This is a genomic window from uncultured Clostridium sp. (assembly GCF_963515715.1).
Taxonomy (GTDB): Bacteria; Bacillota; Clostridia; order Clostridiales; family Clostridiaceae; genus Clostridium_AW.
The window spans coordinates 1-57,671 of record NZ_CAUPZS010000005.1 but is presented as its reverse complement, the minus strand read 5'-3'; the positions used below and the strand labels follow the sequence as shown (position 1 = coordinate 57,671).

Genomic DNA, 57,671 nt, shown 5'->3' with positions numbered 1-57,671 from the left:
ATGAAGCGTATAAAATAATAATAGGAGATGGTAAAGGGCAAAATTGGTGGTGTGTTATGTTTCCGCCATTGTGTTTTATAGATATTACAAAAGGTGAAGTAGACGTTAAAGAAACAGATGAGATTATGAAAGAAATATTGGATGAAAATGCGTCAAATAAAATTGAGTTAAAGTTTAAAGGATTAGAAATTATTAAAAAAATTATTAAATAATATAATAAGCCACTCTTTATTAAAGAGTGGCTTATTATATTATGGATAATTCCTCTGATTCATTTTGTTGAATAAGTTTTTTTAAAAGCAAGCAAAGGTTTTCGCCAGCTTTTGGTTTAGAGAAGTTTTTGATGTTCACCTTCATCTGTTTAAGCCTGTTTTGTTGATGCAACAATCCTTCAATAATGTAAGCTGCATTGTCTTCTTTTAAATATACGGCTAAGTCATGCTTTAATAAAAATTCAGCATTCTTTTCTTCTTGACCAGGTATTGGAGAAAATAATGCCATAGGTAAATCACATATTAAAGCTTCGGTTATTGTTAGACCGCCGGGTTTGGTCAATAATAAGTCTGATGCTTGCATATATTTATTAACTTCATCTGTAAATCCTATTATATGAGCTTTTTTATTTCCTATTGTAATATCATTATATTTTACTAAATCATTATAAAGTTTTTTATTATTGCCTGTTATTACTATTATTTGAAGATGCTCATCAACTTGAAGAATGTCCTCAAATACCTCTTCTATTTTACCAAGACCTAGGCTACCACCCATAACAAGCAAAGTTTTTACATTTGGAGATAAACCTATTTCTTCTAAGGTTTCTTTTCTATCATATTTTCTAAGAAATTCAGGACTAACTGGTATACCTGAATCATAGATTATATCTCTTGGAATACCTTTTGATGAAATTTCATCTACCATATCAGAATTGGATACAATATATGCATCTATGCAAGGATGTATCCAAAAACTATGGGGAGCATAGTCTGTGAGTATGGAAATAATAGGTACATCTGTTTTGTGCTTAACTTTTAATATTGATAGCATTTCTGTTGGAAAAGGATGAGTGGCTATCATAATATCAGGATTAAAATTATTAATCAGTGGCATAAGTTTAAAAGTCATTATTTCATTAAATTTCGCACTGATTAAAGCTAAACCATAGTCAGACTCAGTATAATCATATAATTTCCCAAAAATAGATGGACTTATTTTTAGTGATTTTAAATAACTTCCTATTACTACTTTGTCGATTATGGGATTAATATATCTTAATGTATCTATTATTATCACTTCTGAATCAGGATCATTAAGCTCAATATGTCTTTTTACTGCTTCTGCAGCTTTAGCATGGCCTGCACCAGCAGACACTGAAAAAATTATAGCTTTCATAAAATACTGTTTCCCCTTTCATAAAATAAAATTACTTGAACTTACTAGGAAAACTCATTTATAAATATTTTACACCATTTTTATTAATAATATAAGTTGAATAAGCTTAAGAATTCATTAAATATTATTCCCATATTATTATTTTTAATCATAAAACTAAAATAATTTATGAATAAATAGTCAAAATATAACAGATAATAAAGAGAGAAAAATATTGGAGGGATTGCTATGAAGATGAGCAAAAAAAGAATTATATATACTGTTGCGGTCACATTGATAGTAGTATTTTCATCAACCTTTGCTATCCTTATGACGCTAGAGAGAACAGATTATAGAAATTACTTACAGGCAGAGTATAGTAAAAATATGTATGAATTGATTAGCTCGGTTCAAAACATAAGGGTAAATTTAAGCAAAGCACCTATAGTTGGTTCCAGAGAACAAAGTATAATAGTTTTTGAAGAAATATTTAGACATTCTGCTATGGCTAACGATAAACTTGACTCTTTGCCCATATCGCAAGACGCAGTAGAAAATACTAATAAGTTTTTATCTCAAGTAGGGGACTTTTGTTATAGTCTAGCTACAGCAGCATCAGAAGGGAAAGCTTTAGAAGAAAAAGATTATAAAAATATTGAGGATTTGAAGAATAGATCCTTTGAATTAGAGGCAAGACTAAGTGCAGTATCAGATGATATAAATCAAGGAAAAGTTAAGTGGGGAGAACTAAGAAAAAAAGTAGGTGGTGTATTTGCTAAAGAACGACCAGAAGTATTAGTAGAAAAATTTAAAGGTATTCAAAAGCAAGTTGCACAATATCCCGCATTGATATACGATGGACCTTTTTCAGATAACATAGTAGAAATAGAGCCAAGAATTAATAAAGAAAAAGAAATCTCATCAAAACAAGGTGAGGAAATAGCAAGAAAAATTATTGGAAACAATAGAGTAGAATCAATAAAGCTGATTAATAGGGAAAGCAATACAAGAATACCATCATACTCTTACGAGGTAGCGATAAAAGGAAGAGGAGATAAAAGTAAAGTTATTTGTGAGATAAGCAAACATGGTGGAAAAGTTGTGTATCTTTTAGATAGTAAAGGTGTATCGGAGGCAAAAATATCCAGAGATAAGGCTATTCAATTAGGAGCTGATTACCTAAAAAAAGTTGGATATGACGGTATGATACCGATGTATTCATTAAATTATGCAAATACGGCTGTAATTAGCTATGTATATAAACAAGATGATGTAGTAATTTATCCTGATCAAGTAAAAATAAAAATAGCCTTAGATGATGGAAATGTAATAGGTATTGAATCAGAACAATTCTTAGTTTCTCACAATAAAAATAGAGATATAAAGAAGCCGAAAATAAGTGAAGAGGAAGCTAGAAAAAGGGTTGGTAAAAAACTTAACGTTACTTCTACAAGATTAGCTATAGTACCTACTGAAATGCATAAAGAAGTATTATGCTATGAGTTCGCAGGAAATTATAATAACCAGGATTTCATAGTTTACATAAATGCTGATACTGGATTTGAACAAAGAATTATAGAGATAATAGATACTCCTAATGGACAATTAACTATGTAATAAATTAATTTATTAATTCTGTTTTTATGATAAAATAATATAGTGACTATTTAATTGTTGTGTTAATATATATTAACACAACAATTAAATTTATTATTAGTATGAGGAGCGGTTAGAATGAAGAAAAAAATAGCTATTCTTTTTGGTGGACAATCTACTGAGCATGAAGTATCAATAGTATCAGCAACTTCGGTGTTAAATAATATTGACAATAGTAAATATGAGGTCTATCCAATAGGAATAACAAAGGATGGAAAGTGGTTTTCTTATAAAGGCGATATTAATAATATAAAAACAGGAGATTGGGAGAAGGACGAAAAAAATAAATTAGCTAATGGACAAAATATATTATTTAATAGAGAAGTAGATGTTGTTTTCCCGGTATTACACGGAATGTATGGGGAAGATGGAACAGTACAGGGACTGTGTAAATTATTGAAGTTACCATTTGTTGGACCAGGAGTTTTATCATCCGCTTTATGCATGGATAAAATATATACTAAATATGTTCTAGAAAAGTTTGAAATAAAACAAGCTGCATATGTTGTTGTAAATAAATACAATTATCATGATAATAAGATGGATATAATTGAGGAAATAGAAAAAAAGTTAGGATATGATGTTTTCGTAAAGCCAGCAAATAGTGGCTCTTCAGTTGGAATAACTAAAGCTCATAACAGAGAAGAGTTAGAGAGTGGATTAGAAGAAGCTTTTAAACATGATAAGAGAATTTTAGTAGAAGAAGCAATTAATGCGCGAGAAGTTGAAGTGGCTGTACTTGGAAATGAAGATGCAAAAGCTGCGGTTCCAGGAGAGATTATCCCTGCAAAAGAATTTTATGATTATGAAGCTAAATACAATAATGAAAATTCTAAGTTATTAATACCTGCGAATTTAAATGAAAAAGAAGAGAAAGAAATTAAGGATTTAGCAATAAGAATTTATAACCTTCTAGATTGTGAAGGATTATCTAGAGTAGACTTTTTAATGGATAAGGAAACAGGAGAGTTTTACTTTAATGAAATAAATACTATACCTGGATTTACTCAAATAAGTATGTATCCAAAGCTATGGGATGCGTCAGGGAAAAGTTATTCAGAGCTTATAGATGAATTAATATATTTAGCAATAACTAGAGATGTATAATAAAAACTAGAAAGGTGATTATGTATGACAAAAGCTTTAGCTATGATATCAGGGGGGCTAGATAGTATTCTAGCAGCCAAACTAATGAAAGAACAGGGTATAGAGGTAATTGGAATATGTTTCAAATCTCATTTTTTTAATGAAGATAGTGCTTTGAAAATGACTAGACAGATAGGTATCCCATTGAAAGTTGTAGATTTTGCTAAGGAGCACTTTAAAATTGTAAAGCACCCTAAGTTTGGTTATGGGAAGAATATGAATCCTTGTATTGATTGCCATAGCTTGATGATGAATTATACAGGTAAGTTATTAGATGAATTAGAGGCTGATTTTATAATAACTGGAGAAGTGCTGAATCAAAGGCCTATGTCTCAAAATAGATCTGCCTTAGATATAGTAAAGAAGCATTCAGGATTTAGTGATAAAATATTAAGGCCCCTTTGCGCTAAGAATTTACAACCTACTGAAATGGAGTTAAGTGGATTGGTAGATAGGGAAAAGTTGCTTGATATATCTGGAAGAGGAAGAAAAGTTCAAATGGAATTAGCAGAGAAATGGGGGATTAAGGAGTATCCTTCCCCAGCGGGTGGATGTAAATTGACTGAACCGAATTATTCTAGAAGACTTAAAGAATTATTAGAACATATTAAAGAACCTAGCGATAAAGATTTAGAGCTTTTGAGATATGGAAGGCATTTTAGAATATCTCCTAATGCAAAGATTATTTCTACTAGAACAAAGGTAGAAGGAGATGAAGTAAAAAAATACTTAGGTGAAGAGGATTGGATCCTTTTTGCTACAGATTATAACGGATCTATGGTCTTAATTGTTGGAGAGCCTAGTGAAGAAGATTTTGAACTTGCTGCAAAGATCACTGGCAGATATTCTAAAGGTAAAGATGAAGATAGTGTAAAAGTTAAATATGGAAAATTTAAAAGTTCACTAAATAATTCTATATGGGTAGAACCTGCAACGGAAGAAGAGATAAATAAATATATTATACAATAGAATTTAAGTTAGGAGGTGATGTCTTCCTATGAAAAAAAATGTCCTTGTTTCTGTATCAAGTATGCAATCAAAAAAGAAGGAAGATATTGTTGAAGTAGTTACTCCGGGTAATTTTTATAAAAAGGAAAATTGTTACTACGTAGTTTATGATGAAACAGAACTGGCAGGTATGGAGGGAACTACAACAACTTTTAAAATCAATTGTAGTGACAATAAATTTTCTCTAATAAGGATGGGAACAACAAGTACTAGAATGAACTTTGAGAATGATAAAGATGATATAGTACTTTATAATACTCCTTATGGACCACTAGAACTAAAGATTGATACTAAAAAGTTAAATATTAGTGTGGATGATGATGGAGGAGATATACTTATTGATTACAATTTAAGTATTTCAGGTCAAAAGCCTCAAAATACATTATTGAAGATAAACATAAAAGCACAATAGTTTAAAGCTATTGTGCTTTTATGTTTAAAATTAGATATATTGGATATTATTGCTAATAAAGAGGTGGAGATGATAACATGAAATATTTTAATAGTGAAATTCATTATGATAAAATCATTGAACTATTGTGTGGATATAAAGGCATAAAAAAAGAGGAATTGGTTGAAATATTGGTAGATGAGGAATGCAAATATTTATTATTTCTATTACTAAAAAAATATAATTGCGTAGATATAGAAAGATTAAAAAAAGATTTTCAAATTAAAAGTGGAAATAAAGTGAAAAATGATTTAGAAAAAGCTGAAGAAAAATTAATGTTTAATAAAAGAATAAGAGATATGTATTTTGAGGCGGAAAATATATTAGAAAAGTAAAGACAAAAAATAGTAGAAAAAAATCTACATATATGTTATCATAAACTTTATGTAATTATAAATACAATAATCCCATTTTAATGATGAGGTAATTTTTATTATAATATGATTATTAGTATTTGTCAACATAAATTTTAAAGTTGGGGGTGAAGTTTGCTCTATTAACTTATAGGGCATGATTTTATGAGTGATTCTAAATATATATTTGTTACTGGTGGAGTAGTATCTTCTTTAGGAAAAGGAATAACTGCAGCTTCTTTAGGGAGGTTATTAAAAAACAGAGGATTAAAAGTTTCTATTCAAAAATTTGATCCATATATAAACATAGATCCGGGAACAATGAGTCCATATCAACATGGGGAAGTATTTGTTACTGATGATGGAGCGGAAACAGATTTAGACTTAGGTCACTATGAAAGATTTATTGATGAGAGCTTAAGTAGAAATAGCAATATAACTGCGGGTAAGATATATTGGTCAGTTATAAATAAGGAGAGAAAAGGGGAATACTTAGGGGGAACGGTGCAAGTAATTCCGCATATAACTAATGAAATAAAAGAAAGAGTATATAGAGTGGGAAAAGAAAGAGATGTTGATGTAGTTATAACAGAAATCGGCGGTACCGTTGGAGATATAGAATCTCTACCTTTTTTAGAAGCTATAAGACAAATAAAATATGATGTTGGAAGAGAAAACGTTTGTTTTATTCATGTGACTTTAATTCCTTATTTAGGTAAATCCGGCGAGTTAAAAACTAAACCAACCCAACATTCGGTAAAGGAATTAAGAGGGATAGGTATTCAACCGGACATTATAGTTTGCCGTTCAGAAAAATTTATATCTGAGGATTTAAAAAGTAAAATCGCGTTATTTTGCAATGTGGATCAAGGATCAGTAATACAAAATTTAGATGCAGAAAATTTATATGAAGTTCCATTGATGCTTCATGGTGAAGGACTAGATAGACTGGTTTGTGAAAAATTGAATTTAAATTGTAAACAAGAAATAGATAATTTCCAGTGGAGGGAAATGGTAAATAAAGCGAAGTCTTTGTCGAAGAAGGTTACCATAGGCTTAGTGGGTAAGTATGTTGAATTACATGACGCATATATTTCAGTGGTGGAAGCATTAAGTCATGGTGGATATGCAAATGATGCCAATGTGGAAATAAAGTGGATAGACTCTTCACGTGTCACTAAAGAAAACGTAGGAGAAATTCTTAGAGGTGTAGATGGTGTATTAATACCAGGAGGTTTTGGAGATAGAGGTGCAGAAGAAAAGATAGAAAGTATAAAATGGGCCAGGGAGAATAAAACACCTTTACTTGGAATATGTTTAGGCATGCAATGTACAGTAATAGAATTTGCAAGAAATATTCTAGAATATAAAGATGCAAATAGTTCAGAAATTAATGCGAATACAGATCATCCAGTTATAGATTTAATGCCTGAGCAAAAAGATATTGATGAGAAGGGTGGAACAATGAGGCTTGGGTTATATCCTTGTAAATTAATTAAGGAAAGCAAAGCGTATGAAGCTTATGGAGAAGAAATTGTATATGAAAGACATAGGCATAGATATGAATTTAATAATGAATATAGAAATGAATTTATAGAGAAAGGATTAATCATATCAGGAACAAGCCCAGATGGAAGGCTTATAGAGATAGTAGAGGTTAAGGATCATCCTTGGCTAGTTGCAGCTCAGTTTCATCCGGAGCTAAAATCAAGACCTAATAGACCTCATCCTTTGTTTAGAGAATTCATAAAAGCAACTTTAAAATAAAAAGAGGGTGTACCAGAGAATGAATTTTAAGATTATTCTGGTACATCTTCTTTTATTTTAAAATAGTTAATTTTATAATTTGAAGGATTTTAATAATAAATATAGAAATTAATATATTAAGAAAAAGACCTTTAAAGAGGTGGTATTATGATATTAAAACCTAGTGTAAGTATTGCGATTAAAGGCGATAACGGCAAGTATGTTCTGGTAAATACTTCTTTATTTCGGTTTAGTAAGTGTATTCATGTATTTGATGTTATTGAAGAGGCGGAAATAGAGAATGGTGTTTTAAGCATTGGTATAATTTGTCCAATTTGTGGAGATAATCATAGATATAGTTTTTCATATAGGAAGTTAATTAATAAGGGAGTATTTATAGGGGGATGTGAAAAATTTGGTACTCCTGTATTATATATAGGTAATGAAGATAAAATACAAGTTAAAATATCAAAACATAATAATTCCCATAAGGATATATATGGGTTTTTATCCAGTGATTCTTAATTCCAGTCTAAATAAATGTAGATTAATATTTAAAAATAAGGTATAATAGCTAAGGTAGTATATCCTTTCCAACGTATTTCTTGATATTTTCCCAATGTGTTTATATATATTTTACAATTTAATATTTAAATAATGGAGGTGCAATTTTTTGTCAAACAACGATTTGGAAAACATGACATTAAATGAATTAAAAGATATAGCTAAGGAATTAGGTATAAAAAATTTATCAAAATATAAAAAAATAGAATTGATAGAGGAAATAAAAAGACTCTCTCCTATGCACATAGAGAAGGACGGAGTAATATTAAGGGAAAAAATAACTCCTAAAAATAATAAAGTTATAGAAGTGAATAATAACATAGATGATAATAAAGACAAGAAGTGTATAGAAAGCTCAAAGGAAGAAGTATTTTCAGAAAATTGCAAGAAGTCTGAGCCATTAGCAGATAATGATAAAGGTGAGGAAAAAAAGGAAAGGCTTATTGAAATGATTAATGAATCGGATACCGCTAAAGGGGTATTGGAGATAATTGAAACCAATAATTATGGATTTTTAAGAGGTAAGAATTATTTAACAGGACCTGATGATATATATGTATCTCCTTCTCAAATAAGAAGATTTAATTTAAAAACAGGAGATGAGGTAGAAGGCAAAGTTAGAACTCCTAAAGAAGGGGAGAAATTTAAAGCTTTGCTTTATGTAGAAAGGGTTAATGGGGAAGAACCTGAAAGAGCGGTAAGAAGAAGACCATTTGAGACATTGATTCCTATATATCCAAATAAGAGAATAAAATTAGAAATGAATAGCTCTGATTTATCAACTAGATTAATGGATATAATATGCCCTATAGGAAAAGGGCAAAGAGGAGTGATTGTTGCTCCGCCTAAAGCTGGAAAAACAACTCTGCTTAAGAAAATAGCTCAAAGCATTTCTATAAATCATCCAGAAGCAAAATTAATAGTATTATTAATTGATGAAAGACCTGAAGAAGTTACTGATATGCAAAGATCAATAAAAGGAGAAGTTATATACTCCACTTTTGATGAAGAACCTGAACATCATACAAAGGTTGCTTACATGGTTCTTGAAAGAGCGAAGAGAATGGTGGAGCAAGGACAGCACGTTATAATATTGCTTGATAGTATTACAAGGCTTTCAAGGGCGTATAATTTAACCATAACTCCTACTGGAAGAACTTTATCAGGAGGGTTAGACCCTGGAGCATTAATAATGCCAAAAAAATTCTTCGGTGCTGCGAGAAACATTGAAGAAGGTGGAAGCTTAACAATACTTGCTACAGCTTTAGTAGAAACAGGTAGTAGAATGGATGATATGATATTTGAAGAATTTAAGGGTACTGGAAATATGGAAGTTCATTTAGATAGAAAGCTTCAAGAAAGAAGAATATTCCCAGCAATAGACATATATAAATCTGGTACAAGAAAAGAAGATCTACTCCTTTCAACTAAAGAATACGAAGCGGCCTTTAACATAAGAAAAGTGTTATATAATGACAATAATACGCAAAATGTTACAGAGCAACTAATAAATATGTTGTTTAAAACTAAAGATAATGATGAATTTGTATCAATAATAAGTAAAATAGACTTTAAGGATAAAAATAATAAGTAAGATAAAGAGTGAGTTATAAACTTGCTCTTTTTTAATTGTACAAATATGGAATTAATTCCACGGTAGATGGTTTTGTAAAAAGTGACTATGGTAAATATGATATAATAAGAGGTATAGAAAAATAAAACAAATATAAGCCCGAATATCTGTAAATATTCGGGCTTATTTTGGTATTTTAAAGTCGAAATAACTAAATTATTCTTCATTAGCTATGTTGAATTTTTTCATGAACCTTTCAACTCTTCCGCCGGCGTCAACTATCTTCTGTTTGCCAGTAAAGAATGGATGGCATTTAGAGCATATTTCAACTTTAAGTTCTTTTTTAGTAGAACCTGTAGTAAAAGTATTTCCACATGCGCACTTAACTACCGCTTCTTGGTAATCTGGATGTATGCCTTCTCTCATTTTCTTTCACCTCTTTCGAATTCTAGATACTATATCTGAATTTTTAACTACTAAATTATAACATAGCTCTAATTCATTAGTCAATAAATTTTCATTACACTCTTTAATATGTTCTCCATGTCTGATAAAATATACTTGTTTTATAAAATACGAGGAGGAACAAATTATGTACGGACCAAATAATCATGGATGGATAGAGGTAATAGCAGGCCCTATGTATAGTGGTAAGTCTGAAGAATTAATAAGAAGAATAAGAAGAGCTAAAATTGCAAAACAAAAGATACAAGTGTTTAAACCAGAAATTGATAATAGATATAGTAAGGAAGATGTGGTATCCCACTGCGGAGATAAAGAGGGAGCTATCCCTGTGAGAAACTCTACTCAGATATTGGAGCTTATTGATGAAGATGTTGAAGTAGTGGCTATAGATGAAGCTCAATTTTTTGATGAGTTTATTGTGAAGGTAGTATGCGACATAGCAGATAAACATAAAAGAGTAATATGTGCAGGATTAGATATGGATTTTAAAGGTGAACCCTTTGGAAATATGCCTGAACTTATGGCGGTAGCAGAATTTGTGGACAAGATTCAAGCTGTATGTATGAAATGTGGAAGGCCAGCAACTAGAACTCAAAGATTGATTAATGGACAACCAGCTAGATATGACGATCCAATAGTTTTAGTAGGAGCTAAGGAATCTTATGAAGCTAGATGTAGAAAGTGTCATGAAATAATTAAAGATGGGGTGAGATGATGAAAAAAAACTGTTCTGTAGGAGGGCAGGCTCTCATTGAAGGGGTCATGATGAGAGGAACGCTAGGTATAGCCACTGCCATAAGAAAAAGCGATGGTGAAATTGTAGTAACAAAGGAAGAGTTTGTACCTTATTCAAAGAGGAGTAAAATATTAGGGATTCCCATCGTAAGAGGATTTGTTTCATTGATAGAATCTCTGATAATAGGAATGAAAAATTTAAACTACTCTGCTTCTTTTTTTGAAGAAGATATAGAAGAGTCTAAATTTGATAAGTGGCTTGAGAAGACCTTTAAAGATAAAAGTGAGAAGATTATAATGGGATTTTCCTTTTTTATTTCTATTATAATATCAATCACCTTATTTGTAGCCTTGCCTAATATAATAGCCAATTTATTCAAGAAAACTGGAATAGAAAATACGGTAATGTTAAATATAATAGAAGGAGTAATAAGGGTGACTCTTTTTATAATATATATATTATTTATAAGTAAAATGGAAGAAATAAGAAGGGTCTTTGAGTATCATGGTGCAGAGCATAAAACCATATTCTGTTATGAAAATGGAGATGAATTAACTCCAGAAAATGCAAAACAATACTCTAGACTTCATCCTAGATGTGGAACAAATTTTATGTTTTTGGTTATGATTGTAAGTATAATGCTATTTTCTCTTGTAGGATGGCAAAGTCTACCACAGAGGATAATATATAGGTTATTATTACTTCCACTTGTTTCAGGAATAACATATGAAATAATAAAATGGATGGGGAGAGGGAATAGTTCTTTATCCAAAATTATGGCGATGCCAGGGTTGGCGTTGCAAAAGATCACTACTAAAGAACCAGATTTATCTCAACTAGAAGTAGCTATAAAATCATTAAAGGCAGCGGAAGGAATAGAAGATAATGAATGATAGTGAATTTACCGTTGGAGAATTGTTAATTAAAGGATTTAATATTCTTAAAGAAGAAAACATACCTAGTTATAAATTAGACTGTCAGCTGCTATTAGGAAAGGCTATAAACAAAGATAAGTTATTTATTATGATAAATAGAGATTATAAAGTAAGTAAGAGTGAGACGGATGAGTATTTCAGGTTGGTGAATATTAGAAAGAACAAAATGCCTGTAAAGTATATATTGGGTGAATGCGAATTTATGAGCTTGAATTTTAATATAAAAAAAGGCGTGTTGATACCTAGACCGGATACAGAAATTTTAGTTGAAGAAGCAATTAATGATATAATAGGAAATGAATATAAGAATATTTGTGATCTTTGTTGTGGCAGTGGCATTATCGGTATATCTATAGCAAAGTATACAGATAATACGCATATAGATTGTTATGATATTGAAGAGATTCCACTAGAAGTGACAAGGGACAATATTTATTTAAATAACATGCAGGATAGAGTTAGTGTATATAAAAGCGATTTACTAATGTATGCTATAAAAGAAGATAAAAAATATGATATGATAGTATCAAACCCACCATATATAAAGGATATAGTAATAGAGGATCTTATGGATGATGTAAAAAAATTTGAACCCTATGAAGCGTTAAGTGGTGGAGAAGATGGGCTGGACTTCTATAGAAGAATTATAGAAGAAAGTAAAGTGGTCTTAAAAAAGAATGGAATAATAGCCTTTGAAATAGGATATGATCAAGGGGAGGATGTAATGAAGTTACTCAAAGAAAATAACTTTTCTAATATTGAATGTAAAAAAGATTTAGCTGGATTAGATAGAGTGATAAAAGGCAGAAAACTTTAGGATAAATTCATTGCATTAAATAAAAAAACTATGATATAATTTATAGTTGTTAAAATATTATTACGGAGTGAGAAAATATGTTAGATAGACTTGATTTTATAGAAAATAAATACGAAGAATTATCCATAAAGATAAGCGACCCATCGGTTATGGCAGATCAAAAAGAGTGGCAAAAACTTTGTAAGGAACATTCAGATTTAGAGAATGTTGTGATGAAGTACAGAGAGTATAAAAAAGTGCAAGAAAGTTTAGAAGCAGATAAAGAAATGCTAAGAGAAGACCTAGATAGAGAACTTAAACAAATGGTTCAAGAAGAAATTAAAGAATTAGGGGAACAACAAGAGACATTAGAAAATGAGCTAAAGATTCTAATGCTTCCTAAAGACCCTAATGACGATAAAAACGTCTTTGTTGAAATAAGAGGAGGAGCAGGTGGAGATGAAGCAGCTCTATTTGCAGCTAATCTTTTCAGAATGTATACTAGATATACAGAAAGAATGGGATGGAAAGTTGAGCCTATAAGTTCTAACGAAACTGATATTGGTGGATTTAAAGAAGTAATATTCATGATTAAGGGAAAGGGAGCCTATAGCAGGTTGAAATATGAAAGTGGAGCTCATAGGGTTCAAAGAGTACCTGATACAGAAGCCAGTGGTAGAATCCACACTTCTACTGCAACAGTAGCAGTTTTGCCAGAAGTTGAAGATGTAGATGTTGAGGTTAATGCAAATGACATAAGGGTTGATGTGTTCAGATCTTCTGGACACGGTGGTCAGTCTGTTAATACTACAGATTCGGCTGTTAGACTTACTCATTTACCTACAGGAATAGTAGTTTCATGTCAAGATGAAAAATCTCAGCTTAAAAATAAAGAAAAAGCAATGAAAGTATTAAAATCAAGATTATACGATATTGCGCAAGCCGAAAGAAGCGCAAGTATAGCTGAAGATAGAAAAAGTCAGGTTGGTACTGGGGATAGGAGTGAAAGAATAAGAACTTATAACTATCCACAAGGAAGGGTTACAGATCACAGAATAGGATTAACTCTTTATAGATTAGATTCTTTCCTTGATGGAGATATAGATGAAATAGTAGATGCTCTTATAACTACAGATCAGGCAGAAAAAATGAAGTCCTTAGGAAATAACGAATAATATAAAGGAAGAGATAATTATGAGTGTAAATAAAGCCATTATAAAGCAAAGAAAATCTTATAAAAGATTTATGCTAACAATGGGCTTTATTTTTTTTGCGTTGCCTTTAGCTTTAATATTAATTGATAAAATTAATATTTTTTATATAATTTATTTATTGTTAATAGAGATATTAATAATAATTGCAATATTAAGTAAAATAAATAATGAAAATTTTAAAATATATAATGACAATTATAAAATTAAGATTATTTCAGGATTGAAAAGAGACGGACTAAACATAATGTGTAACAAAGTAGTATTTGTTCATATAGAAAACTATATAAGAAGAAGTGATAAGAGTAAGGATTTTTCAATAATAATTATAGCTTCATCTAAGTTTAGAAGTAGTAAGATGGTTCCTATAAACGAAAAATTTCTAAAAAATCACCCTTATGTGGCATATCATTATACTAAAATAAAAATTTTAAGCCCTGAAAAGGATTATTTTTTTACAATAATAAAAAAAGGAAGATATTTAAAATATGAATTATTAGATATAATATATAGAAATTGTGTATATGCTCAATTTACAGGTGAAACAATAGATAAAATAAAAGAGTATAGAAATGAGGTCTATTAAGAATATTTGAATGCTGCCTTAAATATTATCTTATAGAGAGCAAATTTATAAAGGTGGTAAAGTGAGTAGATTAATTCTAATGATTTTATTGGGAAGTATAATATCTCTTTTGGGAACTACTTTAGGAGCATTAATAGGAATCTCCATAAGGAAACCATCGAAAAAACTATTAGGAGCTCTAATTGGTTTTTCAGGTGGATTGATGTTCTCTGTGGTAGTTTTCGATTTGATTCCGGAAGCTTTACAAAACTGGAGTTTTATTAATACAATTCTTACTTGTATATGTAGTATTATATTAGTAAGTCTTATTGATAGTAGACTACAGCATGATAAAATGGATAAGCATATAAAAATGGCTTTTATAACGGCCATAGGGCTTATGATTCACAATCTTCCAGAAGGGGTTATAATGGGCTGTGGATTTGCAGCTGGAAGTAGTTTGGGTATAAAGATGAGTTTGATTATAGCTATACACGATATACCAGAAGGTATTGCTGTAGCGGCACCTTTAATGGCATCAAAGATTAAACCATGGAAAATATTGTTTTACACTATTATTACAGCTACACCAACTATATTGGGGACATTAATAGGTGCATACATAGGTAAGCTCTCTACTAATGCTTTAGGATTAAGCTTATCCTTTGCATCAGGGATAATGCTTTACGTAGTTTGTGGAGAAATGATACCTGAGTCTTCAAGATTATGGGAAGGTGTATCTAGTACTTTAGGAGTGTTAGCAGGGGTGATTTTGGGATTGATAATAATTACCATTATATAAATTATTTTACAATATTCAAAGGGAGATGTAAGTTTGGAAACAAAAGTTGTTTTTTTAGATGAACATAATATAGATGAAGCTTTGCTAATGGAATGTGGAAAGGTTATAAGAGAAGGCGGGTTGGTAGCATTTCCAACAGAGACGGTATATGGATTAGGAGCTAACGCTTTAGATGGTAATGCTGTAAAAAAAATATTTATAGCAAAGGGAAGACCGCAGGACAATCCATTAATCGTGCATGTAGCAGATACAGAAAGTATAAAACCTTTAGTGAAGAAAGTTCCAAGGATTGCGGAAAAATTAATGGAAAGCTTTTGGCCGGGACCATTAACAATTATACTCGAAAAGACTGATTTAATCCCTAAAGAAACTAGCGCAGGATTAGATAGTATAGGAATTAGAATGCCATCGAATGAGATAGCTCGTAAACTTATAAAAATGGCAGAAGTACCTATTGCGGCTCCGTCGGCTAATATATCTGGAAGACCAAGTCCTACGGACATAGAAAGATGTATTGAAGATCTTTTAGGAAAAATTGAATATATAATAGGAGGAGAAAGGTGTAATGTTGGAGTAGAGTCTACCGTGGTGGATTGCACAGAATATCCCCCATGTGTACTTAGACCAGGTGGAATTACCTTAGAAATGTTAAGGGAAGTAGATAAAAATATTTATATAGATCCTGCTATATTAAATAAAACAGAAGGAGACTTTAAACCGAAGGCTCCAGGAATGAAATATAGACATTATGCACCAAAGGCTCCTTTAATAATAGTACAAGGCGACACAAGCAAAGTTATAAATAGAATAAATGAAATTGGAGAAGAATATAAAAGAAAAGGGGAAAAAGTTGGGGTAATTGCTACAGAAGAAACTAAAAATTTATATAAAAATATGTCTGTTGTATCTTTGGGAAGTAGAGTAGATTTAGATACCATAGCTCAAAATCTATTTGAAACTTTAAGAGTTTTTGACGATGAAAAGGTTGATGTGATATTTTCAGAATCCTTTGAAGAAAAAGGTATAGGCATTGCAATTATGAATAGACTTAAAAAATCAGCAGGTTATAATATTATTCATGTATAATTATTATATAAAATATAGTTGACATATGTTATCTACTAAGCTAAAATGTTTAACGATAGTTATTAAAGTTTTGTGGAGGAAGCTATGAAGATATTATTTGTTTGCACTGGGAATACTTGTAGAAGTTGTATGGCTGAAGCTATTTTTAATTCTTTAAAACAAGATAATTCACTTCTAGCATTTTCAGCAGGCATAGCAGCTATTCCACATAGTAAGACTTCTTTAAATTCCGCATCTATTATCAAAGAAAAATTTGCATTGGATATTAGTAATAGATGTGCAGTTAAATTAACTGAAGAACTAATTAGTGAATATGATTTAATATTAACTATGACTTCTTATATGAGGGACTTATTGGTACATAATATTCCACAGCATAGGGAGAAAATAGATTCACTAAATAGCTATGTCGGCATAAAAGGGGATATTGTAGACCCTTATGGCGGCAACATTTCCGTTTATGCGGATACATTTTTAGATTTAGAGAATAGTATTTTATTACTATTAAATAAATTAGAGGAAGATAAAAGTATTTCTTAAATATTTCTATCTTCCTTTTTTGCGTAGCTTTAAGGTATTGTAATATACCCAAGATTATGGAGGTGTATAATAGTGAAAATTGCTTTAGGAAGTGACCATGCAGGTTTACCTTTAAAAAAGGAAATTATTAAACATTTAGAGAGTAAAGGTATAGTGATTAAGGATTTTGGAACTCTTACAGAGGATTCCTGTGATTATCCAGATTATGCCTTAGCGGTAGCAGAAGAAGTGGCTGCTAAGAACTTTGATTTTGGTATATTAGTTTGTGGAACAGGTATAGGAATCAGTATTGCGGCAAACAAAGTTCCAGGAGTAAGAGCTGCTCTTTGCGGAGATACTTTTAGTGCTCATGCTTGTAGGGAACATAATGATGCAAATATACTAGCCCTAGGACAAAGAATTGTAGGTACAGGATTGGCTCTTGATATAGTTGACTCCTTTTTAGGGGCAAAATATGAAGGTGGAAGACATGGAAAAAGAGTTGATAAAATATCACAAATAGAAAAGAAATATAATAGGTAATTTTAGGAGGTAGTAAAAATGAGTAAAGTAACACAAATAGGACACCCTTTAATATTGCATAAATTAGCTTTAATAAGAGATAAAAATACAGGTTCAAAGGAATTTAGAGAATTAGTTGAAGAAGTAGCTATGCTTATGGCTTATGAAGTAACAAGAGATTTAGAATTAGAAGAAGTAGAAATAGAAACTCCAATTTGTAGAGCTAAGTGCAGAATGCTACAAGGAAAGAAAGTAGCAATAGTTCCTATACTAAGAGCTGGACTTGGAATGGTAGATGGTATGTTAAGCATGATACCAGCAGCAAAGGTAGGTCATATAGGACTATATAGAGACGAAGAGACATTAAAACCTGTAGAATATTTCTGTAAACTTCCTCAGGATATTGGAGAAAGAGATGTTATAGTTACTGATCCAATGCTTGCAACAGGTGGATCAGCTGTAGATGCTATAACACTTTTAAAAGATAAAGGTGCTAAATATATAAGACTTATGTGCCTAATTGCGGCGCCAGAAGGAGTAAAAGCAGTTGAATTGGCACATCCAGATGTAGATATTTATGTAGCTTCAATAGATGAGAAATTAGATGAAAAAGGATATATAGTTCCAGGACTTGGAGATGCTGGAGATAGATTGTTTGGAACTAAATAAAAATTGCGAAGTAGTTTTTGGTTAAGAGTTAAGAGTGAAAAGTGAAGAGTGATGGATGAAATTCCTTTAGGAATTTCTAAATTATAAGATTTAAGAATTCCCTACAAGGGAATTCTATCTTTTACTCTTCACTCCAAAAATTTGCTTCGCAATTTTTTTATTTTAAGGGGTTATACTTTTAATTATTCTATTTTTAGTATAGAATAGTACATAGTTATACATATTTTAAGTTGTTTTTGGAGGAATAATGGAAAGAATAGATAAAAATAATTACTATCTTGACATATGTTCAACTATATTAGAAAGAGGAACTTGTCTTAGAAGAAATTTTGCGGCTATAATTGTAAAAAATGATGAAATAATTGCAACAGGATATTCAGGAGCTCCAAGAGGAAGAAAAAATTGTTGTGATGTTGGATACTGTAGAAGAGAAGAGTTAAATGTTCCAAGAGGTACTAGGTATGAATTATGTAGATCAGTACATGCGGAGCAAAATGCAATTATATCAGCAAGACGACAGGATATGATAGGTGCCACAATGTATTTAGTTGGAAAAGAGCAGTCTACAGGAGAGCTTGTAAAGAATGCTTCGCCTTGTGCTCTTTGCAAAAGATTTATTATTAATGCAGGAATACAAAGAATAGTAATAAGAGACACCAGATATGAATATAGAGCCATGGAGGTTCAAGAATGGATAGACAATGATGATTCATTGACAGGGGATGGAGCTTATTAGATGGAGAGGTAAAATATGAATAATTTAACTATAGTAGCTTTTTTTTCAACTATATTATCATTTTTATTAACACCATTAATAAAAAAACTTGCATATAAATTAGAAGTTATAGATATACCTAAAGATAAGAGAAGGATTCATAAAAAACCCATACCTTTATTAGGTGGCTTGGCAATATATTTATCTTTTGTTATTTCGATATTTTTAAAGATTGGTCCTCTCACTAGAACACAAAAGGGAATAATCATTGGAGCGACAATTATAGTTATAGGTGGATTTTTAGATGATAAATATGAAATAAGACCATTAATAAAGCTTTTATTCCAGTTATCTGCTGCAATAATATTAGTTTTATACGGAGTGAGAATATCCTTAATCACTAATCCGGTTCCAGGTTTTGGAGAATATATTGATTTAGGCTTCTTTTTCGGAGTGCCACTTACTATATTATGGGTGGTTGGAGTTACGAATTCAATAAACTTAATTGATGGGCTAGATGGCTTAGCAGCGGGAGTAGCCTTTATATCTTGTTTTACTCTGTTTATAATAACGTTATTTACCATTGAAACCAGATTTGAAACGGCTTATTTAACAATAGCTTTATGTGGATCTATATTAGGATTTCTACCATATAATTTTAACCCAGCTTCCATATTTATGGGAGACACGGGCGCTCAATTATTGGGATTTTTATTAGCGGCAATATCAATAGAAGGAGCTATTAAATCTGCGGCGGCTTTTGCTATATCAGTACCGATTTTAGCTTTAGGATTGCCTATATATGATACTATATTTGCTATGATAAGGAGAAAAATAAATGGCAAACCTATAATGGGAGCAGATCGAGGACATCTTCATCATAGACTACTAGACATGGGATTAACGCAAAGGCAGGCAGTTATAATAATGTATCTAATAAGTGCAATTCTTGGAAGTTTTGCAATTTTAGCTATGCAAGTAAGCAGTCGAAGTTCGTATTTCTTATTAGCTATAGTAATGTTAATGCTTGTTATAATGGCATGGAAGTATGGTTTATTCAAGCATAAGGAATAGCTAATACTAATTTCTGGAGGTAAGATAATGAATAAAATTAAGGTTATTACTATATTTGGTACTAGGCCAGAAGCGATAAAAATGGCTCCTTTAGTTAAGGAACTAGAAAGAAGAGAGGAAATAGAAAATAAAGTTTGTGTTACAGCTCAACATAGAGAAATGCTGGATCAAGTTTTAAATCTGTTTAAAATAACACCTGACTTTGATTTAAATGTAATGAAAGAAAAACAAAGCCTTACAGGGATTACCACTAGAGTTCTAGAAGGTTTAAAGGAAATATTTGAAAAGGAGAAGCCAAATCTGATATTAGTGCATGGAGACACCACTACTACTTTTGCAGGAGCTTTGGCGGCTTTCTATAATAAAATAGAAATAGGGCATGTGGAGGCTGGATTAAGAACCTTTAATAAATATTTTCCTTTTCCAGAGGAGATGAATAGAAAATTAACAGGGGCTCTGACAGATTTGCATTTTTCACCAACCATAAGTTCTAAAGATAATTTATTAAGAGAAGGTGTAGAAGAAAAATCTATTTTTGTTACAGGTAATACTGTAATCGATGCTATGAAATTTACAGTAGAAAAAGATTATATATTTGAAAATCATATTTTAAATGAAATAGATTACAAAAATAAAAAGGTCATAATGGTAACTGCCCATAGAAGAGAAAACTGGGGAGATGGAATAAAAAATATATGCATGGCATTAAAAAATATTGTAGAAGAAAATAAGGATGTTGAAGTAATATATTTAGCTCATTTAAATCCTCTTGTTAGAAATGTGGTTTTAGAACATTTAGATGGATTAGATAGAGTACATATACTTCCTCCATTAGATACAAAGGAAGCTCACAATTTAATGAATAAATGTTATATGGTTATGACGGATTCAGGAGGATTGCAAGAAGAGGCTCCACATTTAGGCAAACCAGTAATACTTTTAAGAGATGTTACAGAGAGACAAGAAGCTGTAAAGGCTGGAACAGTAAAAATTGTCGGCACAAAGATTGATGATATATTAACAGAGGCTGAGAAGCTAATAAACTCTCCTTTAGAGTATGAAAAAATGAGTAAAGCTATAAACCCTTTTGGCGATGGCAATGCTTCTGCAAGAATAGTAGATAGTATTTTATATCACTATAATTTAAAAGAGAATAGACCTAAAGAATACAATACACTATAAAGATTGTGTTTTTTTTAACAAAAATATATTGATAAAATTGATAAATAGGTTTATAATAAAATTGTTGATAAAAGATTTCATTATTTAAGATTCGAAAAATTGCAACTATTATAGTTTAGGAGGGTTTATTAATGAGAGAAGTAGTAATTGCAAGTGCAGTTAGAACAGCAGTAGGTTCCTTTGGTGGCGCATTAAAAGATGTGGCAGCGGTTGACTTAGGAGCGACAGTTATAAAAGAAGCTATAAAAAGAGCGGGAATAAAAGGTGAACAGGTTCAAGAAGTTATAATGGGTAATGTACTTCAAGCAGGTCTTGGACAAAACCCTGCAAGACAAGCTGTTATAAAGTCAGGTTTACCGGTTGAGGTGCCAGCATTTACTTTAAATAAAGTATGCGGTTCTGGATTAAGAGCGGTTAGTTTGGCGTGCCAGATGATAAAAGCTGGAGATGCTGATGTAATAATAGCAGGTGGTATGGAAAGTATGTCAAAAGCACCATACATATTAAATACTGCTAGATGGGGACAAAGAATGGGTAATGGCCAAATGGTTGATGGCATGATAAATGATGGTCTATGGGATGCTTTCAACAACTATCATATGGGAATAACTGCTGAAAATATAGCAGAACAGTGGGGATTAACAAGAGAAGAACAAGATGCATTTGCAGCAGCTTCTCAACAAAAAGCTGAAAAAGCTATAAAAGAAGGAAAATTCAAAGAAGAAATAGTTCCAGTAGTAATTCCTCAAAGAAAAGGTGACCCAATAGTATTCGATACTGATGAATATGTTAAATTTGGAGCTACAGCAGAAAAGTTAGCTAAATTAAAACCAGCTTTCAAGAAAGATGGAACAGTTACAGCAGGTAATGCATCAGGTATAAATGACGGTGCAGCAGCATTCGTTATAATGAGTGCAGATAAAGCTAAAGAATTAGGAGTAACACCATTAGCTAAGATTACTTCTTACGGTTCAGCAGGATTAGAACCATCTATAATGGGATATGGTCCTTTCCATGCAACTAAAGTAGCTTTAGAAAAAGTTAACTTAACTGTTGAAGATCTTGATTTAATAGAAGCTAACGAAGCTTTTGCAGCACAAAGTTTAGCTGTTGGTAAAGATTTAAAATTTGATATGGAAAAAGTAAATGTAAACGGTGGAGCTATAGCTATTGGACACCCAATTGGAGCGTCAGGAGCTAGAATATTAGTTACACTTCTTCACGAAATGAAGAAAAGAGATGCTAAGAAAGGACTAGCTACTCTTTGTATAGGTGGAGGAATGGGAACAGCTCTAGTAGTTGAAAGATAATTGAATGAAAATAAGTAATTCTTGGTAATTGAATAAAAGATAGGTAATTATTTATAATAGGTAATCTCTAATATTAGAGATTACCTATTTTTATTCAAAAAAATATTAAATATATATATTTATGACTATTCGTTTTTTTATAAATTCATATTTATCTATTTTTTTAGAATATATATTATATCTCATATGTATTAAATTAGTAAATTTAAAATTAACAGAAATAAGAATAGTCATTTCAAATTAATTCATGATATTAGTAAGAAATACCTACACTAATGTATAAAGATTATAATAGGTATAATTTAATATAAATGAAGAAAAATAATAATATTAAGGCATTTATGGACATTTTTCAAATTTGTATAATGAAAAGAGATATATATAATTATATATCATGATTTGAAAATCCATTGAGGTGAATGAAGTTGATAAATGATACCGTTGATATGTTAAAAAGAGTATATACTTACAATCTCTTAGTTGTTTTTGTTTTAGTGATAATAAGTTATTGTTCATTAATAACTAATCTTGGATATATAATATTGGGATTAGCCATAGCATCTATAAATTTTTTAATAAATTCTTATGCCACTTATTATACTTTTGTTATTAAAAAAAATAATCCAGGAGCTGCAATTTACATAAGTTTAATCATTAGAATAGCTTTAGTTTGTATTATTGCTATGGGGATTATGAATGGTAGCGAAATGAAGGTTCTCGCATTTATCGCAGGATATACTCTGCACTTTATAGGAATATTAATGTATTCTTTAAGATTAAAAAAACATGAGGTGGTATAGTGGAAGCGTCAAAAGTCATTTTTATATTACGTTTATTTGGAGTTAATATTAACATAACTGAAAATATAATAATTCAATGGATAATAATATTAATGTTTATCGCCTTATCAATAATACTAACTAGAAATCTAGAGCTAGTGCCTAGCAAAAAGCAAAGTATTGTAGAAGTATTTGTTGAATATATAGGCAAAATAGTTAAAGACAATATGGGAGAATCTTATACTAATTTTATTCCGTTTGTAGGTGCAATGATTTTGTTTCTAGCATCTATGAACTTAGTTGGCTTAGTTGGGGTTGTGCCTCCCACATCGGACATAAGTATAAACTTAGGAATGGCAATGATAACTTTTTTAGTGGTTCAAGGTTATGCTATTAAAAAGGTTGGATTAATAAACTATATTACTGCTTATGGCAAGCCATATTTTTTTATACTTCCTTTGAATATTATAGAGAGGTTTATGTTACCTATTTCTTTAAGTTTAAGATTATTTGGTAATATGACTGCGGCTATAATAATTGTTGATCTCATATATAAGGGGCTATATAGCATTAACCCTTTAGCGCAACTACTGATTCCAGTACCAGTTCATATTTATTTTGATATATTCGATGGAACAATACAAATGATTATATTTATTATGCTAACTATGATTAATATAAAAATAATATCAGAACATTAAGGAGGATTTTATTATGATTGATGCAAAAGCGTTTATAGCGGGTATGGCAGCTATTGGAGCTGGATTAGCAGCCCTAGGATGTATAGGTGCAGGTATAGGAACAGGAAATGCAACAGGTAAAGCAGTAGAAGGTATATCAAGACAGCCAGAAGCTAACGGTAAAATCATGAGCGCTCTTATTATAGGTGGAGCTTTTTCTGAAGCGACTGCTATATATTCTGCTTTAATTGGATTGCTATTAATTTTCAAAGTTATATTAGTATTAATTTAATATTGGGGAAGGGAGGCTTGGATTAATGATCGACATATCTCAATCTATAGCTACTATAATAAATTTCGTAATTTTTTTAGCTGGAATGAAAATTTTCTTATTCAAGCCTGTACAAAAAATATTAACGCAAAGAGAAAATCATATAAAAGAAAAAATAGAAAATGCAAAAACAAGAGAAGAGAAGGCTGAATCCTTAAGTATTGAAAAAGATAAAGAATTACAAGAATCAAAACAACAAGGAAAAGCTTTAGTAGAAGAATATAAATTTAAAGCAGAAAAGGCTTCGGAAGAGATTATAAAAAAAGCCCACGATGAAGCGGATTTAATTATTCAAAGAGCTAGAGCAGAAATTAAATTGGAAAAAGAAAAGGCGAGAGATGAGTTAAAGAATAAAATAATAGATGTATCAGTTTTGATGAGTTCTAAAGCATTGGAAGAGACTATAGATGAGGAAAAGCAGAGGAAATTAATTAAAGATTTCATTTCCAAGGTAGGTATTTAATTATGTATGAATATTTGGATAGAAGATATGCACTAGCTCTTTATGAAGTAGCTGAGAAACAAGGAAAGATAGAAAAGTTTAGAAAAGATTATAAAGAAGTAGTAGATGTTATATATGGCAATGAAGAATTAGTGCAGCTTATTAAACATCCTCAAATAAGTACTTCAAAAAAGAAGAAAATATTTATAAAGATATTTAAGGGAAAAATAGATGAGGAATTATTATCATTTTTATTGATACTGATTGAAAAGGGAAGAATATTATATCTTAAAGAAAAACAAAAAGAGCTAGAAAAAATATACTTTGAAAAACATAATATGCTTCTTGCTCATATTAAAACGGTTATTCCTTTAGAAGAAGAGCAGCGAGAAGAATTAAAAGAAAAACTTCAAAATAAGTATAACAAAAAGGTAATCTTAAAAGAAGAGATAGATAAGAGCATAATAGGAGGGGTATATGTAAGGGTTGGTGACGATGTTATAGATGGCACAATAAAATCAAAGTTAAAAGAAATGAAAGACATTATTAGTACTGTAGAACAGAGGTGAGAATATGAATATAAGCCCTGAAGAGATTACATCAATTATTAAAAAAGAAATAGAAAGATATGAAAAAAAGATTGAAACTGAAGATTCAGGAACAATAATTCAAGTAGGAGATGGAATTGCTAGAGTTTATGGTCTAGATGATTGTATGGCAGGTGAATTATTGGAATTTCCTAATAATATATATGGAATGGCTCTAAACTTAGAACAGGACAATGTAGGATGCGTATTGTTTGGAGAAGAAGAGGGTTTGAAAGAGGGAGATGTAGTAAAGAGGACTGGCGAAGTTGTAGAGGTACCAGTAGGTGAGGCTTTAATTGGAAGAGTAGTGAATTCATTGGGTATTCCTATTGATGGAAAAGGACCTGTAAATACCACAGAAAAAAGGCCAGTAGAAACAGAAGCGCCAGGAGTAATAGAAAGGCAATCTGTAAGAGAGTCACTAGAAACAGGAATTAAGGCAATAGATTCTATGATACCTATAGGTAAAGGTCAAAGAGAATTAATTATAGGAGACAGACAAATAGGTAAAACTGCTCTAGCTATAGATACCATATTAAATCAAAAAGGAAAAGATGTTATATGCATATATGTTGCTATAGGGCAGAAACAATCTACAGTAGCCCATATTGTAAATGATTTGAATAAAATGGGCGCTATGGACTATACAGTAGTGGTGTCTTCTACTGCATCAGAAACTGCTCCAATACAATTTTTAGCTCCTTATTCAGGATGCAGTATTGGTGAATATTTTATGCATAAAGGCAAGGATGTATTGATAGTTTATGATGATTTATCTAAACATGCAGTAGCCTATAGAACTATGTCTTTATTATTAAGAAGACCTCCAGGAAGAGAAGCTTATCCAGGAGATGTATTTTATTTACATTCTAGATTGTTAGAAAGAGCAGCAAAGCTTTCTTCTAAGTTAGGAGGAGGTTCCCTTACGGCAATTCCTATAATAGAGACATTAGCAGGGGATGTAACAGCATATATACCTACAAATGTAATATCTATAACAGATGGTCAAATATTTTTAGATTCAGAGCTTTTTTATAATGGAGTAAGACCAGCAGTAAATGCCGGAATTTCAGTATCTAGAGTAGGGGGAAACGCCCAAATTAAGGCTATGAAGCAAGTAACAGGAACATTAAGACTAGAACTTGCTCAGTATAGAGAATTAGCTGCCTTTGCTCAGTTTGGTTCTGATTTAGATAAAGAAGCGAAAAGAAAGCTAGAAAAGGGAAAAAGATTGACTGAAATACTTCTCCAAGAACAATATAAACCAATGGCAATAGAAAAACAAATTATGATTTTGTATGCGGGAGTTAATAATTTTTTAATGGATGTCCCAGTGGAAAAAGTAAAGACATTTGAAAAGGAATTCTTAGAGTTTATGGATATTCATCATAGAGATGTAGGAAAAGAAATTATAGAAGATGGGCAGCTAACGGACAGCATAAAAGAAAAATTAAACTCTTCAATTAAAGAGTTTAAAAATATGTTTAAGTAACTTCTTCGTGGTAGGTGAGGTTTATGGGAGTATCTAATTTAAATAGCATAAAAAGAAGGATGAAATCTATAAATAGTATTCAAAAGGTAAGCAAGGCTATGTCGATGGTTGCTACATCAAAATTTAGAAAGTTTAAAATTCGATTGGAAGCTAATAAAAATTATAAAATTTATATTGATGACATAATGAAAGATATTGTAAGTTCTATGGATGAGAATAATCCATACATTACAGAGAGAAAAAAAGGAAGAAATATATATCTAATTGTAACATCTAATTTAGGGTTATGTGGTTCATATAATACTAATGTATTTAATGAAGCGATGAAAAATGTAGACCAAGAAGAGGAAAAGCCCATATTTATTGTGGTAGGAGAAAAAGGAAGGGCATTTTTAAATAGAAGAGATATAGAAGTTGAAATAAAATATTTAGAAGTTAAAGATGAAATTCAACATGAAGAAGTGAAAGAAATAAGTAAGACGTTGATGGATATGTACCAAGTGGAAGAAATAAAAAATATTTATGTTATTTATACAGAATTTATTTCTAGTGGAAAGCAAGAAGTTAAGACAGAAAAACTATTTCCTATTGAAATGATGAATAATGAAGCTAATGAGAGATATCTAGAATTTGAATTCTGCAGTGATGAAATATTTGAAGAGGCGTTAGAGTTATATGTGAATGAAGAATTAATATATATGTTACTCACTTCTAAAACATCAGAACAAACTTTTAGAATGACAACTATGAATGGAGCAACTAAAAATGCAAAAGATATATTAGATAAATTAAGAAAAGAGTACAACAGAATAAGACAGTCAGCTATAACAGAAGAGCTGTCAGAAATAATAGGAGGAGCGGAAGTTCAAAGATAAGATATCTATAACTTCTGTAGGAGGTGTATTCTATTGAGTAATATAGGGAAAGTAGTTCAAGTAATAGGAGCTGTAATAGATATTAAATTTGATTCCGACTATTTGCCGAATATACATAATGCTATACAAATAGATTTGGGAAATAGAAAAATAGTAACTGAAGTGGCTCAACATATAGGAGATGATATTGTAAGAACCATTTCCATGGAGCCTACAGAGGGACTAAAAAGGGGAGTAGAAGCTACAGATACAGGTAAACCTATATCAGTACCTGTAGGCAAAGATGTATTAGGAAGGCTCTTTAATGTGTTAGGCTATGCTATGGATGAGTGTGGTGAGGTTCATGGAGAAGAATATTATCCTATACATAGAAAGGCTCCAACTTTTGAAGAACAATCCTTAGAGCCTGAGATGTTTGAAACAGGCATAAAAGTTATAGATTTATTGGCACCTTATCAAAAGGGTGGTAAAATAGGGCTATTTGGAGGAGCAGGAGTTGGCAAGACTGTACTTATACAAGAGCTTATAAATAATATTGCCAGAGAGCACGGAGGACTATCGGTATTTACAGGAGTAGGGGAGAGGACAAGAGAAGGTAATGATTTATATAATGAAATGAAAGAATCTGGAGTAATAGACAAAACTGCGCTAGTTTTTGGGCAGATGAATGAACCGCCAGGAGCTAGAATGAGAGTAGCGCTAACAGGATTAACTATGGCAGAATATTTCAGAGATAAGGGGCAAGATGTACTCTTGTTTATAGATAATATTTTTAGATTCACTCAAGCAGGTTCTGAAGTTTCGGCTCTTCTTGGTAGAATACCTAGTGCGGTAGGTTATCAACCTACACTTGCTACGGAGATGGGGGCATTGCAAGAAAGAATAACCTCTACTATTCATGGATCTATAACTTCTGTTCAAGCGGTTTATGTACCAGCGGATGATTTAACAGATCCAGCGCCAGCCACCACATTTGCTCATTTAGATGCAACTACAGTTTTATCTAGAAGTATAGTTGAATTGGGAATATATCCAGCTGTAGACCCACTAGAATCCTCATCAAGAATACTTGACCCCAGGTTGGTCGGTGAAGAACATTATAGGGTAGCTACAGAAGTAAAGCATATTTTAGAAAGATACAAAGAGCTGCAAGATTTGATTGCAATACTTGGAGTTGATGAACTTTCGGAAGAAGATAAATTAGTTGTTACTAGAGGAAGAAGAATTCAAAGGTTTTTATCACAGCCTTTCACCGTAGGAGAGCAATTTACAGGCATGAAGGGAGTTTACGTGCCAGTAAAAGAAACGGTAAGGGGATTTAAAGAAATATTAGAAGGAAAGTATGATAATGTATCCGAAAGTGCATTTTTGTTTGCAGGAACCATAGAAGATGTTGTAAAAAGGGCTGAGGCTATCAAAGAAGAATAAAGTTATTAAATAAGGAAGATGATATATGTTTAAACTTATAATTGCATCTCCATATAAGGAGTTTTATAATCTAGAGATTAAAAGACTAATTACAGAAAGTTTAGTTGGTAGAATAGAAATATTGCCAAACCATTCATCTTTAATAACTGTTTTAAAGGCTTGCAACACTGAATTTGAAGATATCAATGGGAAAAGATATAGCTTTAACATTTCAAAAGCTTTAATGAAAGTAGATAAAGAAGAAGTAAAAATTCTATGTGAAAATATAGAGTAGAGTAAAGGAGAATTTAGGTTTTAACCTAGATTCTCCTTTTTAGTTTGTAACATTTTTTCAATTTAATTATATATTAATAATATATTTAGTGAATAAAAAAGAGCTAAATGTCTATAATTTAATTTAAAGGAATAAAATGGATTAAGTTATAGGGGGGAAGCTATTATAGCGTATTATATGAAAAAGAGAGTTTGGTTTGTGATAAGCTTTTTATGCTTAGTTTTTTTAATTATAAATATGGATAAGCCTAAGGCTAAGAACTCAGAGGAGTTTTTGACGAAAATAGTTAATGAAGTTGAAGGGAACATACAGGAATGTGGTGTTAAAGCAAGTTTTATAAGTTATGATGATGGAAAAGAGACTGTTGAAGCCATATTAAAAAATTTGAAATTTGAAAAGTCTTATTGTACTAATATAAATGAAAATGAAAAGATATACTCAGTAGAAATCATAGGTGATAGCATAAGTGGCCATGTTCAAAGTACTAACTATGAAAATTATAAAATAATAGTTGTAGATTTAGTTAAGGTAACTGAAAAGGATGAGTCATACCAATTGGAAGAGACAATAAAAAATGCTATTGGAAGTAAAAGTGCAAGTTATTTTAAATATATTAAAGCTAGGTTACATACTAATGATTTAATGGATAAAAACAATAAGATAATGGCTTTATTAAAACGTAACAATGCACAGAATATTGAATCTATAAAAATTCATAATGGATATAGCACTATTGCATACACTAAACAATTTGATCATATCACAATAGGTGGAAAATTCGTAGATTTGAATTATGCTTTATGTAGCTATTACTCTGGTAATTATCTTATAATTGGAACGCCAGAAATACTTGTTTCATATTAGAAATTATAGATGGAGGATAGGAATGGATAAAATAGTAGTAAAGGGTGGCAAGCCCTTAACAGGAGATGTAAAAATTAGTTCTGCTAAAAATTCTGTACTACCTATTATAGCAGCTAGTATATTAGGTAATGGTAAATGTATTATAGAAAATGCACCCATGCTAGAAGATGTTTTTGTAATAAGCGATGTTTTAAGATCTATTTCTGCGGATGTAAATATAGATAGGGATGATAATAAGATAATTATAGAATCATCAAGTATATGTGATTTTGAGCCATGCTGTGACTTGGTAAAAAAGCTAAGAGCATCTTTTTTGATAATGGGTCCTATGCTTGCACGTTTTGGAAAGGTTAGAATATCCCTTCCAGGAGGATGTAACATTGGAACAAGGCCAATAGATTTACACTTAAAAGGTTTTACTGCATTAGGTGCAGATATTAATGTTGGCTATGGATATGTTGAAGCTAAAGCTAATAAATTAGTTGGAAATAATATATATTTAGATTTCCCATCTGTTGGTGCTACAGAAAATATAATGATGGCAGCTACAATGGCGAAAGGTGAAACTATAATTGAAAATGCAGCAGAAGAACCGGAAATAGAAGATTTAGCAAATTATTTAAATAAGATGGGAGCAAATATAAAGGGAGCTGGAACAGGAAAAATAAAAATAGTTGGAACAAAAGATTTTAAAGGCGTAACTCATAGACCAATATATGACAGGATAGAAGCAGGTACTTTTATGGTAGCTGGTGCTATAACTAGAAGTAGGATTAAAATAATAGGAGTAAATGAGGAACATTTAAAGCCAATAATTGCAAAGCTAACAGAAATGGGAGTAATAATAGAGGTTGATAATGACAGTTTAGTAATTGATAGCAGAGGAGGATTAAGACCCATAGACATTAAAACTATGCCTTATCCAGGTTTCCCTACAGACATGCAGCCTCAAATGATGGGATTGTTGAGTTCCATAAAGGGTACAAGTGTAATTACGGAAACTATATTTGAAAATAGATTTATGCACGCTCCAGAGATGAAAAGAATGGGAGCAAATATTAAAATTGATGGTAGAAGTGCTGTAATAGAAGGAGTAAATAAACTTACTGGATGTGAAGTTAAAGCCACAGATTTAAGGGCAGGAGCAGCCTTAATACTATGTGGACTAGGTGCAGAAGGTGCTACGGAAATAACAGATGTATATCATGTTGATAGAGGATATATGGGGATAGAAAAAAAATTAAAAGGATTAGGAGCAGAGATAGATAGATGTTTTTGATGATGTAATAATATAAAAGGTTTTCTCATATAGTTATTAATAAATAAACTTAAGCTTAAAAAGGAGAAAACTTATATGAAGAGAAATAGTGTGTTTTTTTATTTGTGTACGTTATTAGTGACGGTTTTTTTATTTATAACTTTTACAACATTATTTTCATATTTAACACTGAAACCCGACAAAAGCAAAGGGCAAGGTTTTAAAGAATTCAACGTAAATCCTGGTGAAGTTACTTTACAAGAAAAGAAGAAAGAAGATTTAAAGATTAAGGTATATATTTCTGAAAGTAAGTCTATTAAGGAAATGGATATAGAAGAGTATATAAAAGGTGTAGTAGCCTCTGAAATGCCAGCAGAGTTTCATATAGAAGCTTTAAAGGCACAAGCAGTAGCAGCAAGAACCTATGCATTAGCTCACATGGAGATCATTGGAGGACAGAAATGTGCTCAAATTAATAAGGGAGATATTTGCGATACGGTTCATTGTCAAGTTTATATGTCTAAAGAAGAAAGGCTCAATGGATGGCCTAATAGCAGAAAAGAAGAATATTGGAATAAAATCCAGGAAGCCGTTATTAAAACAAAAGGAGAGGTAATAACCTATAATAACTCCATAGCTAAAGAGCTTTATTATTTTGCTGTAAGTAGTGGAAAAACTGAGAATGCACAAGAAGTGTTTTCTCAAGCAGTGCCATACTTACAAAGCGTGGACAGTCCAGGAGAAGAAAGTGCCCCTAAATTCAGTTCAAGTGTAGGATATTCTTATTCTAGCTTTGCTAAAATAGTTAACAGTTATTATCCCAATTCTATACCATCCTCTAATAATTTAAAGAATAGTATTAAAATAAAAAGTAGGACTTCAGCAGGTAGTGTAAAGGAATTACAAATAGGTAAGACCACTATCACAGGTACTAAGTTTAGAAGCATGTTAGGGCTGAATTCTACTAATTTTAGTTTTGTATTTAATAAAGATACTATGGATATAATTTGTAGAGGGTATGGCCATGGAGTTGGTATGAGTCAGTGGGGAGCGAATGCTTTTGCCAAAAGCGGAAAGACATATAAAGATATATTAACTCACTATTATAAGGGTGTTAATATAAATAAATATACAGAATTATAAATAGTGAAGTAATAAAATAAGCTGTTGATTATAAGAATCAGCAGCTTGTTTTATTTTATCAAAAAATGTAAAAAATAATAGAAATAAATAGAAAAAAAATTAAATAAAAAATGTATTTTTTACTATGTACTGGACAAACTACAAAAAGGAGGTGTTTGTATGGAAAAAAAATTCTCTGAAAAATTCTCAAATTTTATTAAGAGGGAGGGATTTTACGTAATACTATTCCTGTGCCTTTGTATACTAGCTACAGTAGCGGTTGTGGTATCAAGGAACAATAGAATTAACAAAGATGAGATATCTTTGGAACAACCTGGGATTGTTAATGAAACAGGAAAAGAAATAGGTGAAATTACAGAAAAACCTTATGAGGATTTTGATAATGCTCTTCAAGTTAAAAATGATGAAGATAATATAGTGAAGAAAGAAGCAGAAACTAAAAAGGAAGAAAATAAAACTGCAGAAGTTTCTACTACAATGAATACAAAATTTATAAAACCAGTAGAAGGAATTTTAGCAAGAAGCTATTCTGAAGAGCCTGTATATTGGAAATCTACTAACAGTTATAGACCTAACTTTGGCATGGATATTAAGTGTGAAGTTGGTAAGTCGGTAGTAACAGTTATGGAAGGCAAAGTAGAGAGCATTGAAAGTGATAGCATAGATGGAGTTCAGATTGTTATTAATCACCAAAATGGATTAAAAACCGTATATGCTAACTTAGATCCAAAAGTATCAGTAACTAAGGGGCAGACAGTTAAAACAGGAAGTAAAATAGGAAATATTGGTAAATCGACTGTTAGAGCATCCTATGAGACTTATGGAGATCACTTGCATTTTGCAGTAATGAAAAATGAAGAGTTTATAAATCCTGAAAAATATATACAATATTAAAATTAAAAGTGGTAGCCATTTTCCTCATATAACATGGGGAAATGGCTTGCCAAATGTAATTTAAGGAAATGGTAACGCATATTTATAAATATAGAAGAGTTAAGGAGGTAGCATATTGAAGGACTACATTGAAGAAAGAGTTCTAGAAGTGGCAAATTATATTATAAGTTCAAAAGCTACTATTAGAAAAACCGCAAAGGTATTTGGAGTAAGTAAAAGTACAATTCATAAAGATATGACTGAAAGATTGCCGAAAATAAATCCACAAATTGCTGAAGAAGCTAAAATTATAATGGATTACAATAAATCGGAAAGACATATAAGAGGTGGAAAAGCAACCAAAATGAAGTATAAAGCTATTGAAGGATAGACATATTCCTATTATAATTAAATTATATTGTTATGGGAAATTTTCAATAAATTTTCATTTCAATAAAAGTATAACGAAAGAGTAGGTGTGAATAATAGGAATGTTTTTCTTCAATGTTGGAACCGATATGGGAATAGATTTAGGAACTGCAACGGTGTTGGTATTTAGTAAGGGAAAAGGTGTTGTATTACAAGATCCTTCAGTAGTAGCTATAGATAAAAGTAAAAATAAAGTTTTGGCTGTAGGAGAAGAGGCCAGGCAGATGATAGGTAGAACTCCTGGCAATATTGTGGCTATCCGTCCCCTAAAAGATGGTGTCATATCAGATTATGATTTAACAGAAAAAATGCTTAAATATTTTATAAGAAAAGTTTGTGGAAAAGGAAAAATTGTATCACCAAGAGTAGTGGTATGTATTCCTTCTGAAGCCACAGAGGTGGAAAAGAGAGCTGTAATAGATGCGGCGAAAAATGCAGGAGCAAAAAAGGTGTTTTTAATAGAAGAACCTTTAGCAGCGGCTATTGGAGCAGGGCTTGATATAACTAAAGCAAGTGGAAGCATGGTTATAGATATAGGTGGAGGAACTACAGACATTGCTGTCATATCTTTAGGTGGAATAGTTGTAAGATCCTCTATTAAAATTGCTGGAGATAAATTTGATGAATCTATCATAAGATATATAAGGAAAAAACATAAACTTATGATTGGAGAAAGAACAGCAGAAGATTTGAAAATTAATATTGGATCAGCTTATGCGAGAGATGAGGAAGTTACCATGGAGATAAGAGGAAGAGATTTAGTTACAGGGCTTCCTAAAAATATAATGGTATCTTCAGAAGAAATGAGAGAGGCTTTAAATGAGCCAGTAACTGCTATAGCAGAATGTACTCATTCAGTTTTGGAAAAAACGCCGCCTGAACTGGCATCAGATATAGCGGACAAGGGCATTGTAATGACAGGAGGAGGAGCTTTATTAAATGGACTGGATAAACTAATACAAGATGTGACTAAAGTTCCTGTTCGTGTGGCAGAAGAGGCAGTTTCTTGTGTAGCATTAGGCACCGGTAAGGTACTAGATTTTGTGGATAAGCTAGATTCGGATGGATCAGGAGACGATATAAGTTTAATTGATTAGAATTATACTTATCAATAAAAAGCAAAGGCTTTATCCTTTGCTTTTTATTATTATTTTATTTGCTTATTATCAAAGTTTAATTGATAACTATGAAATAAGGATTTGGTAATAACTTTAGCTAAGTTGAATATCAAATCTAATCTTATTTTATTATTAATAAATATATTACTTTCTGATGAGTCTACTATTCCTATGATTGAGGCATCACCAACATGGGGGAGGGTTTTACCAACACCTTTGCCAGGATGTATGGAATAATCTCGTGCATGTATTTCGCCTATATTATCATGTTCTCCTAAGCAAGCGTCTATAGCAATGATATTTGAATTAGGATGAACTAATTTAATATCGCTGAGTTTTCTATCAATATTTAAAGCATGAATAGGTTCAGAGATTGTTCCATAAATAGGAAGAGGAAAATCTTTTTCTGTCAGAAATGTCCCTACTAAAGGACCTAAGCTATCGCCTATACATCTATCGGTACCTATACATACTATAATTGTATTTAAATCCATATGATCACTTATAAAGTCACCTATGCTTAAGTAAGAAAAAGGATCTTTGAAATGAACTTTAACTTTATTCAATAGTTACACCTCCCTAATAATATATATGAGGTATGGTGGACTATTATTAATTTTATTAATTAATACTTATTTTTATCCCAAATATTTAACTGGTCAATATTCATTAATGAACCTAACAAATGATCTTTTAATCCTGGAATTTCCTTTTCTAAACTATAGGTTAAATCTTTTATATATTGTCTTTTTGTAAAACCGTTAGCAGGGCAAGGGTTTTCAACTATAGGAAAACTATATTTCTTAGCTGTATTTTTAATATCCAATTCATCTATGTATACCATAGGTCTTATTATGGTTATATCTTTTCTGCTTAGGTAAGTTTTAGGCGAAAAGCTATTTATCCTTCCCTCATAAAACATAGACATTAAAAGAGTTTCTATGGCATCATTTTTATGATGACCTAAAGCAATCTTATTACAACCTAACTCTTTTGCCTTATCATTTAATATGCCTCTTCTTAAGTTGGCACATAGAGAACAAGGGTTTTTTTCTTTTCTTATATCAAAAACTATTTCCTTAATATTGGATTCTATTATATAAAAAGGAACATTTAACTCCCCACAAAGTTTTTCTAATGGTGTAAAATCAGCTCCTGTTTTAGGATCGATGGTTACAGCTATTAGTTCAAACTTTTCTGGAGAAAAAATTCTATATTTACTTAATAAATGAAGTAAAGTGAGACTATCTTTTCCTCCGGATAATCCAACAGCTACTTTGTCTCCATCTTCTATTAGTTTAAAATCAGCTACTGCTCTTCTTAATTTACTTAAAAGTTTTTGCATAATTATCTCCTTAGCTATCTTATAAATATTTATAACAATTATTTAATTCAATAGCATTATAATATAAATTTCAACACAAAGAAAGCAAAAATAATTTAATATAACATGTATATTAAATAGAAGATATATAGAGATATATTGAGTAAATTCAACGAGGTTTTTAATAATGATAGTTTATGAGGTTTGAATTTTATTTGATAAGAATGTATACTATTCCTTGTTAACGTATTAAGTTAACTTAACAATTTAATTATTAAATGTGCTGGCATGGCTCAATTGGCAGAGCAGCTGACTTGTAATCAGCAGGTTGTAGGTTCAAGTCCTATTGCCAGCTCCATATATGGAGGAGTTCCCGAGTGGCTAAAGGGGGCAGACTGTAAATCTGTTGGTATTACCTTCGATGGTTCGAATCCGTCCTCCTCCACCAAAAAAATTAATAAAATGTGCTGGCATGGCTCAATTGGCAGAGCAGCTGACTTGTAATCAGCAGGTTGTAGGTTCAAGTCCTATTGCCAGCTCCATATATGGAGGAGTTCCCGAGTGGCTAAAGGGGGCAGACTGTAAATCTGTTGGTATTACCTTCGATGGTTCGAATCCGTCCTCCTCCACCAAAAGACGCATAAATGTGTCTTTTTTTTATATAATTTGAGCCAGAATCATAATTGACATAAAGTTTTTACTATGATATAATGTTTGATGTAAAATATAATAAAATGCTCTTATCAAGAGAGGTGGAGGGAAAGGGCCCTGTGAAACCCGGCAACCAGCATTATATGCTAAGGTGCCAATTCCAGCAGAAGATTTCTGCAAGATAAGAGGAATGGAACGTTAATGTGCCTCTTCTTATTGAAGAGGCTTTATTTTTTATACAAGTTGAAATGGAGGAGAAAAAATGAGAAAGTTGTTTACTTCAGAGTCAGTTACGGAAGGACATCCAGATAAAATATGTGACCAGATATCTGATTCAGTTTTAGATGCTATACTTGAAAAAGATCCCATGGGAAGAGTTGCTTGTGAAACCACAGTAACTACTGGTATGGTTTTAGTTGTTGGCGAGATAACAACTAACTGTTATGTAGATATACCTAAAATTGTTAGGGAAAGTATTGAAGAAATAGGATATACAAGAGCAAAATATGGATTTGATAGCGATACTTGTGCTATATTAACATCTATAAATGAACAGTCTCCTGATATTGCTATGGGAGTAAATGAATCTTTAGAATCCAAAAAAGGAGAAATGGATAGAGAAGAGGCTATAGGTGCTGGAGATCAAGGTATGATGTTTGGATTTGCAACAAATGAAACACCAGAATACATGCCGATGCCAATAGCTATGGCTCACAAACTTGCTAGAAGATTATCAGAAGTTAGAAAAAATGGAACATTATCATATTTAAGACCAGACGGTAAAACTCAAGTTACTGTAGAATATGAAGATGGCAAACCTGTGAGAATAGATGCAATAGTAGTATCTACTCAACATAGTCCAGAAGTTACTAGAGAAGAGATAGAAAAAGATATAATAAAACACGTAATTAGCGAAATTGTTCCAAAAGAATTGCTAGATGAAAATACAAAATACTATATAAACCCAACAGGAAGATTTGTTGTGGGAGGACCACAAGGAGACGCTGGCTTAACAGGTAGAAAGATAATAGTTGATACCTATGGAGGATACGGAAGACATGGTGGCGGAGCTTTCTCAGGAAAAGATCCAACAAAAGTTGATAGATCAGCGGCTTATGCAGCTAGATGGGTGGCTAAAAATTTAGTAGTAGCAGGAGTAGCGGATAAAATAGAAATTCAGCTAGCTTATGCTATTGGAGTTGCTAAACCAGTTTCCATAGCTGTTGATACCTTTGAAACAGGAAAAATACCAAATGATAAAATTGTTGAAATAATAAACAAAGTATTTGATTTAAGACCTGCGTCAATAATTAAAACTTTAGATCTAAGAAGACCTATTTATAAGCAGACAGCTGCATATGGACATTTCGGAAGAACAGATTTAAATCTTCCATGGGAAGACTTAAATAAGGTTGAAGATATAAAAAAATATTTATAAAAATAAAGGGGCTATCTCAAAATAAAGATGAGGTAGCTCACTTTTTATTTTGAGACGGCGTTGCTTTCGAAAATTTGATTATAGACAGTAAATGAATCCAAAATATTGAACTGTTTCGTTTGAGGGCTCCCATCTGCATTAGCAGTGACCAAAATATATTCCTTGCCATCTATTTTTGCTAAGCTGGCAAGACATAATTTAGCTTCTTCCGTGTAACCAGTTTTTCCACCTTGGATAATACCGTTATTCACCTCTTCTGTATCCATGTGTTTAAACATTGTACTTTGAAAAGTGATTCCATCGGGATGGAGATTAGTTGCTTTCGTCGAATGACGTTTTGAAGTATATACTTCTCGAAAAGTATCGTTTTGTAATGCATATTCCAGTAGTTTAGCAATATCATTTACAGTGCTATAATGATTCCTGTCATGTAGTCCTGTGGAGTTGGTAAAATGAGTACTCTTCATTCCTAATTCTTTGGCCTTTTCATTCATTAACTTTACATATTTTCTTTCTGAACCTGAAATTGCTTGAGTTAATCCTATGCAGCTTTCTGCCCCAGAGGGTAATAATACTCCATAAATCAAATCTATTCCTTCTACCTTTTCATTGGGTAAAAAACCTGCCATGGAAGCACCTTCAGAATACAATTTCTTAAACATATTCTCTGGCAGATAAATCATTTCGTGTAAATCTGCCAGATTTTCGATTGCCACTATTGCTGTCATAATTTTTGTAAGGGATGCTGGGTAGATTCTTTCATCAGATGATTTATCCAATAATATCTGATTATCATCTAAATTAATTAGAATGGCGTTTGAACTATATAAATCATTAGCTGCAATCTGATTAACTCCATCGCGAACTATTATTTTTGGGGATTTCACAAATAATTCTGTTTTTAGGTTGATTTTATTTATTAGATAATTTGGCAAAAATAAAGTTGCGACACATACTGCACATACGCATAGTATTGAACGAACACGTGATCTCTCTCTCTTTTTTTTCTTGTGTTTCTGTCTATAAGCTGTCATTTTAATATTCCTCCTTAAATATAAATTACGATATTGCCTTACAACATAATTCTAATGAAATTGAATTTTTTTGTGTAAACAATGGCTTATAGACCTATTAAGATTTTCTTAAGGACTGCTTAATAATTTCAGAATTTTAAAATAGCATGAAAATAAAAAACACCATCCCCTATGAGTTTTCACATCATAAAGGAATGGTGCTTTTTAGCTGTTGATTACTCCTGGTATTTTTATATGGAATATTGTATAACCATGGTTGCTTTCTGCATAAATTTCACCTTCATGTAAAATTACAATTTCTTTGGCAATAGCAAGACCTAACCCGGCATTACCAGTGTCTGTTCCTCTGGATTCATCTAGTCTATAAAATTTTTCGAATATATTATTTAGTTTTTGTGGCGGAATAGTTTTTCCAGAATTCTTAAAAGTTATAATGGCATCCTGTGATTGTTTATGAACATCTATTGTGATTTTACTATTTTCATCACCATATGCAATTGCATTTTTAAATACATTATTGAATACTCGTGCCAGCTTATCTGGATCGCCATAAAACATAATATCATCTTCTGCCTCTACTACAACTTCTTGCTTTTTTTCAGAAAGCATTGGATAAAATTCATCTGCCATTTGAAATAACATATAGGATAGATTAAAGTCTTTTTTCTCTAATATAATGGTTTGAAGATTGTATCTGGTAATTTCAAAAAATTCGTTGATAAGTTTTTCAAGTCGATTTGCTTTTTCTAAAGTAAGTTCCATATATTTTGCTCTTTGCTCAATAGGCATATCTGGCACTTCTGACATTAAGTCCAAGTATCCTATAACTGAAGTAAGAGGAGTCTTTATATCATGTGCAAGATAAACAACTAAATCATTTTTCCTTTGTTCTGCCTGTTTTGCATCTCTTGCTCTCTTTTCTAGAATATGTTTGCACATATTTAGTTTAGTTTCCATGAAGCTTAGTTCTGGGGATAGTTCGATTTCTTTATCTGAACCTTTCATTAAGTCATCCATGCCCTTATCAATTTCATCAAAGTACTTTGTAACCCAAGACATAGCAAATTGAAAAATAATTAGGAAAGAAATTACAATTAAAACTAACATAATTTTATCTCTATTATTACGGAATATATAGTGGTGAATAATTACTGCATCTGACTCAGATAAAGAAAATGTATTTCGCAAGAAACTTACAATCCAATTACCAAAGCGGCCTTGTAATAAGGAACTTAATAAACCTAAAAATCCAACGCTTGCTAAAATAAGTATTAATACTTTAAAAAATGTTTTTCGTTTGAATGCTAAATAATCATTTTTTCTAGTTTTATTAGTTTTCAATTTTATAACCAACTCCCCATACGGTTTTGATATATTTCGGATTTTCAGCAGAATCATTCATTTTTTCTCTTAAGTGTCTAATGTGAACCATAATGGTATTGTTACTGTTGCTAAAGTATTTATCTCCCCAAACCTCATGGAATAACCTGTCAGAGCTTACGACCTGACCTTTGTTTTCGCACAAAACCCATAAAATTGAAAATTCTGTAGGGGTTAAAGACAATGGTCTTTCATTTAAAAAACATTCATGAGTATTTTTGTCTACTACCAGCCCGCCTATAGAAATTAGGTTTTCTTTTTTGGATTTGTTTAATTGGTTATATTTCGTGAATCTTCTTAATTGTGCCTTTACTCGTGCCACTAGCTCTAGTGGTCGAAATGGCTTTGTAATATAATCATCTGCACCTAATGTTAGACCTGTGATCTTATCCACCTCTTCATCTTTTGCAGTTAACATAATGATTGGAAAGTTATAAGAATCTCTTATTTTTTTGCAAATGGAGAATCCATCTATATCTGGGAGCATAATGTCTAAAATAGCCATATCCAAGTCTTCGGTTTCTATAACTTTCATTGCTTCTATGCCTGTATAACATTTGAACACTATGAAATTTTCATTTTCTAGGTACAATTCAATTAAATTAGCGATTGCTTTTTCATCCTCAACTACTAAAATTTTAGTATACATATATTCACCTTCTTTTTATTTTTCTTAGGTTATCTTTTCTGCGCCTACTAAATTAAAGAGTACAATTGTCTATTTAAGTTTTGCTCTTAAGTACTTACTCTTACATATACAAATGCCATAATTAAAATGTACTTTTACAGCAATTTATATCATTATAGTAAGTTAAACGATTAGTTCAGTCAATATATTTAGCAATACATCTATGTAATAATTATTACATAAGTAGAAAAAATTAGAATTATATTAATTGCTGTGGTTTTTATTTTATAGGCAGTCAATAATATTAATGATATAAAATATTATGTTATAATGTATCTATATAAATGGAATATTATTGGCTGTTAGCCGTGGGATAAAAAGAGTAGGAGAGATTTTATGGCAGAAATACAAGTAACTGTAGATTCTATCATATTTAAAAATGATGACAATGGATATGTAGTAGCAAGGGTAAAGGAAAAAAATAAAACAACAACTATAACAGGATGCATACCTTATATAATGGAAGGGCAAGATTTAAAGTTGACTGGGGAATGGGTTACACATCCTCAATTTGGAGAACAATTTAGAGTTGATATTTGTGAAGAAAGTTTGCCAAATACTATAAAGGGTATAGAAAGATATCTAGCTTCAGGAATAATATCTGGAATAGGACCCGTTACTGCGAAAAAAATAGTAGAAGCTTTTGGGGAATCTGCTTTTAATGTATTAGAGAACGATATTGAAAGATTAAAAGAGATAGAAGGTATAGGGGAGAAAAAAATAGCTATTATTTATAAATCTTACGGTAAGCAAAAAGAGTTGAAAAACATAATGATGTTTTTTCAAAATTACGGAGTAACTACCAATCAGTGCTTAAAAATATATAAAAGGTTTAAGAGTGACTCCATAAGAATAGTTAAGGAGAATCCATATATTTTAACAGAGGAAATATCAGGTTTTGGATTTAAAACTGCGGATAAAATTGCAAGGAATTTAGGAATCGAGCTAAGTTCCCCTTTTAGAGTAGGGTGTGGAATAAAATATATAATAAATCAGTTTTGCGGCTTAGGTAATACATGCATGCCTATGGATAGGCTTCTTAAAGAGGGAATAAGCATATTAGGGGCTAGTGAAGAGCTTCTCAAAGAAAGCTTAATACATAATGCTTATGAAGGCAAAATCAAAATAGAGGAGTGTAGAGGAGAGCAATATGTATTTACAATACCTTATTATTACTGTGAATTGGGTATAACAAAAAAAATTATTACACTTTCTCTATGCAATTTTAATAAACTAGAAATAGATATAGATGAAGAAATAAATGAGTTTGAAGAAAATAACCACATTAAATTTGCTACTTCTCAAAAAGAAGCTATAAAAGGTGCATTATTAAATGGTATTGAAATAATTACTGGAGGTCCTGGTACAGGAAAAACCACAATAATAAACTGCATAAGTCAAATATTTGAGAAATATGGAATGAGTGTATTTATGGCTGCACCTACTGGAAGGGCAGCAAAAAGAATGGGAGAGGCTACAGGAAAAGAAGCTAAAACAATACATAGATTGTTAGAAATGGGAGCTGGGGAAGATGAGGAAGAACTGTTCTCTAAAACTGAAGAAACTCCTTTAGAGTGCGATGTTATAATTGTTGATGAGGCTTCTATGATAGATATAGTTCTTATGCATAATCTGTTAAAGGCAGTACCACTAGGTACAAGATTAATAATTGTTGGCGATGTGGATCAACTTCCGTCCGTAGGACCAGGAAATGTACTAAGGGATTTAATTGAAAGTAGTTGTGTAAAAGTAGTAAGACTAAAAGATATATTTAGGCAATCCTCAAAAAGTATGATAGCTTTAAATGCTCATAAAATTAATAATGGTGAAATGCCTATTTTGAATGAAAAGAATAAGGATTTCTATTTTATAAATAGTGAGGATAGCTCAAAAGTTTTAGATACAGTAGTTAGTTTAATAGATAAAAGATTACCTAGCTTTAATAAAAGTTGGGATAAATTAAAACATATTCAAATATTAAGTCCTATGAGAAAAGGCCTACTTGGAGTGGATAACTTGAATGAAAAGCTTAAAGATGTGCTAAATCCTAAATCCAGTGATAAAAAAGAGAAACAATTTAGAGAAACTTTATTTAGAACTGGAGATAAGGTAATGCAGATTAAAAACAACTACTCTTTAAAATGGAAAAGAGTAGCGGGCATAGGTGAAAATGAAGGATTAGGTATATTTAATGGGGATATGGGATATATAAAGGATATAGATGAAGAGAATGATACGTTGACAGTAGTATTCGATGAAGAAAGAAAGGTTGTTTATGAAAGCATTTATCTTGATGAACTAGAATTGGCATATGCGATAACTATACATAAAAGTCAAGGAAGTGAATTCCCAGTAATAGTTATTCCTGCTTTTATGGGGCCTCCGTTACTTATGAATAGAAATTTACTATACACTGGAATAACTCGTGCTAAAAGTTTGGTTGTAATAGTAGGCTCTTTAAAATCTATAAAATTTATGATTGATAATAATAAGAGTTTTGAAAGATATTCACTTTTAAAATGGAGGATAGAAAACATAATGAATGCTGCTAATTAAAACATAATGATATTGGAGTGTAGAACTTATGTTTATGAGTAAAGTTGCGAAGTTAAATTCTGAAGAGGAAAGGCTAGAAAATCAAATTTTAAATTGGTTATATTCTGGGGAACAATTTTTAAACATAGTAACTGTACCCAATAATTCCTCGTATTTATTGACTAAAGTTATAGAAGATTATTTAAGATTAAATAACAAAATTTTATATATAACAAATGAGGAAGAGGAATATATTGATGTATTTAGAAATTTAAAAGGAAGATCCTTTCATAAAAATTATGCTTATTTAAGAAATGCATCCATAGAACTAGACAGAAATTTGATAGTATGCAATTACAATAATGCTCTAAAATTAAAAAGCAAATTTGATATAGTAATCTACGATGACATAAGGAGTTTGCCTATTTATAGCAAATATGAAATTATAGATATAATGGCAAAATGTTGTAAAGAGAATGGTAGACTTATATCTTACTCTGTTGAAGCTTTATTTAACAAAAAAAGAGAAGTTTATTTTCCTATTTTAGAAAATAGATTGCCATTAGTGGAGCCCAGGATTGTAACTACCAAGATAGATTTAAATGGAGATATACCATATACAATTTATGAATATTTAAAATGGTGGATTCATAGTAATAAAAAAGCTATTTTATATGTTCCTAATGAAGAAAATGTATTTAATGTATTTCGATACATCAATAGATATTGTAAAGAGTTAACTAATAATATAGTTTGTTATTACAAAAATAAGAGTTCTGAGAAATTATTATTAAACTTTAGAAAATGTAAATCAGGCATATTAATAACGAATGATTTAAAAGAAAGGTCTTGTAAACTTTATCAAGACAAAGATATTAATGAAATGGTGTTTTTTGCTGACAATCGTGTATTTAATTATAAAAAATTAGTTTATTTTTGTGGGGCAGAGGCTTTAAATAAAAATGGAGCAGGTAGAGAACTTTTATTTGTAGCAAATGAAGAAAATGAACAAATGTATAAAGCTAAGAATATGGTAAGGAATTTTAATAGGGAAGCATGGGAAATGGGATTATTAAATATTTAGAGAATATAGTAGACGCAGTACTATCTATAATATATAGTGAAAAAGATGAATGCCCATTATGTAGAGTATATGTGGAAGATAGTTTTCTTTGTCAGAGATGTCTAAATAACATTAGCTTTATTACAGACTCATTTGCAATTAAGAGAGAAGAATATAGTTTTAAATATTATAGTTTAGCAAATTATTCAGACAATATAGCAGATATGGTAATAAGGTTAAAATATAAAAAAGATTTTCAATGTGGTGAAGTATTAGGTCATTTGCTAAGCAAGAAGATAATAGAAAATGAACTTAATCCTCATTATTTAACCTTTGTTCCGATGACCAAAAGAGCCGTTAAAAAGAGAGGGTATAATCAAAGTGAATATTTGGCTAATGTAGCAGGAAAATATTTAGGTATACCGGTCATTCAATCTCTTAATAAAACTAAAGATACCTTAGATCAAATAGGATTAAATGGTAAGGAACGATGGAACAATGTTCATGATTCCTTTTAAAAATAAAATAAAAAATAAAAAAATAATATTAATTGATGATGTGATTACTACTGGGGCTACAGCATATAATTGTGCAAAGGTACTTATGGATAATGGAGCGAAAGAAATAAATATCTTGACTGTAGCGAAAAGTAATGTATAATTTTAATATATTGAGTTAGGTTTGTGATTGAAAGTCGATGCCAGTCGCAGGCGAAACGATCCACGTAAGTTAAATAAAATGTTTAATGAGCATGGTGCGGCTTAGAAGTAAGTCCTGCCGTTATAGAATTTAATGGCGAGAGGGCTAGTAGTGAGAGGTTAATTCCCGGTAGCGAAAACTCCAGCAGGCGGGTGTGGGGTCAAAGATCAGGTCAACTAGCTTAATAAAAAGAGTTCTTATTTTAATAATAAGAACTCTTTTTGCAGAAAAATATAGCAATTTTGTGATAGGCTAAGGAATAGTTAATATAAGATGGCTTAGTATATTTAATATTTTGTAAATTTAGATAATTAAACTTGTAATTTGTATCTAACAGTATTAAAATAAAGATAACAAAACAAACATTACTCTTTTATGAGAGTATAGAGAGGGGCTGAATGTATGAAAATTACTGTAACTGGGAAAAATATTGAAATTACAAATGCATTAAGAAATGTAGTTGAAAAGAAGTTAGATAAGTTAGATAAGTACTTTAGTCCAAATGTAGAAGCCCACGCTACATTGAGTGTACAAAAAAATAGTCAGATAATGGAAGTGACAATTCCTTTCAATGGAGTAATCTTAAGAGGGGAAGAGGCAACAGAAGATATGTATGCTTCAATTGATTTAGTTGTGGATAAGCTAGAAAGACAAATAAGAAAGCAGAAAACTAAACTTCAGAAAAGGCTCTACGGTGATTCACTTAGATTCCAATTTATACCTGACGAAGAACGTAAAGATGTAAGTGAACCTAGAATAGTAAAAACAAAAAAATTTGCTATAAAGCCAATGTCAAATGAAGAAGCTTTGCTTCAAATGGAACTTTTAGGACATAATTTCTTTGTTTATGAAAGTGCAGACACTGGTGAGGTAAATGTAATTTATAAAAGAAAAGACGGAAATTACGGGCTTATTGAACCTGAATTTGAATAATTAACATAATATATAAAAGAGGAGACTATGTCTCCTCTTTTAAGTTTAACCAATAAGATAAATTATCTAGATTTTCTACCACAATATCTACATCATAAGGTGATTTTATATATTCTTCAAATTCCAATGAGTTTTTTAAAAGCAGTGCAATCTTACAGCCATTCTTTTGCAATTCTAAATTATCACTTCGCAATTTAGAAGTTACCACTATGGTATCTTTAGCATTTATATTAAATTTTTTGAATATGTAAATCGTATTATAGTAAGGAGGAGAATCAGGTATTATCAATCTATTTTTATAGAAGGTTTTAATGTATTTCAAATTACAATTATCATTACATGCTACGCAAGAGTTAAATCTATTAGTACATAAATTAGAAGAGAATATTAATGGAATATTAAAGTTGTTTATTGCAGTCATATCCTCCTTTGGTATTTTGTTAGTATTCATTATAATTAAATTTGGATTTATAAAATCTATTTTAATATTACATGAATAAAAGTCATGAAAATCCATGGTATAGCTTATAGGATAAATATTTATTTTGTTGTAAATACTTTTACAATAATCTAACAATAGATAAGATGGAGTTAAAATGTTGCAAAGGTTACATTTTACTCCCAGGTCATTTATAGTGGAGTAGAGATTTTGTCTGCTGATATCACAGTTATATGTAGCAAAGTATCTTTTATTTATTGGAATTTTATTAATAAATTTAATCCATTCTTTCCTTTCTTGAGGAGAATTATGTAAAATATCTTCAATTATAAACAAGTAATTTTTATATTTGGATATCATGAAATCACTCCTAAATCATTATAATTTTATTATAATAGGAAAAAGTTGCTATTGTAAAATAATATTTAACAATTTGTGTATTAATTTTATATTAAGTTGAACGCATATAAATTAGATGGTATAATCTATAAAGATAAGGATAATTAGAAAATTGAGATAGCGAGGATGAAAAGAATGAGATTATTTGAGAAAATATTTGGAACATATAGCGATAGAGAATTAAAAAGAATAATCCCAATGGTAGATAAAATAGATGCTTTAGATTCAAAGATGCAAGGCCTTACGGATGAAGAATTAAGGGCGAAAACAGATGAGTTTAAAGACAGATTAGCCAAGGGAGAGACTTTAGATGATATTTTAATAGAGGCTTTTGCAGTAGTTAGAGAAGCTTCATGGAGAGTTATAGGATTAAAACATTACAGGGAGCAGCTGATGGGAGGTATAGTTCTTCACCAGGGAAGAATTGCAGAAATGAAGACTGGTGAAGGTAAGACATTAGTTGCTACTTTGCCGTCTTATTTAAATGGACTTTCAGGTAATGGAGTGCATATAGTTACAGTTAATGACTATTTGGCTAAAAGAGATATGGAACTTATGGGGCCAATTCATGAGTTTTTAGGATTAAAGGTAGGAGTTATTCTTCATGAATTAGAACAGGGAGAAAGACAACAGGCTTATAATTGTGATATAACCTATGGTACAAATAGTGAATTTGGTTTCGATTACCTAAGAGATAACATGGTGATATATAAAGAGGAAAAGGTTCAAAGGGGTTTAAATTTTGCTATAGTAGACGAAGTTGACTCTATATTGATAGATGAAGCTAGAACTCCTCTTATAATATCTGGTCAAGGAGAAAAATCTACAGAGTTCTATAGAGTAGCAGACTATTTTGCTAAGTCCCTTATAAAGGATAAAGACTGTACAGTAGATGAAAAGGCTAATGCAGTTCTATTAACAGATGAGGGAGTAGTTAAAGCAGAAGAGTTTTTCAAGTTAGAAAACTATGCTGATTCAGATAATATGGAAATACAGCACCACGTAGTTCAAGCGTTAAAAGCTAATTATATGATGAAAATAGATAAAGACTACATTGTAAGAGACGGCGAAATAATGATAGTAGATGAGTTTACAGGTAGAGTTATGGAAGGAAGAAGATATAGCGACGGACTTCACCAAGCTATAGAAGCTAAAGAGGGAGTTAAAGTAGAAAGAGAATCTAAAACTCTAGCAACAATAACTTACCAGAACTACTTTAGAATGTTTGCAAAACTATCAGGTATGACAGGTACAGCACTAACAGAGGAAAATGAATTTAGAGAAATATACGGTTTAGACGTAATTCTAGTACCTACTCATAAACCAGTTGTAAGAGCGGACCAGCCAGATTTAGTTTATAAGACAGCTAAAGGTAAATATAAAGCTATAGTAGAAGAGATAGCAGAGACTAGTAAAAAAGGTCAGCCAGTTCTTGTAGGTACTGTGAGCATTGAGAAATCAGAATTAATATCTGATATGCTAAAGAAAAAAGGAGTTAAGCATCAGGTGCTAAATGCTAAATACCATGAAAAAGAAGCAGAAATAGTTTCTCATGCTGGTGAATATGCAGCAGTAACTATAGCTACTAACATGGCAGGACGTGGTACTGATATTAAACTAGGAGATGGCGTAGTAGAAGTAGGCGGTCTTAAAATCATAGGTACTGAAAGACATGAATCAAGAAGAATTGATAATCAATTAAGAGGACGTTCAGGACGTCAAGGAGACCCAGGTGAATCAAGATTTTATGTTTCATTAGAAGATGATTTAATGAGAATATTTGGTTCTGACAAACTAAAGGGAGTAGTTGAAAAATTAGGCCTTGGTGATGATGAAGCCATAGAAAGCAAGATGGTTAGTAGCGCCATAGAAAATGCTCAAAAGAAGGTTGAAGGTAATAACTTCGATATCAGAAAGACATTAATACAGTATGATGACGTAATAAATCAGCAAAGAGAAATAATCTATAAACAAAGATCTCAAGTTCTTGAAGGAGAAGATTTAAAAGAACAAGTTCAAGATATGATAAGAGATTCAGTATACTCTGTTGTAGATTCACATATTTCTGGAGTACAAGAAGAGTTTGAAAATGAATTGACAAACTTAATAAATTACTTAGAAGATATGTATCTTCCAAAGGACTATGTAACAGTAGAACAGCTATCTGGATTAACAAGTATGGAGATAAAAGAAAAATTATTTACTATAGCTCAGAATATGTATATGGATAAGGAAGAGGACTTTGGTTCTGAGCAAATGAGAGAAATTGAAAGAGTTATACTATTAAGAGTTGTTGATACAAAATGGATGGATCATATAGACAATATGGATCATTTAAAACAAGGTATAGGTCTTAGAGCATATAAACAACAAGATCCTGTTCAGGCTTACCAGTTTGAAGGAAGCCAGATGTTTGAGGAAATGATTTATAACATAAAAGTAGATACAATAAAATATCTTTTCAGAGTTCAAATACAAACTGCTCCAGAAAGAGAAAGAGTAGCTAAAGAAACAGCTACTAATCAGAGTGGAGATGATTCGGTTAAAAGAGAGCCTATAAGAAAAGAAAATAAGATAGGTAGAAATGAACCATGTACTTGTGGTAGTGGAAGAAAATATAAAAATTGTTGTGGAAGAGAAGCTTAATAGGAGTTGAGTGCGGATGTTTTTAGAATTAGATTCAACAATAGATGAATTAAATTCTCTTGAATTAAACCTTAAAGAAATAGGGGATTCACTTTGACTTAGATAAAATTAAGTTAAGGATGGATGAATTACAAAATACAATGGGGGAAGCAGACTTTTGGAGTGATTTGAAAAAAGCTCAAGAAATTACTCAAGAAGAAAAGTTTCTCAAAGCAAGGTATGAAAAATTTAAGGATTTTCAGTGTAGAGTGGAAGATGCGAAGATTCTTTGTGATTTAATTAGAGAGGAAGAGGATTCTTCTTCTCTAAAAGAACTGCTAAATGAAGTGGAAGAATTGGGATTAGGTATAGAAACTTTTAGAATTGAAATCCTCTTAAGTGGTGAATATGATAGAAATAATGCTATAATAACTCTTCATTCAGGGGTTGGAGGTACAGATGCCCAGGATTGGACTGAAATGCTTTTAAGAATGTATACTAGATGGTCTGACAAGAAAGGGTATAAAGTAGAGACATTAGACTTACTTCCAGGAGATGAAGCAGGAATAAAGAGTGTTACTTTAAAAATTAGCGGAGATTTTTCATATGGATATCTAAAAGCAGAGAAGGGTATCCATAGACTAGTGAGGATTTCACCGTTTAATGCTAATGGAAAAAGGCAAACTTCATTTGCTTCACTAGAAGTATTGCCAGAACTTACTGAAGATCAAGATATAGATATAAGAACTGAAGATTTAAAAGTAGATACCTATAGGGCAGGAGGAGCAGGAGGGCAGCATGTTAATAAAACAGAGTCTGCCGTTAGAATAACGCACATACCTACAGGTATAGTTGTTCAATGTCAAAATGAAAGAAGTCAACATTCAAATAAGGACTCAGCATTAAAAATGCTTAAAGCAAAATTAGTTCAACTAAAAGAAGAAGCTCATAAAGAAAAAATAGAGGATTTAGCTGGAGAACTTAAAGATATGGGATGGGGGAGCCAAATACGTTCCTATGTATTTCACCCATATAATTTGGTTAAGGATCATAGAACTGGAGCTGAAACTAGTAATTTAACAGCAGTTATGGATGGAGATATAGATTTATTCATAAACCGATATTTAAAGGGAATATAAGAAAAACCCCCATTATATATGGGGATTTTTTGACCACTTTATTCTTTCTAAGCTAAGTAGGATTATTGAAAATATTAATGAAGTTAATGTTATAATTTTATTATATATTATAAGCAAATTGTTTCCGAAAGCGTGTTTAATCAACTCTTTAGATGCAACTTTAAAACATCTATTAATTGATTTGTCGCTTATAAATTCAGGTTTGTCATCTGGAGTGTGAATTCTACTTAAATCATTATCGATAAAAGTTATTGCGTCTATATTTGCATTTCTAAAGGCTTCGTGATCACTAGAATCTTGAAATAAGTAATTAAAATGTATTTTCTCTTTTGCACATGCAGAGGCGGCAGACTTAATAAGTGGAGAGTTTATAGAATCTTTTTCTCCACCCATTATGCATAGTGGTGCAGGATTATTAGTTCCAATCATATCGAAATTAAATACTTTGCTATCTTTTAGTAAATCGCCATAGTCTTTAACAAACTCTCTAGCACCCAAGCACCCAAATTCTTCTGCATTAAAACCTATAAATAAGATATTTTTTTCTGGTTGTCCAAGAGAAGATATATACTTGCTCAATTCTAGGATGAAAGCAATGCCAGAGGCATTGTCGAGGGCACCAGCATATAAAGTGTTATTTAAATCCGTTCCTAGGTGATCGAAATGGGCGGATATTACTATAGGGGAAGAGCTTTGATCTTTGCCAGGTATTAATCCTGCTACATTGCTTACAGTGGTTTTATCTATTTTATAAGGAATGTAGCAGTGGATTTTATATCCATCTTTTAAGTAATTTTCAATTTGATTTCTAGTATTGCTTGTTATCATTAAGTAAAGATCCATTGGGGATTCAGGTAAAAATGAACTTCTAAATTTTAAGTTATCATTTTCAGCCACATATAAAAACATAGTACCCTTATTAGTACCAACAGCAATGAATTCTTTATTTACGGACACATTATTATTTTTATCAAAGATAATATCATTTACTTTGAAGTTTATCATATCCTCTTTATAGTCTTTATAATACTGAAATTCTTTAATTACTTCATTGTTTTCATCTAATATCCTCAAATAAGGAGAATCATTTAGTTTTTGGGGATAATAAGTAGTAAAATTATGATAATAACTGTTGTTAAACGGGATTAAATTATTGCTTGCAAATTTTTCTTTTACAAAGTTTGCAACCTGCATATTTTCTACAGTGCCTGCTAATCTTCCTTTTAGTTCCTTTGATGAAAGGTATTGTATATCATTTTTTATGTTATTAGTATCAAAGCTTTGTATTCTCATAGATGTCCCAAATGAGAAATAGAAAATAATTAAAAATAGGGTAGCTAAAAATCTAGATATTTTTTTAGACATAAATAACTCCTTATAAAAATAGTGTCTTATAAAATATATTATATTGGAAAAAATATATAACCATTGTAAAATAAATTTGAATTAGTTTTAGTGGAGGTAGCTATGAAAAGTATTATAGAACAATTATCTAAAGAGTTAAATATAAGTTTAAATAATGTAAATAGCGTTATAGAATTGTTAGATCAAGGAAATACAATTCCTTTTATTGCTAGATATAGAAAAGAAGCTACAGGAGGTCTTACAGACGTAACTTTAAGAGAATTAAGTGAGAGATTATCTTATTTAAGAAATCTTGAAAGTAGAAAAGAAGATGTAGTTAGGATAATAGAAGAGCAAGGAAAGCTTACAGAAGAATTGGAAAGAAAAATATTAAACAGCGAAACAATAACAGAGGTTGAGGACTTATATAGACCTTACAGACCTAAGAAGAGAACTAGAGCTACAATTGCAATTGAAAAAGGATTAGAACCCTTGGCTCAAACAATAATTAGTGGAAATTTTAAAGGAAACATAAATGAAGAAGCTTCCAAATACATAGATGAGGAAAAAGGAGCAACTTCTGATGAAGAAGCTCTAGGGGGAGCTATGGATATAATCAGCGAAATAATATCTGATGATGCTGATTATAGAAAATGGATTAGAATGTATGTTAATAAAGAAGGAGTAATAGAAACAAAGGGTGAGAGCAGTGAACCTACACCATATGAAATGTATTATAATTATACAGAAGCTGTAAGATCAATTCCTTCTCATAGAATATTAGCTATAAACAGAGGAGAAAAAGAAAAAATACTCTCAGCAAAAATAACTATTAATATGGATAAAATTATTGATTATTTAAAAACTAAAATAATGAAGAATAATGAAATTACTGATATATATCTAGAAAAGAGTATAGTGGACTCTTTAAAAAGATTGATGTATCCTTCCATAGAAAGGGAAATAAGAGGCGAACTTACGGACAGGGCCGAAGAAGGGGCTATAGATATATTTAAAGCTAATTTAAGTGCTCTCCTTATGCAAGCCCCTATAAAAGGAAAAGTGGTTTTAGGATATGACCCTGGATTTAGAACAGGATGTAAAATAGCAGTACTAGATGACACAGGAAAATTAATGAGTATAGCTACCATTTATCCAACGGTGCCTAAGAGGGATGTTGATGGAGCTATAAAAACTTTAAAAGAATTAGTATATAAATATAATGTAGATGTAATATCATTAGGAAATGGTACTGCAAGCAGGGAATCAGAGGAAGTTGTTGAAAAGCTTATAGGAGAAGTAAAAGAAGAAAGTGGAAAGGATTTATTCTATGTTATAGTATCAGAGGCTGGAGCATCAGTTTATTCCGCTTCTGAATTAGCTGTTAAGGAATATCCAGATATTGATGTATCAATTAGAGGAGCTATATCAATAGGTCGAAGATTACAGGACCCATTAGCAGAGCTAGTAAAAATAGATCCTAAATCCATAGGTGTTGGTCAATATCAACATGATGTAACGCCTAAAAAATTAGATGAATCTTTAAAGGGTGTAGTAGAAGACTGCGTAAATACAGTAGGTGTAGATTTAAATATAGCCACTCCTGCATTGCTATCTTATATTTCGGGAATAAATTCTGCTATAGCTCAAAACGTTGTAACATATAGAGAAGAAAAAGGTAAGTTTAGCAATAGAAAAGAACTATTAAAGGTTAAAAGATTAGGAGAAAAGGCTTTTCAGCAGTGCGCAGGATTTTTAAGAGTTATGGAAAGCGATGAACCATTGGATAATACATCAGTGCATCCTGAATCTTATGAAGCTACAAAAAAACTTTTAAATACTTTAGGATATAACATTGAAGATTTAAAAAATAAAGATTCAATAGATATTGAGGAAAGAGTAAAAAACATAGGCCTAACTGAGTTAAGCGAAAGTTTGGATATAGGTATTCCTACACTACAAGATATAATAAAAGAACTTAAAAAACCAGGTAGAGACCCTAGAGAGGAATTGCCAAAGCCAATTTTTAAAACAGGGGTAATAGATATCACTCAATTGCAGCCTGGAATGGTATTAACAGGTACAGTTAGAAATGTAGCTGATTTTGGAGCTTTTATAGATATTGGAGTACATCAAGATGGATTAGTTCACATAAGTCAACTAGCTGACAGATTTGTTAAGCATCCTTTAGATGTAGTGAAGGTTGGAGATATTGTAGAAGTTAAAATATTAGAAGTAGATTTAAAAAGGAAGAGAATAGCTTTAACCATGAAAGAGATATAAAATTTTGTTTAAATTATGTTGAAATTTTAACAATACTGTTCTATAATAATATTGAAAAGATAATAAGTTTATCTTCAGGGCGGGGTGTAAGTCCCCACCGGCGGTATAGCCCGCGAGCCGAGAGGCATGATTCGGTTAGATTCCGAAGCCGACAGTATAGTCTGGATGAAAGAAGGTATTGATGTAATTATGCTATTGATTACAATTACGCCCTGACAATTTTTTTGTCAGGGTTTTATTTTTTATTAAAATATATGATGTAGGAGGGAAATAAAAAATGAGGAATAAAAAATTAAACAAATCAATAAAAATTACATTATTGAGTGTTATAGCTTTTTTAATAATGTATATTGAATTGCCAGTACCGTTTTTTCCAGAATTTCTTAAAATAGATGTGAGTGATGTACCAGCTCTAATAGGAGCCTTTGCTTTTGGACCTATAGAAGGAGTTATTATTGAATTAATTAAAAACATATTACATGGTGTATTTGCCACTAAAACGGCCTTTGTTGGAGAAATGGCTAATTTTTTAGTGGGATCTGTAATTGTAGTAACAGCGGGAGTTATATATAAAGGTAATAAAACAAAAAAATCAGCTATTTTTGGATTGGCATTAGGCTCAATAGCTATGTCCATAGCTGCAGGAATATTTAACTACTACTTACTATTGCCTTTATATCAAAAGGTTCTCAATATACCAATAGAAGCTTTTGTTGGATTAGCATCAAAAGTAAACCCTATGGTAAAAGATTTATGGACATTTATACTTTGGTCAATAGTACCTTTTAATTTGATAAAAGGAATATTTGTATCAATAATAGCCTTAGGTATCTATAAGAGCGTATCTCCAATACTTCAAAAGGAAAATATGGAAAATAAGTTTGCTAAAAACTAAGTTTTTAGCAAACTTTTTTAATACAGGTAAATAAATTTCTTGAGAATTTATAAGTATACTCTTAACTTTTAATTTTAGACTCTTCACTCTCTAAGGAGTTTATACGATAATTATAATAATTAGACTAAAAATTTAAGGGGGGAGAGAATTATGGCAGGTATTTGGAATATTAATGGAGTATATGACTTAAATTCAAGTAAGATTAAAGATAAAATATCATTTGAAATAGGAGAAATGCTAGTCGGTAGAATCATAAATGTAGATGAGTTGAAAGATGAAGTGATACTTAGATTATTAGATGGATGGCAGTTTCCTGCTAAATTAAACAAACTTTTAGAATTTCCTCCTACTGGAATCTTAAAATTTAAAGTTGAAGGATATGAAGATGGAAAGATAAAATTAGCTATAGTTACTCCTAAAAAAGACGAAGAGAGTTCTAGTAAAGATTCTTTAGATGATATCTTATTAAAGCAAAATATTGTTCTAGAAAAAGAAGAATATCCTCTTTTAGAAAAGATGACTAAGCATAATATACCTCTTACCAAAGAAAATATATCAAAAATAAAAACTATAGTTGATTTTAGGGATAAGATATTAGAGAATCCAGGTGAAGAAGAGGCTTTTATAAATAAGTATTTAGAAAGCAGGGGTATTGAAGAAAATTCAATAAAAGGGGAGAAGATTAAAAATATATTAAAGGAAGTTTTTAATGAATTAAAGAATTTAAATGAAGAGGATATACTAACTTTGTTTGAAAACAATATAGATATTACAGAAGACAACGTGGAAGGGTTTAATAATGTTTTTAAGGGAGATAAGACTATATATAAAGCTATAAGTAATATAGAGAATTATCTAGATAATGAAATCAAAAATGGTGTTGAAGCAAAAAACAATGAAACTAAAGGCAAAGAAGTAATTTTAGAGGAAAGTAAAACTAACAAAAGTAATGACTCAGAAGTTGTTAAAGATAAATCTATTGGAAAAGATATAAATAGAGATATAAACAAAAATATAAATAAAGATATAAATAAAGAAAAAAATTTAAATGATAATAATAAGATAGATAAAGATAGTAACGTAACCGTGGCAAATAAAGAAAATGACAATATTGCATTAAAAGAAAAAGAAGTTTTGTCAGATAAAACTTCTATGAAAAAGATGCCTAAGGAGGAGCTTTGGAAGGAAGTAAAAAATGAAATAAACTCTAAGCTAGAAGAAATGAAAGAAACATTAAAATCTATTTTAGATGTAAAGAATAAAGTTAAGGTAGAAGCTTATGATAAAGTTATGGATTGGATAAAAGACAATGCAAATAATTTTAAAGTATATAATACTATATCTAATGAATATTACTATATGGATATACCTTTAAAATTAAATAAAGAAAGCTATGATTGTAAATTAATAATTAAAGATGAAAGAAAAAAGGGGAAAAAAATAGATAGTAAAAATGTAAAAATTGCTACATCTATAAAAACTGTAAATATGGGAATTGTGGATGCTTTTATATGTGTAAATAATAGTAATATGAATGTAGATATTAAGTGTTATCCGCAGTGGGCAAAAGTAATAGACAATGGAAAAGATAAGATGTTGAATGACCTATCACAAATGGGGTATAATGTACTCATCAAAGTAGAAGAGAAAAAAGAAGATTTTAATATTGTAAATTGCAGAGAATTTTTTGTTGATAATAATTTAGGAAGCATTAATGTTAAGGTATGATTCTCTTTAATTTTAGGGGGATTATTTATGAAAAAGAAAAGGGCAG

Annotated in this window: 58 protein-coding genes, 4 tRNA genes and 2 riboswitches (1 of these 64 running past the window's edge); of the genes, 53 read left to right on the top strand and 9 right to left on the bottom strand. The window is 31.0% G+C overall.

The window, feature by feature from the left end:
* A protein-coding gene (gene spoIIR, locus RYO54_RS05860; protein ID WP_315116645.1) for a stage II sporulation protein R crosses the window boundary here: on the top strand, nt 1-212 show its end. 385 nt of this gene lie to the left of the window's left edge; only the last 212 of its 597 coding nucleotides appear in the window; the start codon falls outside the window, past its left edge; the stop codon is at nt 210-212.
* Nucleotides 213-246: 34 nt separating this feature from the next.
* Here the strand turns inward: spoIIR and RYO54_RS05855 are convergent, their stop codons facing one another.
* Nucleotides 247-1,392: an MGDG synthase family glycosyltransferase gene (locus RYO54_RS05855; RefSeq protein ID WP_315116644.1), complete on the bottom strand. Its 1,146-nt coding sequence runs from the start codon at nt 1,390-1,392 to the stop codon at nt 247-249.
* Nucleotides 1,393-1,620: 228 nt separating this feature from the next.
* Here RYO54_RS05855 and ypeB point away from each other — a divergent pair, with 228 nt between their 5' ends.
* From ypeB to rho, 8 genes are all read left to right on the top strand, one after another.
* Nucleotides 1,621-2,988, top strand: coding sequence for a germination protein YpeB (gene ypeB, locus RYO54_RS05850; protein WP_315116643.1), 1,368 nt, complete (start codon nt 1,621-1,623; stop codon nt 2,986-2,988).
* A 117-nt stretch (nt 2,989-3,105) separates the two neighbouring features.
* The gene (locus RYO54_RS05845) at nt 3,106-4,134 is read left to right on the top strand and encodes a D-alanine--D-alanine ligase family protein (protein ID WP_315116641.1); all 1,029 of its coding nucleotides are present in this window, start codon (nt 3,106-3,108) and stop codon (nt 4,132-4,134) included.
* 24 nt (nt 4,135-4,158) lie between these two features.
* Nucleotides 4,159-5,142, top strand: a complete 984-nt coding sequence (locus tag RYO54_RS05840) for a tRNA 4-thiouridine(8) synthase ThiI (protein ID WP_315116639.1) — start codon at nt 4,159-4,161, stop codon at nt 5,140-5,142.
* A gap of 28 nt (nt 5,143-5,170) precedes the next feature.
* A complete protein-coding gene (locus RYO54_RS05835) occupies nt 5,171-5,593 on the top strand; it encodes a DUF1934 domain-containing protein (RefSeq protein ID WP_315116638.1) in 423 nt (140 codons plus the stop codon).
* Nucleotides 5,594-5,670: 77 nt separating this feature from the next.
* Nucleotides 5,671-5,967, top strand: coding sequence for a hypothetical protein (locus RYO54_RS05830; RefSeq protein ID WP_315116636.1), 297 nt, complete (start codon nt 5,671-5,673; stop codon nt 5,965-5,967).
* A gap of 183 nt (nt 5,968-6,150) precedes the next feature.
* The gene (locus tag RYO54_RS05825) at nt 6,151-7,752 is read left to right on the top strand and encodes a CTP synthase (protein ID WP_315116634.1); all 1,602 of its coding nucleotides are present in this window, start codon (nt 6,151-6,153) and stop codon (nt 7,750-7,752) included.
* Between the two features lie 147 nt (nt 7,753-7,899).
* Complete coding sequence (locus RYO54_RS05820) at nt 7,900-8,256, top strand: hypothetical protein (RefSeq protein ID WP_315116632.1); 357 nt, start codon at nt 7,900-7,902, stop codon at nt 8,254-8,256.
* A 148-nt stretch (nt 8,257-8,404) separates the two neighbouring features.
* The gene (rho, locus tag RYO54_RS05815) at nt 8,405-9,889 is read left to right on the top strand and encodes a transcription termination factor Rho (protein ID WP_315116630.1); all 1,485 of its coding nucleotides are present in this window, start codon (nt 8,405-8,407) and stop codon (nt 9,887-9,889) included.
* A 195-nt stretch (nt 9,890-10,084) separates the two neighbouring features.
* Here the strand turns inward: rho and rpmE are convergent, their stop codons facing one another.
* Nucleotides 10,085-10,294 (bottom strand): 50S ribosomal protein L31, encoded by a 210-nt coding sequence (gene rpmE, locus RYO54_RS05810; protein ID WP_216440722.1) that lies wholly within the window; start codon nt 10,292-10,294, stop codon nt 10,085-10,087.
* 166 nt (nt 10,295-10,460) lie between these two features.
* Between rpmE and RYO54_RS05805 the strand changes: the two genes are divergently transcribed.
* The 29 genes from RYO54_RS05805 (at nt 10,461) to RYO54_RS05665 (ending at nt 35,007) form a co-directional block, all read left to right on the top strand.
* Entirely contained in the window at nt 10,461-11,048 is a 588-nt protein-coding gene (locus tag RYO54_RS05805) for a thymidine kinase (protein WP_315116624.1), read from the top strand.
* Nucleotides 11,048-11,962 carry a DUF1385 domain-containing protein gene (locus RYO54_RS05800; protein WP_315116622.1) on the top strand — a complete coding sequence of 305 codons (915 nt, stop codon included), beginning with the start codon at nt 11,048-11,050 and terminating at the stop codon, nt 11,960-11,962. Before RYO54_RS05805 ends, RYO54_RS05800 begins: the two co-directional genes overlap by 1 nt.
* A complete protein-coding gene (gene prmC, locus RYO54_RS05795; RefSeq protein ID WP_315116620.1) occupies nt 11,955-12,821 on the top strand; it encodes a peptide chain release factor N(5)-glutamine methyltransferase in 867 nt (288 codons plus the stop codon). The genes RYO54_RS05800 and prmC overlap by 8 nt, the downstream gene beginning before the upstream one ends.
* Nucleotides 12,822-12,898: 77 nt before the next feature.
* Nucleotides 12,899-13,975: a peptide chain release factor 1 gene (gene prfA / locus RYO54_RS05790; protein ID WP_315116618.1), complete on the top strand. Its 1,077-nt coding sequence runs from the start codon at nt 12,899-12,901 to the stop codon at nt 13,973-13,975.
* Nucleotides 13,976-13,994: 19 nt separating this feature from the next.
* The gene (locus RYO54_RS05785; RefSeq protein ID WP_315116616.1) at nt 13,995-14,597 is read left to right on the top strand and encodes a hypothetical protein; all 603 of its coding nucleotides are present in this window, start codon (nt 13,995-13,997) and stop codon (nt 14,595-14,597) included.
* A gap of 79 nt (nt 14,598-14,676) precedes the next feature.
* Nucleotides 14,677-15,378, top strand: coding sequence for a ZIP family metal transporter (locus RYO54_RS05780; RefSeq protein ID WP_315116614.1), 702 nt, complete (start codon nt 14,677-14,679; stop codon nt 15,376-15,378).
* 33 nt (nt 15,379-15,411) lie between these two features.
* Nucleotides 15,412-16,464: an L-threonylcarbamoyladenylate synthase gene (locus RYO54_RS05775; RefSeq protein ID WP_315116612.1), complete on the top strand. Its 1,053-nt coding sequence runs from the start codon at nt 15,412-15,414 to the stop codon at nt 16,462-16,464.
* A gap of 84 nt (nt 16,465-16,548) precedes the next feature.
* Nucleotides 16,549-17,004, top strand: coding sequence for a low molecular weight protein arginine phosphatase (locus tag RYO54_RS05770; protein ID WP_315116611.1), 456 nt, complete (start codon nt 16,549-16,551; stop codon nt 17,002-17,004).
* Between the two features lie 72 nt (nt 17,005-17,076).
* On the top strand, nt 17,077-17,526 hold the full coding sequence (gene rpiB, locus RYO54_RS05765; RefSeq protein ID WP_315116609.1) for a ribose 5-phosphate isomerase B: 450 nt from the start codon (nt 17,077-17,079) through the stop codon (nt 17,524-17,526).
* An 18-nt stretch (nt 17,527-17,544) separates the two neighbouring features.
* Nucleotides 17,545-18,174 carry a uracil phosphoribosyltransferase gene (upp, locus tag RYO54_RS05760; protein ID WP_315116607.1) on the top strand — a complete coding sequence of 210 codons (630 nt, stop codon included), beginning with the start codon at nt 17,545-17,547 and terminating at the stop codon, nt 18,172-18,174.
* A gap of 247 nt (nt 18,175-18,421) precedes the next feature.
* Complete coding sequence (locus RYO54_RS05755; RefSeq protein WP_315116606.1) at nt 18,422-18,910, top strand: deaminase; 489 nt, start codon at nt 18,422-18,424, stop codon at nt 18,908-18,910.
* Nucleotides 18,911-18,925: 15 nt separating this feature from the next.
* Nucleotides 18,926-19,963 carry an MraY family glycosyltransferase gene (locus RYO54_RS05750; protein WP_315116604.1) on the top strand — a complete coding sequence of 346 codons (1,038 nt, stop codon included), beginning with the start codon at nt 18,926-18,928 and terminating at the stop codon, nt 19,961-19,963.
* A gap of 27 nt (nt 19,964-19,990) precedes the next feature.
* On the top strand, nt 19,991-21,145 hold the full coding sequence (wecB, locus tag RYO54_RS05745) for a non-hydrolyzing UDP-N-acetylglucosamine 2-epimerase (RefSeq protein ID WP_315116602.1): 1,155 nt from the start codon (nt 19,991-19,993) through the stop codon (nt 21,143-21,145).
* Nucleotides 21,146-21,276: 131 nt separating this feature from the next.
* Complete coding sequence (locus RYO54_RS05740) at nt 21,277-22,455, top strand: acetyl-CoA C-acetyltransferase (protein ID WP_315116600.1); 1,179 nt, start codon at nt 21,277-21,279, stop codon at nt 22,453-22,455.
* Between the two features lie 425 nt (nt 22,456-22,880).
* Nucleotides 22,881-23,255 carry a hypothetical protein gene (locus tag RYO54_RS05735; RefSeq protein WP_315116598.1) on the top strand — a complete coding sequence of 125 codons (375 nt, stop codon included), beginning with the start codon at nt 22,881-22,883 and terminating at the stop codon, nt 23,253-23,255.
* On the top strand, nt 23,255-23,935 hold the full coding sequence (locus RYO54_RS05730; protein ID WP_315116596.1) for a F0F1 ATP synthase subunit A: 681 nt from the start codon (nt 23,255-23,257) through the stop codon (nt 23,933-23,935). Before RYO54_RS05735 ends, RYO54_RS05730 begins: the two co-directional genes overlap by 1 nt.
* A 13-nt stretch (nt 23,936-23,948) precedes the next feature.
* Entirely contained in the window at nt 23,949-24,206 is a 258-nt protein-coding gene (gene atpE, locus RYO54_RS05725) for an ATP synthase F0 subunit C (RefSeq protein ID WP_315116594.1), read from the top strand.
* A 25-nt stretch (nt 24,207-24,231) separates the two neighbouring features.
* A complete protein-coding gene (locus tag RYO54_RS05720; protein ID WP_315116593.1) occupies nt 24,232-24,708 on the top strand; it encodes a F0F1 ATP synthase subunit B in 477 nt (158 codons plus the stop codon).
* Between the two features lie 2 nt (nt 24,709-24,710).
* On the top strand, nt 24,711-25,256 hold the full coding sequence (locus RYO54_RS05715) for a F0F1 ATP synthase subunit delta (protein ID WP_315116592.1): 546 nt from the start codon (nt 24,711-24,713) through the stop codon (nt 25,254-25,256).
* 4 nt (nt 25,257-25,260) lie between these two features.
* Complete coding sequence (gene atpA / locus RYO54_RS05710; protein WP_315116590.1) at nt 25,261-26,766, top strand: F0F1 ATP synthase subunit alpha; 1,506 nt, start codon at nt 25,261-25,263, stop codon at nt 26,764-26,766.
* 23 nt (nt 26,767-26,789) lie between these two features.
* A complete protein-coding gene (atpG, locus tag RYO54_RS05705; RefSeq protein ID WP_315116588.1) occupies nt 26,790-27,641 on the top strand; it encodes an ATP synthase F1 subunit gamma in 852 nt (283 codons plus the stop codon).
* 33 nt (nt 27,642-27,674) lie between these two features.
* The gene (gene atpD, locus RYO54_RS05700; RefSeq protein ID WP_315116586.1) at nt 27,675-29,069 is read left to right on the top strand and encodes a F0F1 ATP synthase subunit beta; all 1,395 of its coding nucleotides are present in this window, start codon (nt 27,675-27,677) and stop codon (nt 29,067-29,069) included.
* A gap of 25 nt (nt 29,070-29,094) precedes the next feature.
* Complete coding sequence (locus RYO54_RS05695; protein WP_315116585.1) at nt 29,095-29,343, top strand: hypothetical protein; 249 nt, start codon at nt 29,095-29,097, stop codon at nt 29,341-29,343.
* A 177-nt stretch (nt 29,344-29,520) separates the two neighbouring features.
* Complete coding sequence (locus RYO54_RS05690; RefSeq protein WP_315116584.1) at nt 29,521-30,207, top strand: YwmB family TATA-box binding protein; 687 nt, start codon at nt 29,521-29,523, stop codon at nt 30,205-30,207.
* A gap of 22 nt (nt 30,208-30,229) precedes the next feature.
* The gene (gene murA, locus RYO54_RS05685) at nt 30,230-31,486 is read left to right on the top strand and encodes a UDP-N-acetylglucosamine 1-carboxyvinyltransferase (protein ID WP_315116582.1); all 1,257 of its coding nucleotides are present in this window, start codon (nt 30,230-30,232) and stop codon (nt 31,484-31,486) included.
* 75 nt (nt 31,487-31,561) lie between these two features.
* A complete protein-coding gene (gene spoIID / locus RYO54_RS05680) occupies nt 31,562-32,608 on the top strand; it encodes a stage II sporulation protein D (RefSeq protein ID WP_315116580.1) in 1,047 nt (348 codons plus the stop codon).
* Between the two features lie 159 nt (nt 32,609-32,767).
* On the top strand, nt 32,768-33,502 hold the full coding sequence (locus tag RYO54_RS05675) for a M23 family metallopeptidase (RefSeq protein ID WP_315116579.1): 735 nt from the start codon (nt 32,768-32,770) through the stop codon (nt 33,500-33,502).
* A gap of 115 nt (nt 33,503-33,617) precedes the next feature.
* Nucleotides 33,618-33,872, top strand: coding sequence for a sporulation transcriptional regulator SpoIIID (gene spoIIID / locus RYO54_RS05670; RefSeq protein WP_315116577.1), 255 nt, complete (start codon nt 33,618-33,620; stop codon nt 33,870-33,872).
* A 100-nt stretch (nt 33,873-33,972) separates the two neighbouring features.
* Nucleotides 33,973-35,007 (top strand): rod shape-determining protein, encoded by a 1,035-nt coding sequence (locus tag RYO54_RS05665; protein ID WP_315116575.1) that lies wholly within the window; start codon nt 33,973-33,975, stop codon nt 35,005-35,007.
* A gap of 50 nt (nt 35,008-35,057) precedes the next feature.
* On the opposite strand, the gene yyaC is transcribed toward RYO54_RS05665, so the two are convergent.
* Nucleotides 35,058-35,594 (bottom strand): spore protease YyaC, encoded by a 537-nt coding sequence (yyaC, locus tag RYO54_RS05660; RefSeq protein WP_315116574.1) that lies wholly within the window; start codon nt 35,592-35,594, stop codon nt 35,058-35,060.
* A gap of 59 nt (nt 35,595-35,653) precedes the next feature.
* Nucleotides 35,654-36,373, bottom strand: a complete 720-nt coding sequence (locus RYO54_RS05655; RefSeq protein WP_315116573.1) for an ATP-binding protein — start codon at nt 36,371-36,373, stop codon at nt 35,654-35,656.
* Between the two features lie 261 nt (nt 36,374-36,634).
* On the opposite strand from RYO54_RS05655, the gene RYO54_RS05650 reads away from it, so the two are divergent.
* From RYO54_RS05650 to metK, 5 genes are all read left to right on the top strand, one after another.
* Nucleotides 36,635-36,710, top strand: a tRNA-Thr gene (locus RYO54_RS05650).
* A gap of 5 nt (nt 36,711-36,715) precedes the next feature.
* A tRNA-Tyr gene (locus tag RYO54_RS05645) sits at nt 36,716-36,800 on the top strand.
* A gap of 18 nt (nt 36,801-36,818) precedes the next feature.
* Nucleotides 36,819-36,894 (top strand) — tRNA-Thr (locus tag RYO54_RS05640).
* 5 nt (nt 36,895-36,899) lie between these two features.
* Nucleotides 36,900-36,984: transfer RNA gene (locus RYO54_RS05635), tRNA-Tyr, on the top strand.
* A 105-nt stretch (nt 36,985-37,089) separates the two neighbouring features.
* A riboswitch (SAM riboswitch) is annotated at nt 37,090-37,191 on the top strand.
* Between the two features lie 74 nt (nt 37,192-37,265).
* On the top strand, nt 37,266-38,441 hold the full coding sequence (gene metK / locus RYO54_RS05630) for a methionine adenosyltransferase (protein ID WP_315116571.1): 1,176 nt from the start codon (nt 37,266-37,268) through the stop codon (nt 38,439-38,441).
* 44 nt (nt 38,442-38,485) lie between these two features.
* Here the strand turns inward: metK and RYO54_RS05625 are convergent, their stop codons facing one another.
* From RYO54_RS05625 to vanR, 3 genes are all read right to left on the bottom strand, one after another.
* On the bottom strand, nt 38,486-39,475 hold the full coding sequence (locus RYO54_RS05625; RefSeq protein ID WP_315116569.1) for a D-alanyl-D-alanine carboxypeptidase: 990 nt from the start codon (nt 39,473-39,475) through the stop codon (nt 38,486-38,488).
* A gap of 204 nt (nt 39,476-39,679) precedes the next feature.
* The gene (locus tag RYO54_RS05620; protein WP_315116567.1) at nt 39,680-40,828 is read right to left on the bottom strand and encodes a HAMP domain-containing sensor histidine kinase; all 1,149 of its coding nucleotides are present in this window, start codon (nt 40,826-40,828) and stop codon (nt 39,680-39,682) included.
* On the bottom strand, nt 40,806-41,504 hold the full coding sequence (gene vanR / locus RYO54_RS05615; RefSeq protein ID WP_315116565.1) for a VanR-ABDEGLN family response regulator transcription factor: 699 nt from the start codon (nt 41,502-41,504) through the stop codon (nt 40,806-40,808). The genes RYO54_RS05620 and vanR overlap by 23 nt, the downstream gene beginning before the upstream one ends.
* A 375-nt stretch (nt 41,505-41,879) precedes the next feature.
* Here vanR and RYO54_RS05610 point away from each other — a divergent pair, with 375 nt between their 5' ends.
* The 5 genes from RYO54_RS05610 to hpf all read left to right on the top strand — a co-directional run bounded on the left by RYO54_RS05610 (nt 41,880) and on the right by hpf (nt 46,773).
* Nucleotides 41,880-44,099 carry an ATP-dependent RecD-like DNA helicase gene (locus tag RYO54_RS05610; protein ID WP_315116564.1) on the top strand — a complete coding sequence of 740 codons (2,220 nt, stop codon included), beginning with the start codon at nt 41,880-41,882 and terminating at the stop codon, nt 44,097-44,099.
* Between the two features lie 34 nt (nt 44,100-44,133).
* A complete protein-coding gene (locus RYO54_RS05605) occupies nt 44,134-45,162 on the top strand; it encodes a hypothetical protein (protein WP_315116562.1) in 1,029 nt (342 codons plus the stop codon).
* Nucleotides 45,135-45,659: a ComF family protein gene (locus RYO54_RS05600; RefSeq protein ID WP_315116560.1), complete on the top strand. Its 525-nt coding sequence runs from the start codon at nt 45,135-45,137 to the stop codon at nt 45,657-45,659. Before RYO54_RS05605 ends, RYO54_RS05600 begins: the two co-directional genes overlap by 28 nt.
* A complete protein-coding gene (locus tag RYO54_RS05595) occupies nt 45,646-45,801 on the top strand; it encodes a uracil phosphoribosyltransferase (RefSeq protein ID WP_315116558.1) in 156 nt (51 codons plus the stop codon). The genes RYO54_RS05600 and RYO54_RS05595 overlap by 14 nt, the downstream gene beginning before the upstream one ends.
* A gap of 441 nt (nt 45,802-46,242) precedes the next feature.
* Nucleotides 46,243-46,773, top strand: coding sequence for a ribosome hibernation-promoting factor, HPF/YfiA family (gene hpf, locus RYO54_RS05590; protein ID WP_315116556.1), 531 nt, complete (start codon nt 46,243-46,245; stop codon nt 46,771-46,773).
* Between the two features lie 25 nt (nt 46,774-46,798).
* Here hpf and RYO54_RS05585 read toward each other — a convergent pair whose 3' ends face one another.
* Nucleotides 46,799-47,572, bottom strand: a complete 774-nt coding sequence (locus RYO54_RS05585) for a hypothetical protein (RefSeq protein ID WP_315116554.1) — start codon at nt 47,570-47,572, stop codon at nt 46,799-46,801.
* 174 nt (nt 47,573-47,746) lie between these two features.
* Between RYO54_RS05585 and secA the strand changes: the two genes are divergently transcribed.
* The gene (gene secA, locus RYO54_RS05580) at nt 47,747-50,257 is read left to right on the top strand and encodes a preprotein translocase subunit SecA (protein ID WP_315116552.1); all 2,511 of its coding nucleotides are present in this window, start codon (nt 47,747-47,749) and stop codon (nt 50,255-50,257) included.
* Nucleotides 50,258-50,273: 16 nt separating this feature from the next.
* A protein-coding gene (prfB, locus tag RYO54_RS05575) for a peptide chain release factor 2 (protein ID WP_315116550.1) occupies nt 50,274-51,375 on the top strand; the annotation gives its coding sequence in 2 pieces (ribosomal slippage) (nt 50,274-50,351 and nt 50,353-51,375; 1,101 coding nt in all).
* Nucleotides 51,376-51,387: 12 nt separating this feature from the next.
* On the opposite strand, the gene RYO54_RS05570 is transcribed toward prfB, so the two are convergent.
* A complete protein-coding gene (locus RYO54_RS05570) occupies nt 51,388-52,740 on the bottom strand; it encodes a M28 family metallopeptidase (protein WP_315116548.1) in 1,353 nt (450 codons plus the stop codon).
* 102 nt (nt 52,741-52,842) lie between these two features.
* Between RYO54_RS05570 and RYO54_RS05565 the strand changes: the two genes are divergently transcribed.
* The 3 genes from RYO54_RS05565 (at nt 52,843) to RYO54_RS05555 (ending at nt 57,625) form a co-directional block, all read left to right on the top strand.
* Entirely contained in the window at nt 52,843-55,002 is a 2,160-nt protein-coding gene (locus RYO54_RS05565; protein ID WP_315116546.1) for a Tex family protein, read from the top strand.
* 66 nt (nt 55,003-55,068) lie between these two features.
* Nucleotides 55,069-55,183, top strand: a riboswitch (FMN riboswitch).
* 96 nt (nt 55,184-55,279) lie between these two features.
* A complete protein-coding gene (locus RYO54_RS05560) occupies nt 55,280-55,897 on the top strand; it encodes an ECF transporter S component (RefSeq protein ID WP_315116544.1) in 618 nt (205 codons plus the stop codon).
* Between the two features lie 150 nt (nt 55,898-56,047).
* Entirely contained in the window at nt 56,048-57,625 is a 1,578-nt protein-coding gene (locus tag RYO54_RS05555; protein WP_315116542.1) for a hypothetical protein, read from the top strand.
* Nucleotides 57,626-57,671: the final 46 nt, after the last annotated feature.

Bases quoted from the DNA above. Each gene is read 5' to 3' on its own strand.
- RYO54_RS05855 (WP_315116644.1), bottom strand. From the start codon at position 1,392: ATGAAAGCTATAATTTTTTCAGTGTCTGCTGGTGCAGGCCATGCTAAA.
- ypeB (WP_315116643.1), top strand. From the start codon at position 1,621: ATGAAGATGAGCAAAAAAAGAATTATATATACTGTTGCGGTCACATTG.
- RYO54_RS05845 (WP_315116641.1), top strand. From the start codon at position 3,106: ATGAAGAAAAAAATAGCTATTCTTTTTGGTGGACAATCTACTGAGCAT.
- RYO54_RS05840 (WP_315116639.1), top strand. From the start codon at position 4,159: ATGACAAAAGCTTTAGCTATGATATCAGGGGGGCTAGATAGTATTCTA.
- RYO54_RS05835 (WP_315116638.1), top strand. From the start codon at position 5,171: ATGAAAAAAAATGTCCTTGTTTCTGTATCAAGTATGCAATCAAAAAAG.
- RYO54_RS05830 (WP_315116636.1), top strand. From the start codon at position 5,671: ATGAAATATTTTAATAGTGAAATTCATTATGATAAAATCATTGAACTA.
- RYO54_RS05825 (WP_315116634.1), top strand. From the start codon at position 6,151: ATGAGTGATTCTAAATATATATTTGTTACTGGTGGAGTAGTATCTTCT.
- RYO54_RS05820 (WP_315116632.1), top strand. From the start codon at position 7,900: ATGATATTAAAACCTAGTGTAAGTATTGCGATTAAAGGCGATAACGGC.
- rpmE (WP_216440722.1), bottom strand. From the start codon at position 10,294: ATGAGAGAAGGCATACATCCAGATTACCAAGAAGCGGTAGTTAAGTGC.
- RYO54_RS05805 (WP_315116624.1), top strand. From the start codon at position 10,461: ATGTACGGACCAAATAATCATGGATGGATAGAGGTAATAGCAGGCCCT.
- RYO54_RS05800 (WP_315116622.1), top strand. From the start codon at position 11,048: ATGAAAAAAAACTGTTCTGTAGGAGGGCAGGCTCTCATTGAAGGGGTC.
- prmC (WP_315116620.1), top strand. From the start codon at position 11,955: ATGAATGATAGTGAATTTACCGTTGGAGAATTGTTAATTAAAGGATTT.
- prfA (WP_315116618.1), top strand. From the start codon at position 12,899: ATGTTAGATAGACTTGATTTTATAGAAAATAAATACGAAGAATTATCC.
- RYO54_RS05785 (WP_315116616.1), top strand. From the start codon at position 13,995: ATGAGTGTAAATAAAGCCATTATAAAGCAAAGAAAATCTTATAAAAGA.
- RYO54_RS05780 (WP_315116614.1), top strand. From the start codon at position 14,677: ATGATTTTATTGGGAAGTATAATATCTCTTTTGGGAACTACTTTAGGA.
- RYO54_RS05770 (WP_315116611.1), top strand. From the start codon at position 16,549: ATGAAGATATTATTTGTTTGCACTGGGAATACTTGTAGAAGTTGTATG.
- upp (WP_315116607.1), top strand. From the start codon at position 17,545: ATGAGTAAAGTAACACAAATAGGACACCCTTTAATATTGCATAAATTA.
- RYO54_RS05755 (WP_315116606.1), top strand. From the start codon at position 18,422: ATGGAAAGAATAGATAAAAATAATTACTATCTTGACATATGTTCAACT.
- RYO54_RS05750 (WP_315116604.1), top strand. From the start codon at position 18,926: ATGAATAATTTAACTATAGTAGCTTTTTTTTCAACTATATTATCATTT.
- wecB (WP_315116602.1), top strand. From the start codon at position 19,991: ATGAATAAAATTAAGGTTATTACTATATTTGGTACTAGGCCAGAAGCG.
- RYO54_RS05740 (WP_315116600.1), top strand. From the start codon at position 21,277: ATGAGAGAAGTAGTAATTGCAAGTGCAGTTAGAACAGCAGTAGGTTCC.
- atpE (WP_315116594.1), top strand. From the start codon at position 23,949: ATGATTGATGCAAAAGCGTTTATAGCGGGTATGGCAGCTATTGGAGCT.
- RYO54_RS05720 (WP_315116593.1), top strand. From the start codon at position 24,232: ATGATCGACATATCTCAATCTATAGCTACTATAATAAATTTCGTAATT.
- RYO54_RS05715 (WP_315116592.1), top strand. From the start codon at position 24,711: ATGTATGAATATTTGGATAGAAGATATGCACTAGCTCTTTATGAAGTA.
- atpA (WP_315116590.1), top strand. From the start codon at position 25,261: ATGAATATAAGCCCTGAAGAGATTACATCAATTATTAAAAAAGAAATA.
- atpG (WP_315116588.1), top strand. From the start codon at position 26,790: ATGGGAGTATCTAATTTAAATAGCATAAAAAGAAGGATGAAATCTATA.
- RYO54_RS05695 (WP_315116585.1), top strand. From the start codon at position 29,095: ATGTTTAAACTTATAATTGCATCTCCATATAAGGAGTTTTATAATCTA.
- RYO54_RS05690 (WP_315116584.1), top strand. From the start codon at position 29,521: ATGAAAAAGAGAGTTTGGTTTGTGATAAGCTTTTTATGCTTAGTTTTT.
- murA (WP_315116582.1), top strand. From the start codon at position 30,230: ATGGATAAAATAGTAGTAAAGGGTGGCAAGCCCTTAACAGGAGATGTA.
- spoIID (WP_315116580.1), top strand. From the start codon at position 31,562: ATGAAGAGAAATAGTGTGTTTTTTTATTTGTGTACGTTATTAGTGACG.
- RYO54_RS05675 (WP_315116579.1), top strand. From the start codon at position 32,768: ATGGAAAAAAAATTCTCTGAAAAATTCTCAAATTTTATTAAGAGGGAG.
- RYO54_RS05665 (WP_315116575.1), top strand. From the start codon at position 33,973: ATGTTTTTCTTCAATGTTGGAACCGATATGGGAATAGATTTAGGAACT.
- RYO54_RS05655 (WP_315116573.1), bottom strand. From the start codon at position 36,373: ATGCAAAAACTTTTAAGTAAATTAAGAAGAGCAGTAGCTGATTTTAAA.
- metK (WP_315116571.1), top strand. From the start codon at position 37,266: ATGAGAAAGTTGTTTACTTCAGAGTCAGTTACGGAAGGACATCCAGAT.
- RYO54_RS05625 (WP_315116569.1), bottom strand. From the start codon at position 39,475: ATGACAGCTTATAGACAGAAACACAAGAAAAAAAAGAGAGAGAGATCA.
- vanR (WP_315116565.1), bottom strand. From the start codon at position 41,504: ATGTATACTAAAATTTTAGTAGTTGAGGATGAAAAAGCAATCGCTAAT.
- RYO54_RS05610 (WP_315116564.1), top strand. From the start codon at position 41,880: ATGGCAGAAATACAAGTAACTGTAGATTCTATCATATTTAAAAATGAT.
- RYO54_RS05605 (WP_315116562.1), top strand. From the start codon at position 44,134: ATGAGTAAAGTTGCGAAGTTAAATTCTGAAGAGGAAAGGCTAGAAAAT.
- RYO54_RS05600 (WP_315116560.1), top strand. From the start codon at position 45,135: ATGGGAAATGGGATTATTAAATATTTAGAGAATATAGTAGACGCAGTA.
- RYO54_RS05595 (WP_315116558.1), top strand. From the start codon at position 45,646: ATGATTCCTTTTAAAAATAAAATAAAAAATAAAAAAATAATATTAATT.
- hpf (WP_315116556.1), top strand. From the start codon at position 46,243: ATGAAAATTACTGTAACTGGGAAAAATATTGAAATTACAAATGCATTA.
- RYO54_RS05585 (WP_315116554.1), bottom strand. From the start codon at position 47,572: ATGATATCCAAATATAAAAATTACTTGTTTATAATTGAAGATATTTTA.
- secA (WP_315116552.1), top strand. From the start codon at position 47,747: ATGAGATTATTTGAGAAAATATTTGGAACATATAGCGATAGAGAATTA.
- RYO54_RS05570 (WP_315116548.1), bottom strand. From the start codon at position 52,740: ATGTCTAAAAAAATATCTAGATTTTTAGCTACCCTATTTTTAATTATT.
- RYO54_RS05565 (WP_315116546.1), top strand. From the start codon at position 52,843: ATGAAAAGTATTATAGAACAATTATCTAAAGAGTTAAATATAAGTTTA.
- RYO54_RS05560 (WP_315116544.1), top strand. From the start codon at position 55,280: ATGAGGAATAAAAAATTAAACAAATCAATAAAAATTACATTATTGAGT.
- RYO54_RS05555 (WP_315116542.1), top strand. From the start codon at position 56,048: ATGGCAGGTATTTGGAATATTAATGGAGTATATGACTTAAATTCAAGT.